Source organism: Chryseobacterium gleum (genome assembly GCF_900636535.1).
Taxonomy (GTDB): Bacteria; Bacteroidota; Bacteroidia; order Flavobacteriales; family Weeksellaceae; genus Chryseobacterium; species Chryseobacterium gleum.
Genome location: NZ_LR134289.1, coordinates 3,287,272 through 3,344,942, shown reverse-complemented (window position 1 = coordinate 3,344,942; position 57,671 = coordinate 3,287,272). Strand labels below are relative to the sequence as shown.

Sequence of the window (57,671 nt, the reverse complement as noted above, 5' to 3'; positions counted from 1 at the left end):
CAGTGAAGATTGATGGTATCTTTTCCCATTCAAAAGAAGCAACGTCTGATCAGGGCCAAGACCTCTTAAAGTGGCGGGATCTACTGCATCAGCACCGTCGGATCCTGATTGTTTGTTGGAATTGAAAGAGGGAGCAGAAAACTGTAAGAGCTGGTTGACTTCCACCTGGCCGGTTGACTGGCTTACCTGTTTAATATCGATGATATCAATAGGGACAGGAGTATTAACAACGGTTCTTTTTTTATTCCGGCTTCCGGTAATGGCTACTTCGTCTATCTTTGATTCTTTTAAAGTATCCTTTATTTGCTGGGCATAGGAAAGGGTAGAAGCTCCAAGGAAAATAATGCTGATGTATTTTATTTTCATATTGATAATTTTGAGTGATGATTCAATCAAAATTATCAATATTTATTTTTAAATCAATATCGAAATTTAATATTTAGTATGAAAGTCTTAATTTAATATTGATTTGTGTTAATTTCGGTAAAATAATAACTTAATATTCGATTTTAATGAAAAATTTTAACATTAAAAGCTTGTAATCATTCTGTTAATTCCTTCTTCTAAAATTTCTCTTGAAGTGGAGAAGCAAATCCTGACATGTCCTTCCGCTCCTTTTCCAAACCATCTTTCCGAACCGGGTACTATTGCAACTTTTCCCTGCTGCAGAACATGCTGTGCAAAAGCATCGCTGGTCATTCCGTTTTTGATCTTTGGAAACAGGACAAAGGTAGCTTCAGGCAAATTAGGCGTTACAATTTCGGATTGGCTTAATAAGCTAAATGCAAGATCTCTGTTGCTTTGTAAATGTGCTAAAAATTCTCTGTACCAGGGTTTTGCTTTCTCAAGGGCTACACTTGCTGCAATTTGTGATAAGGTAGAAACTCCTTCTATTGTCGAATTGAAATTTGATTTTTCGGTAAAATCTTCAAGAACGTCCTGGTCATTACATAATATAGCTCCAATTCTCAAGCCGGCAATTCCAAACGATTTTGAAAATCCATATACCGTAAAACTTTTTTTCTTCGCTTTTTCTGAAACGGAAGAGTATGTATAAAAATCTTTATTGTCATAAATGATATCACTCCAGATTTCATCACTCATCACCCAAAGATCATGAGCGGAAGCAACCTCAGCTATTTTTATCAGGATTTCTTTAGAATAAACCTTTCCGAGTGGATTGTGAGGATTGCATATACTGATCAGCCTGGTTTTAGGGCTGATTAGAGAAACCAGTTTTTCAAAATCAATTTCACCGGATGTTGTATCCACAGGGCAAAGCGTGATCTTTCCGCCAGCAGTTTCCACTGATTTTTTGAAAAGAAAATCTACCGGATCTAGAATAATGGCTTCATCGCCGGGTTTAAGAACATAAGATGCAATAAGAAACATTCCCTGAGCAGCACTGTTAACTGCCAGAATATTTTCAGGAGTAAAACTTCCGTGTTTTTCCTGATTGAAATGATCGGCTACGCTTTTTCTGAATTCCGGCAGTCCGGAAAATGGTCCGTAGCTTAAATAGCCATCTTTAAGATATTCAATAATTCCCTGTTCTATTTCAGGCGCTGTTCTGAAGTCCGGATCAGCAGCTGTAAGAGGAATAATACCATCTTCCACGGTAGCCCATCTTCCGTTGTAGGCTTTTCTTTTCAGGGCTTCAAAATTGATATCGTTATTGGTAAACATATTTATTTATAAGATATGGGTAAAATATTTTTTGATTGTTGGTGAAGAGGAAGCAGGAACTGTTCTAACAAGGTTCTTCCGTTACTGATGTGAGTTTCAATTTCGGGTTTTCTTTCTGCTTCATACTTTTTAAAAGCTTCTTCGGTGTTTTTTTCTTCGACTAAATATTTAGTGAGAGTGAAAGAGTCTTTTAATGCGGAAGTAACCCCCTGACTGGTAAAAGGAATTAAGGGATGTGCTGCATCCCCGATGAATACAATATTGTCTTTATAAAACGGATGTAATTTTTCCAATTCATAAACACACCATAAATGCACGTTTTTATAGTCTGATTTCTGTATAATGGAAGGAATCAAAGGGTGCCAGTCTTCAAATACTTCAAGCATATATTTCTTCAGGTTCTCTGGCGAACATTCGTTGATCATGTATTTTTTGTTATCAAACTGTGAATACCACAGAATAGTGTCTTCCGAAAGCCTGAGGATTCCAAAAGTCAGTCCGCCTTCCTCGTGATGAAATTTTATGAAGTCATTCTCAATGGAATCTGCGATTTCTTTGTCTTGTATGATATTGACCACTTCACTTTCTCTTACCACGCTCATTTTTTCATCTTTAAAAAGATCCCTTCTGATACGGCTTTTAGAACCATCAGAAATGACCGTAATATCAGCATCAATATCGGTTCCGTCAGAAAGCTTTAGTCTTCCGGTCTGTTGATTATCAGGGATTACAGTCTCTTCATAGGTAATCTTTTCGGGAGAAATGCTTTGTGCCAGGAGATTTATTAAAGAGTGTCTTGAAATGGCAAAAACATGGTCCAGTTTCTTTTCTGTCAGAATCTTTCCTGTATGAGAATACTGGATGTATTTTTTCAGAAAATTTCCGTGTTTGAGGAGGGTTTCAGGATCAATTATCTCATAAAGATAGTCCATCCCTTCCTTGGGAATGAGAAAGCCATGGCCTGACAGATCTTCCTTTTCTCTTCTTTCATAAATATGATAGTCAATCTTGTGTTTTTCTAAGTAATTTGCCATGGTTAGGCCAGAGATGCCAGCGCCCACGACAGCAATTTTCTTCATTCGGAATAACGGATTTTTTCAGGTTTGTTTTTTAAGTATTGTTAATCTGTGTTATTAGACAATACAAAATTAACTTAAAAACAGTCACTATTTCAAAAAATGAATCAATTCGCTTTCGTTTTCTTTAAAAATAAATTGAAAAAGAGGTTATGATGATGAGTTATAAAAACATATGATTGATTTATATCTATTTTTTAACTGTATTTATTTCCGATATTTGAATGGTTATGAGGCTGTTAAAAGGTGAATTATTTCCATAAAAACAAAAAACCGGAAAAATTCCGGTTTTATGATTAGGCTTTTTCAAGCTGAACAGTAAAATGTCTTAAGATTTCGGGTTCCCAGGTGATCTTATACCCTTTTGCAATCTCTTCACGTCTTTCATAAACGTTCTTTATAGCAGCAGCAATATAATCCATATGATTATTGGTGTAAGTTCTTCTTGGAATTGCGAGACGTACCAGTTCTAATTTCGGGTAACGGTTTTCCCTTGTTGCAGGATCTCTGTCTGCTAATAAAGTCCCGATTTCTACAGTTCTGATTCCTGCTTCTTTATAAATTTCAAGACCAAGTGTCTGCGCTGGATATTCTTCACGGGAAACATTCGGAAGGAAATTTAAAGAATCAATAAATACGGCGTGTCCCCCGATTGGTTTCTGAACAGGAATTCCATATTCGATCAGTTTATTCCCAAGATATTCAACCTGGGAGATTCTGCTTTCAAGATAAGCAAACTCAGTCGCTTCGTCCAGACCTACAGCCAGTGCTGCCATATCTCTTCCGGCCATTCCACCATAAGTAATAAAGCCTTCGTAGATAATGGTAAAGTTGGATGCCTTTCTGAACACTTCTTCATTATTCAAAGCGATGAATCCACCAATGTTTACCAGCCCGTCTTTTTTGGAACTCATTGTCATTCCGTCTCCGTAAGAGAAAATTTCCTTACAGATGTCTTTAATGCTTCTGTTTTCCTGTCCTGCCTCTCTTTTTTTGATGAAATAGGCGTTCTCTGCAAATCTCGCTGAATCAAAGAATACAGGAATTCCATATTGATCAGAAAGGGCTTTCACAGCTTTCATATTTTCCAGAGAAACAGGCTGTCCTCCTGATGAGTTACAGGTAATGGTAATCAGACAGAAAGGAATACTTTCTTTAGGATGACTTTTATAAACTTCTTCCAGTTTTTCAAGGTTGATATTCCCTTTGAAAGGATGAAGGTCATTGATGTCAAAAGCTTCATCAATCGTACAATCTATTGCATGTGCCTTTCTGAACTCGATATGACCTTTTGTAGTGTCAAAGTGTGAGTTTCCCGGAACTACATCACCTTCTTTTACCAATACGGAAAAAAGCACGTTTTCAGCGGCTCTTCCCTGGTGGGTTGGTAATAAATATTTGAATCCTGTAATTCTTTCAACGGTTTTCTGTAATTGTTCGAATGAACGTGAGCCTGCGTAGCTTTCATCTCCTGTCATTAAAGCAGCCCATTGTTTATCGGACATTGCTCCGGTTCCGGAATCAGTAAGCAGGTCAATATAAACCTGAGAAGATCTTAAATTGAAAAGGTTATAATTAGCTTCTTTAAGCCACTGCTCTCTTTCTTCTCTGGTAGACTGGTAGATTTCTTCCACCATTTTGATGCGGAAAGGTTCCGCGTACGGTAAATTCATGAGTTAATATGTTTTAAATTGTTTGTAAAGAAAATGTGCTTGAAAATAATTTTCAAATTTCATCAAAGTATATATAAGGCGGGAAAGTGACTATTCCGGAGCCTTAAATATATTTTCATCAGAATGGAATCCGGCTACACCGCCGCTTACTGCAAACTTCATGGCAGAAGCTGCTGTCATTCCCACTACAGGTTTGATGTTTTTTTCTTCAGTAACAATTACCCAGCCCGAGATGGCGTACGAGTGGGGAAGATATACCGCAACGTAATTATGCTTGTCAACGTCCGACATTTCTTTTTGGGTCAAGAAACCGATTCTCCAGATTTCGGGATTTTCATTGGTTTTTACCCATACAGGATCGTTGAATTTTTTCTTGTCCCCTACAAATGAAGACATGACGTCTTTTGTAGGAGTATAAATGTGTTTTACTCCGGGAGTTTTCTCAAGCAGGCTGTCCATTGTGTCGAAAAAGAATCTCCCGACCACAAATTTATTTCCTAAATATCCCAGAATAGCAGTAAACAGTATAATAGATACGAAAACAAGCCCCGGCACCTGCTTGGCAAGTGAAGGAATAAGATTGTCAATGGCACTTACAATATACCAGATGACAAAAATGGTAAGCCCGATAGGACCAATAATTACTAATCCCTGAAAAAAATTCTTCAGGAAAAGATTGGCAATATTTTCAAAGCTTGGCTTCTTCAATGGATACTCTTTACTGTTTGTATTTTAACCGTGAATGGTTTCTTTGTTTCCGTAGGATTTAATAATGCTGGCTTCATACTCCAGCCATTCTTCCCAGCGATGGTTTACTTTTTCAGGATTACCAAGCTGCCTTGCAAATCCTATAAAAGTAGTGTAATGATTAGCCTCGGAAATCATCAGTTCTCTGTAGAAAACTTTAAGCTCTTCGTCTTTGATATTTTCTGTAAGAACTTTGAATCTTTCACAGCTTCTGGCTTCAATCATAGCGGCAAACAGCATTTTATCTACGATGAGGTCTTCTCTGCTTCCCTGAACGATAAATTTCGCCAGTTCATTCACATAATCATCTTTTCTGGCTCTTCCAAAAGTATAGCCTCTCTTTTTGATGATCTCGTGTACCTGATTGAAATGATCCAGCTCTTCCTGTGCAATGGCAAGAAGTTCTGTTACAATGTCAGGATATTCAGGAAGCATCGTGATCAGTCCAATAGCATTGGTGGCTGCTTTTTGCTCACACCAGGCATGATCTGTTAAAATTTCTCCAATGTTTCCTTCTGCAATATTTGCCCACCTTGGGTCGGTAGGTAGTTTCAACTTAAACATGTTGTAAATTTTTTGTAAATTTAAACAAATTGAGGTAAGAAATGTGACTTTATTTCAATTTGATCATTAAAGTCTTAAGAGGCTGTCTTCCTTCTTAGGAATTCCAAAATATTCCAGCCTAAGGTATCAACCTTTTTCAGCCCTGCAGAAATTACAAAAGCTAAAATGATATTAATGATATAAATAATGATCATCAAAATCCACCAGGACATATTTTCTTTTAATGGAACCACCAGGAAATAGACCAGCGAAGAGCTGATTCCCTGTGCAAAATAGAAGAATATAGCATTCCTGCCGATATAAGTGATGAAATTTTCTTTTGTGATCTTTAGCCTGTTATAGAGAACAAATAATGTCACCAGAGAGAATAATGCCCAGATGATATACGGGATTTTCGGCGGGAATTTGTTTTTATTGATTTTATAGAAAATATCTCCTCCATAATACCAGAACATCCACACGAGAGCAGCTCCTACGAGCGCATATAATAGAGGAATTGCTTTAACAGGAATTTTTTTTCCACGCATTTTGTTCCCGATTAAAAATACAGCAAGATAAAAAGCGACATATCCCACCTGTCCGGTTGGATAATATTCCGGGAAAATATTAAATAATAAAGTTAAAGCAATGCAAAGTCCGATAAACCAGTTGATATGTTTCGGGAAAAATCTCAAGATGAGAACTCCGAAAACGGTTAAAATAAAATACACCTTAAGGTACCAGAAACTTCCCATGACAACCGGAAAGGTATCGGCATTGGTGTATTGATGAAGATACCAGTTTCCGAGATTTTCCCATTGAGGAACTGCTGAAATGCTGGTAGTGGAATATTTGGAGCCAAATGTTGAATAAAAACTCTGGAGCCATTCCATAGAAAAGAAACTTAGTCCGAAAACTTTAAAAAAGTAATCTAAAAAGAAGAGGAAAGTCACAAATATCATATACGTGATCTGCAGTTTCAACAACCGGTATAGTGTTTTTTCAATATTAGCTCCGGAAGTAATGCCACTCAGTGCATAAAAAAGAGCGACGTCAAAAACAAGGGAGAATACTCTTACTTCTGCAGGAATATAAAACTGTCCGGACCAGAAAGCAGTATGGATAAATATGATGGAAAGTGTTGCCAGTCCTTTGGCGAAATCAATATAAAGATCTCTGTTCATTTTAGATGGGTTGGAAGTTCTTTTGTAATTTGTTTTAGCTGTCCGCGTTCGAAAAAATATAAATTGCCTTCCCATTCTGGTTTTTGAGTATGGTCCAGCCCACGAAGATCGTTTTCGAAATATCTGGTGTATGTCATTCTCATATTCGAGTTGTAAAAATCATTGTCAATCGCAAATAGAGGTTCTGTGAAGACAGCTGAGCGTTGATTGGTTGTCTCGCTGATATTATGATAGCCACTCATAATCAGGAATAATTTATATCCTTTCTCTTTAGCATATGTTTCGTATGAAGACATTGGAAGGCACAATTTTGATGAACAGCCATTGGTAAATATATATACTAATGATTTTGGGTGATTTGCCAATTCTTTCTTTAGCTGAAGACCATTGATCTTATAAATATGCCGGGTATCTGTTCTTGAAAAGTCCTCTACAGGAATAATGCTCTGTTGTTCGGAGGGAGAGAGTTTGCCATAATCACTCGTTATTCCGGCAATTGTACATGAGCTTAGAGTGAAAAAAGAAATGATGAACAACAAATACTTCATGAATTTTTTTTTCAAAAATACAAACAAATTGATTGGGTTGGGTATAAAAGCTTTTAAAACAAAAAAGGGGCGGAACATACTGCCCGCCTCCTTTCTTAAATATGCTAAAAATGAATGTTCTCGTTTATTGAAGATGTTTAAATTCTTCTGCAGAAATTTCTCCTGACTGAATTTTTCTCAGCTCATCTATATATTGGCTCATATAAGCGTCAATTTCAGGATTTACTGTGTTTTTAGCCATCTTATACGTACCGTTCAAAACTCCCTGATAGTAATAGAAGAAGTTGTAATCGAAATTGGAAGCGTTAAGATCGTATTGGCCTAGAAGGAATCCTAAACGAACTGCTGATCTTCTTTGCGCCGGTGTTCCGTGATGGTTGACATTGGTCGTCTGATAGTCTCCGATGCTCTGAGCAAACTCATAAGCTGCTGCAATTTCAGGGAAGCTGGTTTTATTGTAACCATTAGGTCTTCTCAGATAATATCCTGCGAAACCATCTGCTTCAAGCTCGTTCGGTCTGTATGTTGATTCTGATACAGAAGGAAGATTGAAGATGTACTGAAGCTGATGTCCGTATTCGTGGGCAAGGATCATTGCGTTTACAATATCGCCACCTTTTGATTTTGCATCATAATAGATAGCATATCCGTAATAGATCTTTCCTGTAGAATAAGAAATAGCGTTGTACGTAGAGTTGAAATTGGAAGGGTCATTTACAAATCGCAGTGTAGGAGCGGTTCTTCCCCACATGCCTGCAATTTTAGTCATCTGACCGTTCATGAAATTGGTGTCTGTGGAGTTTTGAAGGCCTGTCAGCAAAACAGAACTTGAGCTCCAGTTGTTGTCTACGTAAGAGCATCCTTTTTCAGTATTTCCCGGCTGATCAATTTTTGCACTAAGTGCTTCTTGCTGAGGTTGAACATTGCTGTCCATCTGGTCATCACTACATGCCGTCAATGAAGTGACAGCAATGGCGCCTGCTAATAAGCAGAGATTAAAGTTTCTTTTCATATATAAATTTCAATTTGGTAAAACGAAGGTAATAAATTATCTCTTAATTGTGAGTACTTTATTTCAAAAAATTATTCAAAACATAGTGAATAGGATTTTATTTAAAAAAACATTGCTTTGATTGTAAGCTATTTAGAAATTTATATGTATATTTGCACCTCGAAATAACTAAAAATTTATAAACAATGTTTGCAATTGTAGAAATAGCAGGGCTTCAATACAAAGTTGAGCAAGACCAGAAGTTGTTTGTAAACCGTTTAAAAGGAGATAAAGGAGGAAAAATTTCTTTCGATAAAGTTCTTCTTACTGTAAACGGTGCAATCACTGTAGGCGCCCCAGCTGTAAACGGAATCACTGTTGAAGCAGAGATCCTTGACCACGTAAAAGCTGATAAAGTAATCGTTTTCAAAAAGAAAAGAAGAAAAGGTTACAAAGTGAAAAACGGTCACAGACAATCTTTAACTCAAATCGTAATCACTGGTATTACAGGATTTGAAGGTGGAGCTAAAAAAGCTGCTGCTAAAAAAGAAACTGTGAAAGGTGAAGTTCTTTCTGACAACGCAACTGTTAACTTTGGTGAAGATCACGAGCTGAACTATCACTTAAAGAAAAACAACTTGTCTCAGTCTAAAGAGAACAGAGAAACTTTAATTACTTTAGGTAAAGCAGTTAAAGTTGAATTAGAAAAGAATGTTCTTACTCATGAAGAAGTAGATGCTGCTATCATTAAGAACATTGATCAATTTAAAGCACTTAATAAATAATCCAGTAATAAAATGGCACACAAGAAAGGAGTCGGTAGTTCCAAGAACGGTAGAGAGTCTCACTCTAAAAGATTAGGTGTGAAGATTTTCGGAGGACAAGAAGCTATTGCCGGAAATATTATTGTTAGACAAAGAGGTACTCAGCACCACCCAGGTGATAACGTGGGAATCGGTAAAGATCACACTTTGTTTGCATTAGTAGATGGTAAAGTAGTTTTCAGAAAGAAAGCAAACAACAGATCTTTCGTATCTGTAGAGCCAAACGCATAATTTTGTAAGCGTTTTATAAAAATTAAAACCTCAGTTTTTACTGAGGTTTTTTTATTTACGGATTGCTTAGTATTCATTTATTCGTGAAATATTTTATATTTGTTCACTGCCACATTTGTGGTACAGTTGCGATAGCCGAAAAGCATCAAGAGTAGGCAGCATTAAAACAAATATCTATGAAAAATGTAAAGAAATTAACCAGAAAAAATTTAAAAGGAATTGCCGGTGGGATAGCTGCCAATTGTCCTTCTATGTTTCAGTCCTGCGAAGAATGGTGCAGCTGGACTCCATGGCAGAAATCACACTGTATTTTGTCTGAACCATGTACGGAATGCTTTTAATGATAGAAGAAAAATGCCCTTTGAGATTGTATAGAGCTGAATCGTGAAGGTTCAGCTTTTTATTTAGTTAAAAATATTTAAATAATATCTTCAATAAGTGAAATATTAATATATTTAGCCGACTTTAAAACAAAAGAATTATGCGGAAGCCGAAAAGCAAAAAGAGTAGGTGATAAATAAAACTAAACAATCATGAAAAATTTAAGAAAATTAACGAAGAAAAGTCTGAGAAGTATTAACGGAGGTGAAGTATGGTGTCCGGCAAAGCCTATTACATCATGTAGCGTATGGTGCGGACTTACGAATGAACAGAAAATGCGATGTCTGCTTGATGTAGAAGGTTGTGAGTGCTTTTAATAACCTCTCATTATATAGAATAAAGGTAAATAAATTTTCGGCGGCTTCAAAGAAGCCGCCGAAACTATTTTATTGTCTAGAATCCTACCTGGAACCCTGCCTTAACACCGAATTTTGAGATATCCGGTTTGTCAAGATAATTTCCTCTCCAGTTGAAATCCACTCTGAAAATTCTGAGATTTCCGATTCCTATATTTTCAATCCCGAAGCCGTATTCATAATAAATATGTTCGCTGGGTGCAGAGTATTTAAATCCTTCCACATTGATGGCTTTGGATGCATCACTTAATGTTCCGTATGCACCTCTGATAAATGCAACCTCTCTAAGCTTCAGTTTTTTAATCAAAGGAATATAAGAAAGGATCTTACCGTTAAAATGGTGTTCTAATTGAAGGGTAGTATAAGCATCAGTTACAAATTCATAATAATTAAGCTGTGAGAATGTATTGGGTACCAAACCATATGAAAGGTTGGCAGGGATTATATTCTGTAATGCCAAAGGAACAGTGCTGAAATTCTTTCCTGCTTCGAAATTAACAACCAGTTTTCCCATGCTTCCAATCAAAAACGGCTTATAGAGCATAAACTGCAGCTTGTCATAATTAAAGTCAGCATTGAATAAACCTTCAATACCTCTGGTATATCTTAAAACAATCGTTGGAGCCAGGTTTCTGGCCTGATAACGGTCAATTCCGGTTTGGGAAAATTTAGCGCCGGGCTTTGCGATTAAGCTGATGGTAACATGTGAGTCATTAACGGTCTTTCTCAGCTGTCCGTCTTTATAATACATCAGATTGAATTTCTCAGGAATTGCAGATTTAATGCTCTGCATCACTCCATCTATTCTTATCTGAAAGTTTTTCCACGGTTCAATAGCTGCAAAAACACTTGTTTTATTGACAGAACTTAAAGAAATGTTTTCCCCTCTTGCAAAAAAAGTGCTGGTAGATGAGGATTGAGGTGTAACGCCATCACCGGATGTAAGCTGTCCTCCAAGCTGAACAATATCTCTGCTGGTTCCTGCTCCAATCATAAAACGGTTCAGCTTATTGAACATATACCTTGCCTCAACTCCATATTTGATCTGCTGGTCTTTGAACCCGTAGGCTGTATAAAACTGGGCTCTCCAGGTATCATTCAATCCGAAATAGGTTCTTGCTCCCAATCGTATTCTGTCTCCTTCTACTTCATTTCTTCCATAAATTGAAAATATGGGACCAATATCTATTCCTTTGAAGGCATTATAATAACGTGAACCAAGGGTTTCAAACAGCTTCACCATCCTGTTGAATTTCGGGGTCTGCTGAAGCTGGTCAAGCATGTTGTAAACGCCCTGCTCTGCTTTGGATAAAGTGTCGGGTCTGACCTTTGTCCAGTAAGCTTCATCTTTATTGGTAAACTGGTCTTCGTATTCTTCTTCAGTACGCTTGAAAACCTTTGGGTCTAGAGGCTTATTAAACTGATAATCGGAATAATCTACAGATCTTTTGGCGATGATGCTTTTGGCTCCTTTCTTTTTTGAAAAAGGACTCATTTCAAATTCGGTAATCAGTTTTTTAGGAAGAAACGTGGCATCATCAGGATTGTCGTATTCTACCTGAGTATAGACACTGTTGACAAAGTTGACATTGATTTTCTGGGTTGACTTCAATGTTGCTCCTAATACAGCATAAGTATCTGTATCAATATAAAGATTTCCTTGGAATGCAAGGATATCTTTTCTTTTTGGCTGGTATCTTATCTGGAATGCTTTTTCCCCACGGATCGTAATGGTGTCCATAAGGCTGTAATCGTAGGTGCTGAAACCATCCGTTCCTACCGGACTCTGGAAACCAATGTCGAAGTAATTCAGGGTATTATCGTAAATATTAATATCACGATAGAGGTTTTTAGCTGAAACGGTAATCACCTGATTGTCCTGGAAACCTGAAGTTTTCTGAGCAACCAAAGTTCTTTTACTGTCTTTATCCGGTTTGTTTTTACCATAATTTTCATAAACCGCTTCATTCAGGAAGATGGGAAGTCCAAGTCTTCCGCTTGCTGTGGAATCTGCATAACTGAAAATGAAATCAAGTTTATTGAAGATCTTTTTCTTCATAAACGCACTGTCCAGATTGTTCAGGTCAAACTGCGTTTTTTCATATTCTTTGTAGGAATACGTATCGAACTTTTCTAATCCGTTATTTCTTTTTTGTGCCCAGACCTTCTGCATAATAGCATAAGCGGGGTTTTCTTTTTTATTTTTGTATTTAGTCTTACCGCTTTGAAGAACAATCTCCTGGATGTCACTTACTTTAGCTTGCGAAAGCTGTACGAAAATATTTTCTGCATTTTCTGGAGTAATGTCAAGGGTTTCCGTTACATAGTTTTTTCTGGAAAATCTTAACTGATGGATAATGCTGTCTGACTGAACGGTGAAACTACCTGAAGTTGTCGTCAGGGAAGGGGTCGCATTATTGTTGATGAAAATATCAACTTTATTCAGTTCTTTATTGTTCTTTTCGTCAACCACCTTACCGCTGGCCTTGTTTTGAGCGCATACGGAACCGGAGAGAATCAGGAAAAAAAATAAAAGATAGTGTTTTTGGGAGTTATTGTTTAACATCATTCGTTTCTTCAGGCAATTAGCATAAACAAAAAGCATGCAGTTTATTTAAAAAAAGGTAAAAAAATAAAATATTTTTATTCTACCTTATAAAACGACAAAAGTAACGAAAATAATATAAGTGTTGTTGAAAAAATAATTGAAAATTTTAACGCTTAAGAGATAATAATCAGAGGATTAATGGAATGGATAAAGTGGTCGCCTTTATAAGTTGACTCTGATACTTTTAAGAATATAAAATAAAAAAGACCTACATTTCTGTAAGTCTTTTTGCTCCTCCTGCTGGGCTCGAACCAGCGACCCTCTGATTAACAGTCAGATGCTCTAACCAACTGAGCTAAGGAGGAATGTCCTTTGTTTTAAGTGGTGCAAATATAATATGAATATTGGTACCAAGCAAGTTTTATCCCTTATTCTTGAAGATTTTTAACTAAATGTATTGAATTTCAATAAGAAATATTTTATCTTTTTTCAGTCAATCCCGGAAATATTCTGTCTAATAAAGGAATTAACTATGTCATTTGGGATGTTTATGATATTGCTAATTTAATCCGGTCCTGAAAAACCGTTATTTCAGGACCGGATATAATTAAAAAGACTACATTTATTTCTTTAAATCTTTAAGAATTTCCTGAACAGCTCTTTCCAATTGAGGGTCATTGTTCTGAAGACGGTCCATGAAGGTATTTTTTACGTAAATATCAGGTTTCACACCGGTTTTTTCAAGGTTTTGTCCGTCCAGAGTATAAGTTCCCCACGCCGGCAGCCTGTAAGAAGAGCCATCAACCAAGCCTTTTGCTGAAGTAAAAATAATCCAGCGATAAGTATCCTGACCGATAATTTTACCCAGTTTAAGCGCTTTGAATCCGGCTGCTGTCATTTCAGCATCGCTTAAGGAAGCTTCATTGATCAAAAGAACAATCGGTTTTCCTGAAGGTGCAAAATTAGGCTGAGTTGTTATTTTCCCTTCGCGGTATTTCCATTGAAGATAAGGTCTTTGAGAAAGGAAATTCAATACTTTATCATGAACATTTCCGCCCGTATTATACCGTAAATCGAGAATAACGGCGTCTTTCCTGTTTTCCTGCTCTACCATATCCAGAAGGAAGCGGTCCAGCTCATCAGTAGACATATTTTTCATGCATGAATAAGCAATACGGTTATTGCTGAGCTTGTCTACACGCTGATGGTTATTGTAGATCCAATCGTCGTAAAGCAATGATTTTAATTCCCCATTTGAAATAGGATGTACTTTGGATGTTATATTTTTACCACCGCGGCTGAATGTAAGAACGAGTTCCTCCTGCTTTTTAGGGGTGGTAAAATAAGTTTCCCGGTTTTCATCAGGATCAACCTTTTTTCCGTTGACTGCAATCAGCTGGTCTCCTGGTTTAATATCAACACCGGTGCGGAAGGCAGGAGATTTTCTTAGGATACTTTCTACCATATAAGGCTGGTCTTTTTTGAAGATAATCCCCGTTTCGTTGGTAAAATAGTTCAGGAACATTGCCTCTTCTTTTCCGGATGAAGAAAATCCTGTATGCGAAGAATTAAGCTCGCCTAAAAGATCATTGAGTAAAATTCGCAGATCATTTCTGTTGTGTACATACGGAAGATATTTCGCGTACTGTTCTTTTTTTGCTTTCCAGTCAATTCCATGAAATTTTTCATCGTAGAAGTTTTCCTCAACACCTGTCCATGCTTCAGCATACATCTGGGTAAATTCGGAAGCTAAATCTTTATCAAAACTATATTGGATGTTTATTTTTTCAGGTTTTAAGGCTGATACAGTTGTTTTATAAATATTTCCTTCAATCAGGGCAAATAGATTTTTATCATTTTTGGTCAGGTAGTAAGCTGCTTTATCAAAGACTTTTTCAGATTTGGCAGGTTCAAAATCAGTAAACACCTTTTTGAAAAGCTGCCTTTTTCCGTTATCCTGGTTGGAGTTAAATAGCAGAATCTCTTTTTTGTCATCTGCAAAAACAGCAGGGTCGTCCTGATATCCATAACGGTCGGTAACCAGTTCAATTCTGTCCAGTGTATCTTCAGGATTAACTTTCAATTCTTTTATTACCGGCTCTTTTTCTTTCTCTTCCTTCTTTTCTTTGTCCTTGTCTTCCTCTTTTTTATTTTTTTTGTCTTTGGTGTCTTTGGCTGTGTCGGAAGGTTTTGCTTCCTTTTTTTCTTCAATGAAAAGGTTGTCGAATTTTTCTGACTTAAAAGGCTCGTCAAACCAATCCAAAGCCATTCTGTAAATATTAGACTTCTGCATTCCTAAAGGGTAGGACGGATTGGTTCTGTCACTGGCGAAATAAATGTATTTGCCATTAGGCGACCACACAGGATCTTCTTCTGAGACACCGGTATTGGTAAGGTTGAGAGTCTGTCCTTTTTTGATGTTATAGATGAAGATATCAAGCTCAAAATTTCGTTTCGCTGAAAACAAAACATATTCATTATTGGGCGAAAAAGAGGGTCTTGAGTTTTGGAATGCCCAGATTTCGTCTTTTACAATAGTCGTTGAGTTAAAATCTTTCAAATCCAGCAATCTTACTTCATCACGACCGCTTAAGTAAACCGCTTTTGAAAGATCATTGTTTAGCGTTATGCTGCGATTATTTCGTAAATCCTGAGTGAGTTGCTTAGGCTGACCTTTCCCATCTGCAGAAACAGTAAACCAGTTCTGATATCCGTTATAGGTCTGATTATAAAGCAAAGTACGGTTGTCTTTCAGCCATTTTACTTCCATAGCACGTTCTTTCCCATCAGTAACCTGTTGTGCGAATTTTCCCTCGACATCAGAAACAAATAAGATACCGCGGCTTATAAAAGCCATTTTCTTACCATCCGGGGATACATCATAATAAGAAATATTATTTTCCACATTGAAGTTCTGTTCTTTCTCCAGTGTTTTATTGGTATTCAGATTAACGTTAAGAAGTCTCGTTTTTTTTGAGGCTACATCGTAAGTGTAAAGTTGATAATCTTTTTCAAAAATAATTTTAGTGCCGTCTGCTGATACAAAAGGTTTTTTAATAGAAGTATCAAATTGGGTTAAAGCTGTTTTTTTACCACCTTCAATTTTATAAAGATTGTATTCTCCGTTATTCTCATCCGAAATAAAATAAATAATACCGTTTTTATCTACACTTGGATTAAAATCCTTTCCTTCATAGTTGGTGTACTGCTTAAACGTATTATTTTTTGGGTTGTATCCTAAGATGTCGGGATTGTTTTCTCCTTTATAACGCTTACGCTGTACCTGATGGGCGCTTTCAGATGAACTTGTGAAAAGATATTCACCCGCAGGAGTTTCTGCGAGACCATTCGTATTGTTAAAATAATTGTTGAAAAGCTTCTGTGGGGTTTTCCCTTCAATCGTGGTTTTAAAACTTCCGAAATTATTATTTCTGTTGGAAGTAAAGTAAATTGTTTTGCTGTCCCAGGACCAGTTTTCTATTTCATCTTTTCCGGTATGAAACGTCAGCTGTTTGATTGTTCCGCCTTCTGAAGGCATTACATAAAGATCATAATTTCCGTATTGGTTGGAACTGAATGCGAGCCATTTTCCATCCGGAGAAACGCGGGGATTGATTTCCTCGCCGTCCAGAGCGGTAATCCTTGAGGCGTTTCCTCCGTTGGAATCTACCCTCCAGATGTCGCCGTCATAAGAAAAATAAGCAGTCTTGCCATCAGGGCTCAACGAAGGACTCGATAAGAAATAAGATTTTTCCTGTGCTGAAATCCCGATCATAGAAAATGCTGTGAATAACGAAATAATAGTTTTCTTCATGGTATAACTAAATATGATGCAGTATTATAATATTGATTTTATGTTTTTAGTTTTAAAGTATTATTGGATATAAGTCTCTCAGATCCGTCTACTTCTTAAAAGAATAGTCGGATTATTAAAGGAATCGTTACATACAAAATGTCTCAGAAGGAGAATAATATTCAATAAAACAGATAAATACTTCGTAAAACTTAACATAAGTTACAAATATCTGTCTTTTAAATTAAGTATGGCTTAAATAAAAACTGTACTGTATGTTTGCTTAGTAAAAAACCTTCACCACTTTGGTGAAGGTTTATAATATTAATATGAGTTAGAAATTATTAAAAGCTATATCCTGTTCTCAGGTATAAGATAAATCTATTCCTGCTTCAGAATTGAAATTTTTTGCAAAACTTCTCCTTATTCCCCATTTTGGAATAGTAGAATAACTTTCAATTCGTTTTATATTATTATTGTTTTGTTACGCTCCAATTTCCACTGCCGTCACCCATTTTCCAGGTGCCTGAGTGATTTTCCATATTTCCATATAAGACAAATCCGGAGTTAGGTGAAGCGGTATTGTAAATAGCTCCTCCGTATAAATTGGTATAATATACATCCTGTGTATTATTTATGGTTCTGATGACTTCAACTGACCCACTTTTTTTAATATCTAAAACAAGATTTCCATTTTCACTTCCTGTATACGTTCCTACCCACCTCCCCATATATGGTGAAGTTTGATTGTCTTGTTCTTCTTTCAATCGTTTATTTTCTAATATATCTTCACATGAAAATAGTACACCTGAAATCAGAAGCAGCAACAGAAACAATCTAATATTTTTCATAATTAATAATTTGCAGTAGAAATTTTACTTCCATGCCATTGTCCGTTTCTCTTAACGATACCATACATGAGTGTTTTAAATTCCTGAGGTTTTTTCAGTGCACTTGGCGCTGCACTTGGGCTTACATGCCCATTAGAATCCATAGTGAATCCTATTTGGAATCCCCAGTCAAAAGTTTTGTGAACATCATCTGTACCGTATTTATGGTCATAAAAAGTTTTAGCTACCATTAACTTACCTAAAGGTGCAGCATTGTAGGAAAAGGTAATATTATTTTCAGGTCTGGGCTTTCCTAAGGATTGCCAGAAATTACCTAATCTTTTTACTGCTTCATTCCAGAACAATTTATTTAAATTTTCATGTGACAGCTGTTTGTTTCCTGCTTGTAATGCCGCGTATAGTCCTTGGTCTAATAATGGATTGCTGGAAGTGTAATTAAAAGGTAAAATATCTTCAATATAGAAGTCATCTTTGAAGATTGTGGGATACCCCTGAGTACTGTATCCGGATATTGTATAAACATTTGGATAATAGGTTGGTGTCCAGAACGTATTTGCATCAAAAATTGTTCTATTGTTGTTGTTGTAAATAGAGGTAATTCTATTTTGAGAAGGCGCAGGATTGAAATAGGATGAGTAATCATAATAGAATGTACCGGCAATAACACCTAATCTGATTTCATCAACATTTTCTTTTCTCCAAAATCCAGTCCAGCCTCTGTATTGGTGTTTTACTTTAACACCTAAATTGTAAACAAGGTAATAATTATAATTATAAGCTTTGGATTTTACTCTTCTTTTGCTTTCATATTTATCTACACACATATCAGAATCTCCAAATAAACTTTGAAGAAACGTTGTATAAGTGCTGCAATTTGGAAGAGAGTTGATAAAGTTTGCCATTTGAACATTAGGGTCTGTTACCGGTGGAGAATTTGTTGAAGTTCCTCCTCCGCCGCCACCGCCACCTATAGTGGGCATTGTAACCGGATAGTACCCCACGCCATCGTCAAGGGTATAAACCATAAGTGCAGCGCGTTGGGCTACGAAATTGCTTCTTACTTCATCATCAGTAGTATATAATAAATTATCCGCTATTTTTTGTTCCGCTAAATAATTAGTTAATACTTCATATTTCTCTTCATTAACTATAAATATGCCGGCATCAGTATATTTATAAATATCCGTACCAACCTGGATTTCTCCATCGCTATTAAGTATCGCCGAAAAAGCGTCATCTCCTATGATTTCTTCCAGATCATCAATGTCACTGATCATTAAATCAATGTTCTCAATCCTTGAGGTAGCATTAGGAGATTCCATGAATCTGGCATTGTTCTTTAATGCTTCTAAACGTTCTTTCGTTTTATTGTAAACCGTTTCTTCATTCGTTTCAGTAACAACTGGTCTCAAAGAAGTAATGCCCAGGTTATCAACAAAAGCAGCGATTGTTTCATCATCCGCATCTTTTAAATCATCATAAGCTTCCTGTAAGGCTTCTTTAGTTGGGAAATAGGTTCTGCCATTGAGAACTTTCGCGTCCTCCAGCTTTCCCATTAAGTTTGATTTTGTTATTTTTTCTTGTGCGGTCTGAGATTCTGGTAATATCTCATCATTACAAGATGCAAGAATTGTTGCTACGGCTAGTAGTAACAGCAGTTTCCTTTTCATAAGTTATTAGTTTTTTAGTTTTACGTTGTAAATATATGTTTTTTTTGTAATTGTAGTAATAAATTTCAAAAAAAAATATATATGCAGTATGTTAAAGCCTGAAATAGTACGGTTTCTTTAAAATTTTCTTCTGATTTTTTCTGTTGCAGAATAATGAATATTGAACTATAAAGCAATCCGGACTCGATTACATGAAAATTAAATTTTACCGGATAAAAAATAAAAAAAGACCTACATTTCTGTAAGTCTTTTTGCTCCTCCTGCTGGGCTCGAACCAGCGACCCTCTGATTAACAGTCAGATGCTCTAACCAACTGAGCTAAGGAGGAATGTCCTTTGTTTTAAGTGGTGCAAATATAGGACGAATATTTATACCCTACAAATATTTTTCAGAAAAATTTTTAAAAAAATTATAATTTCCCTGTAAATACCTTGAAGATGTCGCTTCCAAAGATCAGTAACATCAATCCTAACAGGAAGATAACCCCGATCATCTGTGCGTTTTCCCAAAACTTTCTGAGGAACCGGTTTGCCTACAATAATTTCATATAATGTAAATAAAACGTGTCCGCCATCAAGCCCCGGGATAGGAATCAGGTTTAGGAATGCCAACCATACGGAGAACATGGCAGTAAAGCTCCAGAAAGCTACCCAGTTGATTTTAAAGCTTCCGTCAGCATCTTTATCTACAGGCATATTCTTTACAATCGCAATAGGACCTCCTACATTTTTATACCCCTGAACTTTAGAGTTGAACATGATTTTGAACTGCTTAACCTGAGTTGTTAAAGCCTCAATAGTTCTCGTGAATCCTCTTGGAATAGCTTCTCCGAAAGAATATTTTTTATTGGTTACGATAGATTTTGCAATACTTTTTGTATCAATGGCAATACCAAGTTTTCCGTTTTTGTCAACAGAAACTGCCGGTAATGTCTGTAAAGCTCCGTTTCTTTCAACATCAACAGAAACTGTTTTTCCTTTATTTTCACTCAGAAGAGTGCTTACTTCATCAAAAAATACGGCTTTTTTACCGTTGATTCCTACAATTTTATCTCCTTTTGTCAATCCTGAAGCTTGAGAAGAAGGAGTTGCCAATGAATCAACTACCATAGAGACTCTTGGAGTGATGTATAGTTTTGCCTCTCTTTGTTTAAGAACATCAGCCACACCATCAGCATTTACCGGGAATGTAACTTCCTGGCCGTTTCTCAGTACAGTAACATGATCTCCCAAAAGAATATTGATTGATGTGTTTTCAAGCCTTTCTGCCGGTTTTCCATCTACACTGATGATTTTGTCACCATTCTGGAAGCCCATTTTCTTTCCTGCGGCAGTAGCCTCAATACCGTTGCTGAATTTTGTAATATCTGTGTACGTTTCACCGTTGAAGAATGAAAGACAGCTGTAGATTAACCATGCAAGGAAAAAGTTAACAGTAACCCCACCTAGCATAATAATAAGCCTCTGCCATGCCGGTTTTGATCTGAATTCCCATGGTTCTGCCGGTTTTTTCATTTGGGCAGTATTCATACTTTCATCCACCATTCCCGCAATTTTTACGTATCCTCCGAAAGGAAGCCATCCGATTCCATATTTGGTTTGCTCAGGGTGTTTTCTCCAGTCATTGTCCGGAAGTTTAGATATATCGACAGGAACTTCTTCCTTCTTTCCGTTAACCTCTATTACTTCAGAATCCGGCAGATTCTTTGATAAGAATTTATACTGCCATTTTCCGTTGATTTTCTTCATGGAGAATATGGAGAAATAAGGATCAAAAAACAGGAAAAATTTCTCTGCTCTGGTCTTGAACCATATTGCCGGTAAAAAATGCCCAAGCTCATGAAGAAGCACAAGTATAGAGATGCTCAGAATGAACTGAAAAAGTTTGATTGCTATTTCCATTAATAAATTTTAGATTTTAATTTGCAAAGGTAACAATTATCAAAACTATGCCAAATAAAAAAGCTCCCCGAAACGAGAAGCTTTGTCATATTTAAAGACGATTTGTTATAAATTGAAAGAAACCCCAAGGCTGCCGTTATTACCTACTTCGGCAAATACTCCTATTTTATCCGTGAAGAAGTATCTGGCTCCGATGTGAGCGCCTACTCCGAAATCTTTTCCAACAACTCCAAGGTCTACTCCTGGGTAAATATCCCATTTTGATGGTAGATTCAATGCTTCCTGCAAATGAAAGTTCAGTCTTCCGAAAACAAAAACGCGGTTATCCTTATCGTTGTTTTTATAATTGTCAAAGTAGCCATTGATCCCGGCTCCTACTGAAATAAGTTGATTGAGTCCATAGTCATAAGTTCCCGTTATTCCGGTTCCATATCCCCAGGCGCTCAGCCCCAGTTGTATCTTCTGATCCCCTTTGCCTGTCCATGCCTGGGCATTAGCCATTGCACCAAAAAAGAAGATCATTACCATAAAAAACAATTTCTTCATAAATTTTAAATTTTTAAGGATTTTAATAAAAATATCTCTATCAAAAATGAAACCGAAAGAATATGAGTATTCTAAAAAAGACAGACTTTAATAAATTATTAAGAAATAGAGTTCTGTTTTCACGGGAGAACCTCTTTTTTCAGCAGTTTAATTCTTCTTTTGTAATGATAAAAGCTGTATTTTTATACATCAGATTCGGAATAACTTAAAAAGAATAAAAGATGAAAGTTGCAGGGCTTAATTTAGATATCATCTGGAAAAATAAAACTGAAAATTTTAAACTCATAGAAAACGAGCTTCAGCATGTTGAAGCTGATCTGTTTCTTCTGCCTGAAATGTTTTCGACAGGTTTCTGTATGGATGCTGCTGAAGTGTCAGACAGAAATGACGAAACCCTGGAATTCCTGAAAAAGATCTCAAAAGAAAAAAATGCTGCATTCTGTGGAAGTGCTCCAGTAGAGCAGGGCGGGAATTTTTATAACAGGATGTATTTTGTAAAGCCTGACGGTGATATTTCTTTTTATGACAAAAGACATTTGTTTTCCTTTTCGGGAGAAGATAAAGTGTATACTCCGGGAAATGAAAGGGTAATTGTTGAATATCATGGAATTCGGTTTTTGCTTCAGGTTTGCTATGATCTGCGCTTTCCTGTTTTTGCAAGAAATAATGATGATTATGATGCTGTTTTGTATGTTGCCAACTGGCCTGAGAAAAGAGTAGGAGCATGGGAACATCTGTTGAAAGCAAGAGCAATTGAAAATTTGTCTTTTGTATTTGGCTTAAACAGGATCGGAACAGATGGAAATAATCTGTTTTATCAGGAAAGCTCTCACTGCTTCTTTGCTGATGGAAAAGAAATTTCCCGAAAGCAGGGCAATCTTGTATCCGCAGAATTAAATATGAATGAATTGAAAGATTTCAGAACGCATTTCCAGTTTCTGAATGACCGGGATTCTTTTTCTATTAAATTTTAGGTTCTCCCACAGATTTCCCAGATGTTAAAAGCATAAGCTCAACTATGGAAATTTGGGTGATCTGTGGGCATTATAAAAACAAAAAAACTGTGAAAAATCACAGTTTTAAGCATATTCTTGTAAAAGTTTGGTGAGTGTATTTACGTCATGTACACCACTTTCCTTCCATAATAATTCTCCTTTTTTGAAAATTGCCAGTGTAGGTACTCCACGTACTCCATATTGAGCGGCTAAGGCAGGATACTGATCTACATCTACTTTTATGATTCTGGCACCTTCGCCGATATTTTCTTTTACAGTATTTAATACCGAAGACTGCACTTTACAAGGCTGGCACCATGTGGCGAAAAAATCGATAAGTACGGGTCTTTCGGAATCAATGATTTCCTGAAATTTTTGTGACATAGGTTTAGTTTTTTATGATCTTAAAAAGTTTTGGACTGGCATACAAAATCCGAAGTAGGGAATTTTTCCGTTTTTTTTATCCCGTTAAAACCTCCTTCTACTTCAGTAAAATTCCTGATACCGTGTGAGTTAAGAATACTTGCTGCAATCATGCTTCTGTATCCGCCTGCACAATGAAGGAAGAAATGTTCAGAGTCATCAATAGTACGTGCCCAGTCACTGATGGCATCTAATGGCTTATTGTATGCGTTGTCAATGTGTTCGGCCGAGTATTCAGTCAGTTTTCTTACATCAATTACTGTAGCATCTTCAGTAAACTGTTCTGCAAATTCAGCAGGGGAAATTCTTCTGATCTCATCAGTTTCCTTCCCTGCATTTTTCCAGCTTTCAAATCCTCCTTTCAGGTAGCCTACTACATTATCAAATCCTACTCTGCTCAGTCTGGTAATAACTTCTTCTTCAGTTCCTTCATCGGTTACCAGTAACAGAGGGTGTTTCACGTCAACAATAAGAGTTCCTACCCATGGAGCGAAGTCTCCTTTCAGCCCAATATTGATGGAATTGGGAACAAAGCCTTTATGAAAGTCTGCAGGTCCTCTCGTATCTAAAATTAATGCTCCTGTCTCTTCCGCTACGGCTTCAAAATCTTCCGGTTCAACAGGATGCAGTCCTTTGTTCATTACAACATCAAGGCTTTCATAACCTCCCTTGTTTAATGCGACATTCATTCCGAAATATTTCGGTGGTGCTGTTAAACCATCAAGAACCTCTCTGATGAAAGATGCTTTATCCGGTTGGTTAAGGGCGTAATTGGTTTTCTTTTGGTTTCCTAAAATATCTACCGTTTCCTTCTGCATATTCTTTCCGCAGGCAGAACCTGCTCCATGAGCCGGGTAAACCGTGATGCTGTCATCCAATGGCATGATTTTGCTCTGAAGACTGTCATAAAGAATACCTGCAAGATCTTCCTGCGTAAGGTTGGTTGCCTTCTGTGCAAGATCAGGCCTTCCGACATCACCTAAAAACAACGTGTCACCTGTAAAGATTGCTGTTTCAACACCATTTTCATCTATTAAAAGGTAAGTGCTGCTTTCCATGGTGTGACCAGGAGTGTGCAAAACCTTTATTTTTACTTTCCCAATTTCAAAAATCTGATTATCATCTGCAATAATAGCTTCAAATTCAGGAGCCGCTGTAGGTCCATAAACAATCGGAGCACCAGTTTTCTTGCTTAAATCCAAATGTCCTGATACAAAGTCTGCATGGAAGTGGGTTTCAAAAATATATTTTAAAGTGACATTGTCTTTTTCCAGACGATCCAAGTAAGGTTTAACCTCTCTTAAAGGATCAATAATGGCAGCTTCATTCTCTGATACAATATAATAGGCACCCTGAGCCAGACAGCCCGTATATATTTGTTCAATTTTCATTGGGTCTTTTTTTAATGAGTTAAAGATACGAAGTATTAGATGAATTCTAAATGAAATGTTAAATTCCATTGATAGTTTCTTTCAATACTTGTTAAAATTTACATTACTTTTTTAGCAAAAAGAATGCCTTATATAAAGTGAATTTACGAATGCTGTTTTATATCATGTTTAACTCATAAGCAGGCAATTCATTTACTCGGTGATATAATAAATTTTATAAAAAATTTCGTTAGTGTTTTCCGTGATGTTTTTATCAGTTTTGAACTGAAGATATTCATCCTTTTTACCTTCTCCTTCATCATATTGTATCAGCCTGTTGTACTTATCATAAAGATAATCCTTGATCTTTCCATTATCTTTGATGCTGATTATTTCATCAAAATATTTCTTAGTGTCTGCATGCATAGGCCAATCCTTTTCATGGACTTTATAAAACTCTACCATTTTCTCTATGGAATATATTTCAGATTCGATATTCATATCATTGAATCCTGTTAGAAGTTCTTTTTTGTCTGCATGCTCTCCCAGCCATTTTATTTTTGACTCAGCTGCTGTAATCACAGCATTAATCATCATAGAATCTCTTTTGATTACGGGGGATAAGATGATATCCGGAGTATGGCTGATGGGAAGAGGTTTACGAGCGGCTATATCCAATACGCTAAAAACAGTCTCAGCTTTGGTTTTAAGCTCAGTTAGTTGATCATTGGTCATTTCATCACTTGATACTCTGATCTTAAAACCCCATCCTCCACATTCATAAATTGCGAGAAGAGATTTCTTATCCGTATATTTTACCCCTTTGAAAAAATCACGTTCGCCCATTGCATGATCAAATAAGGAATAGATATAATTTACTTTTACCTTATCATTGGAGATGTTTCCAAACATAGGTTTTAAATTTACACTTTTATTAGAGTTTTGATTCAGAACTGTTTCATATACGGCAAATTCATCCCGTAAAAGCTGATTGTCTACAGATTTTTTAGGATAAACATATAATGTGAGTACGGTTTTACTTTTTTTATTTTTTTGTTGCACATAGCTTACCACAATATGTTTGTTTTGTTGATCATAAGATACTATTTCCTCTCTTTGAAAACCAGCCCATAAGAGAGGGAAAACTGCTGATGTGGGAAGGTGGGTATAGTCTCCTTTTATCTGTAAACTGACAGGCCCATTTCTTTTCTGGGAAAAAGACAAGGAGAGGCAAAAAGCGAAAATAATAAGTAGAATTTTCTTAATTAAAATCATGTGTGGTATATATGTTGTTCTCAAGGCTAAATTAAAATAATAAATTTAGTGAACGTGAAATATAATTTAATCATTAATATTATTTTACTTACTCAAATTTTCCAAAAAATTTTATATTTATAAGTTAAAAACAATCAGATGGCAGACAAAGCAAAATTTATTGAAGAGTTAAATGCTAGATATACTCCGAAAGGAGAACACATTATATTAGGAAAAGGAATGCTTGACGGACAAGTGGTTCCCGAGGTGAATGTAACAATCCCTTTGAAAACAATTAACCGCCATGGTCTTATTGCCGGAGCAACAGGAACTGGTAAGACAAAGACACTACAGGTATTTGCAGAACAGCTTTCCCATGCAGGAATTCCTTCATTGGTCCTTGATATCAAAGGTGACTTCTCCGGAATTGCAGAAGCAGGACAAATGAATCCTGTTATTGAAGAAAGATACGCTAAAACACAGCTTCCATACAATCCGCAGGGATTTCCGGTAGAGCTGATGAGTATTTCCGGAGGGAAAGGCGTAAAATTAAGAGCTACTGTTACAGAATTTGGTCCTGTTTTATTAAGCAAAATCCTTGAGCTTAATGATACTCAGCAAAGCATTATGTCTATTGTCTTCAAATACTGTGATGATAAAGGTCTTCCTTTGATTGATCTTAATGATTTGAAGAAAGTATTACAGTATGTAACAGATAATGCACAGGGAAAAGCCGAGCTTGCAGCCAATTATGGATCTATCGCACCAGCTTCTCTCGGAGCGATCTTAAGGTCAATTGTAGCCCTGGAACAACAGGGTGCAGCCGGATTCTTTGGCGAATTAAGTTTTGATGTTCAGGATTTACTGGAAACAAGAGACGGAAAAGGAGTTGTCAATATTTTAAGAGTATCAGATATTCAGAATAAGCCTCAGCTTTTTTCAACATTTATGCTTTCGCTTTTTGCCGAAATTTATATGACTTTCCCGGAAGAAGGAGACAGTGGAAAACCAAAACTTGTATTATTCATTGATGAAGCGCACCTTATTTTTGATGAAGCTTCAAAAGCCCTTCTTTCACAAATTGAAACGATGGTAAAGCTGATCCGTTCCAAAGGAGTGGGGATCTACTTCATTACTCAGATTCCAGGAGATGTGCCTGAAAATGTGCTTTCTCAGTTAGGACTGAAAATACAGCATGCACTGAGAGGCTTTACGGCAAAAGATAAAAAAGAAATCACCAAAGCTGTTGAAAATTATCCTACAACAGAATATTATGATGCCTCCAGCCTTATTCAGAATTTAGGGATTGGAGAGGCATTTGTAACGGCTTTGGATGAAAAAGGAATACCTACACCATTGGTTCATACCTATCTGATCTCTCCCGAGTCAAGAATGGATATTTTGAGCGAGGCAGAAATCTCTGAACTTACAGCTCAGTCAGCACTTGTTGCCAAATACGAGCAGGCTATTGACAGAGAATCTGCTTATGAAATGCTTACGAACAGAATGGAGCAGGCTGCACAAAACCCATCACCAACACAAAAAACGAGACCGGTAAAAGAAGAACCTGGAATGTTTGAACAGGTATTACAGAGTAAAGCGGGCCGTACCTTTACCAATACATTAATGCGAGAAGGAGCAAAAGCGATCCTCGGAATGTTTGGTCTGGGAGGCAGAAGAAGATAATTTTGAAGGATAACCTGCTCTGTTTTGATATATTTTTTGTTATTTTAGCAGGTTATCTTTATAATATTAATAGTAAAGCCGGGTTTATTGGGGAATAATACATCGGGTTTAAATACGAACGACAAACAGCAGTTAACACACATTCAATGTATTCAATTATAGATATAGAAAGTAATGGTGCAGGTTATAGAAATGAATGCATTATAGATATCGCCATTTACAGATATGACGGTCAGAAAATTACCGATCAGTTCATCTCTCTGGTAAATCCTGAAGGCGATATTACTCCTTTTGTACAGAAACTGACCAGCATTACCCCGAAAATGGTCAAAACGGCTCCGAAATTTCATGAAATTGCCAAAAGAGTCATCGAAATAACTCAAAATACAACCTTGGTAGGGCATAATATTGATTTTGATTACAGAATGCTTCGCCAATCATTCAAAAGGCTTGGTTATGATTTTAAAATCAATACTTTAGATACCATTCCGTTAGCAAAAAAACTGATACCTGATGAGGTAAGCTATTCGTTGGGAAAGCTGGTGAAGTCGCTGGGAATTCCTTTGACCAATCATCACAGGGCAGAAGGTGATGCAAGAGCCACCTTGGAACTCTTTAAATTGCTGATTTCCAAGGATACTGAAAATGAAATTATTCAGAAGCAGCATGAAGAATCCAATGCCAAGACCTATATCAATAAAATTAAGGAACTTACTCAGGATCTTCCTAATGATAAAGGATTTGTATACTTTCAGGATGAGGCAGGACGTATCATGTTCTCGGATTATGTTCAGGATATCAACAAATTTTCAAAAAAGGTTTTCAATTCCAAATCAAAAAAATGGGAGCAGATTCAGAAAGATGTTGAGCAGATCAATTTTGAGCTTACCAGAACAGATATTATTGCAAAACTGATTCTGAATTCAAAGAATATCAAAAAGAAAGAAATTTTACCATTCGGACTTTATTTCAGAAACAATAAATATGTTGTTGAAAAAAACAAGCTCAATAAAACGGAAAAACCGGTATTAAAATTCAGATCGTTTACCCAGGGAACAAAAGCGGTTCAGTTTATTGGCTCTCAGGAAGAGTTTAATGATTTCTCCGCATTGAAACAGAAAATTGAATTCAGAAAAAGGAATGAGCTCTGGCTGGGGCCGGGAAGAAAGCTTGGTGAAAAATTATTTTTAATCATAGAAAACGGAAAAGTAGTTTCTTTTGGTTTCTATGAGCTGTTTACGCAGATTCAGACTTTGAGTAAGCTGGCGAAGCTGAAAATTGATCTTCAGCTGTCCTCCACAGATCTGAATAATGAATTACAGCTGGCTTTGCTTCGTGGTGATTTTGAAACCTTACCACTGCCAAAATAATATAGAAATTAGCACTTTACCGTTTTATTCAGAAGAAGAGCTGTTCAAATCATTTTCTTAGAATAAAAAAATAAATAGTATTTTTGCAAAAAAATAAATAGAAGCAATGCAAAATCTTAAACAAAATAAAACTGGAAAAAAGGGAGCTGTAAGGTTCTCTAAGGTTTGGAATATTTAAAAGAGTTGTCTTGCATAAAAAATAATTAATGTGGCAGGCTCTTTTACGAAGAATCTGCCTTTTTTTATGTTAAAATGAAATTATGAATTCAAAAGAATTATTAAAGATTGCCAATGAGTTTGGCACCCCGGTGTATGTTTACGATGCAGAGTCCATCAAAATTCAATACGAAAAACTTACCTCTTCATTTTTAAAACATACTAAGTTCTTCTACGCAGCGAAGGCTTTGACAAATATCAATATCCTTAAGTACGTCAAGAACCTGGGAGCTTCTTTGGATTGTGTATCTATTAACGAAGTTAAACTCGGGTTAAAAGCAGGATTTCCGAAAGAAAAGATATTGTTTACTCCCAATTGTGTTGACCTGGCTGAAATAGAAGAAGCAATGACTTTTGGAGTTCATATCAACATTGATAACATTTCTATTCTTGAGCAGTTCGGGAATAAATACGGAAATTCATATCCTATTCTGGTCAGAATAAACCCGCATATTTTTGCTGGAGGTAACTACAAAATTTCAACGGGACATATCGACAGTAAATTCGGTATTTCCATTCACCAGGTTCGTCATATCGAAAGAGTGATGAAAAGTACGAATCTGAATGTGGAAGGACTTCATATGCACACAGGAAGTGAAATTAAAGATCCGGATGTATTCCTGCAGGCTCTTGATATTATGCTGGAACTTTCTGAACATTTCCCGAACCTGAAATACCTGGATATGGGAAGTGGTTTCAAAATTCCTTACCAGGACAGTGAGGAAGAAACGGATGTGAAAACATTAGGTAAAAAAGTAGAAAAAGTAATTTCTGAGTTTTCAAAATCTACCGGTAAAAAATTTGAATTATGGTTTGAGCCTGGAAAATTTTTAGTAGGAAAAAGTGGTTATTTATTAGTGAAAGCTAATGTAATCAAGCAGACTACTGCTACAGTATTTGTAGGTGTAAATTCAGGATTTAATCATCTTATCCGCCCAATGTTCTATGATTCTTACCATATGATTGAAAACCTGTCCAATCCAAAAGGAGCAGAAAGAATCTATACGGTAGTAGGAAATATCTGCGAAACAGATACATTCGCGTGGGACAGAAAACTCAATGAGGTAAGAGAAGGTGATATTCTTGCCTTCCATAATGCAGGGGCTTACGGTTTTGAAATGAGTTCAAACTTTAATTCGAGATTAAAACCAGCTGAAGTATTATTCTTAGACGGAAAAGCTCATTTGATCCGTAAAAGAGATGAGTTTGAAGACCTGCTGAGAAATCAGATCGAAATAGGGATGTAATTCTCAAATATAATAAACATACAGCCGCCTTTTGGGTGGCTGTTTTGTTTTACAGGGGAATTAAACCTCACGGGTTTTCAAAACCCGTGAGGTTTCAATAGAAAAAGAATTCAAAATTAAATTACAATTTTTTAACATCGAATTAGGGATAGAGTCTCAACTTTATTAGCTAAATTTGATAGAGATAGGAAGATTTTTTTCTTCTCAAATACTATTTTCACCAAAAAATAACCACCAAAACAGACTAATTATGGCCAAAAACATAGCAGAGCAGATTGTTGAAATGCTCGAAAATGCCAATGTGAAAAGAATTTATGCAGTAACCGGCGACAGTCTTAACCATCTGAATATTGCCGTTAAAAAAAGCAGTATCCAATGGATTCATGTGCGTCACGAAGAGGTAGGTGCTTATGCAGCAGCAGCAGAAGCTGAGCTGGATGGTCTGGCTGTATGTGCAGGAAGCTGCGGACCAGGACACGTTCATCTGATCAATGGGGTTTATGAGGCACATCGTTCTCATGTTCCGATGCTGGTTATTGCTTCTACAATTCCCAGCGATGAAATGGGAATGGATTATTTTCAGGAGACCAATACCATAAAATTGTTTGATGACTGCAGTTATTATAATCAAATGATTACAAGGCCGGAACAGGTACAGAGAACCGTTCAGACAGCTATTCAGCATGCTGTTTCCAAAAAGGGAGTTGCTGTGATAGGTCTTCCGGGAGATGTGTCGGAACTGGAAGCAGAAGAAGCCACTACTTCAGCGCAGATCTTTAAAACCAATCCGATCATAAGACCTTCGGACGGTGAATTAAAAAGCTTGTCATCACTTATCAACAGCAGTAAAAAAGTAACATTATATTGCGGAATTGGTGCTGCTGAAGCAAGTGAAGAAGTTATTGCATTATCAAAGCTTTTAAAAGCACCTGTAGGATATTCATTCCGTGGGAAAATGGCTATTCAGCCGAATAATCCGAATGAAGTGGGGCTTACAGGATTACTGGGATTTCCTTCTGCCTATCATGCCATGCATGAGGCTGACCTGGTGATTCTTCTGGGTACAGATTTCCCGTATCAGAAATTCATGCCTGTAAAAAATAAAATAGTACAGATTGATGAAAGCCCTGAAAGATTAGGAAGAAGGGCAAAACTGGAATTGGGACTTACCGGCGATGTCAAAGAAACCATTAAAGCATTACTTCCTCTGCTTGAAGAAAAAACAGATGACCATTTTCTGAATGAGCAGCTTGCATTTTATGATAAAGTAAAAGAAAGCCAGCTGGAGTATGTAAAAGATTCAGGAAAAGAAAATGCAATCCAGCCGGAGTATGTTGCCCATACTTTAGATAAGCTGGCTAAGCATGATGCTATTTTTACAGTAGATACAGGAATGTGCTGTGTTTGGGGAGCAAGATTTATTACAGGAACCGGTGAAAGGAAAATGCTGGGGTCATTTAATCATGGTTCAATGGCAAATGCAATGCCAATGGCTATCGGAGCGGCTTTGGCTCATCCTGAGAAACAGGTTATCGCGATGTGTGGTGATGGCGGACTATCTATGTTATTAGGAGATATGGCGACAATTTTTCAATATAAATTACCCGTAAAACTGATTGTTTTTAACAACAGAACCCTGGGAATGGTAAAACTGGAAATGGAAGTTGGCGGAATGCCCGATAATGAAACAGATATGATTAATCCTGACTTTGCGATGGTAGCACATGCCATGGGTTATCCGGGTAAAAACGTTCATTTGCCGGAAGATGTAGAAAGTGCTATCAAGGAATGTCTGGATTATAACGGACCTTATCTTCTGAATATTTTTACAAATCCTAATGCTCTGGCCCTTCCTCCGAAGATTGAATTTGACCAGATCATGGGAATGACCAAGTCTATGGCACAGCTGATGCTGGGAGGCAAAATGGATGAGGTTTTTGAAACGGTAAAAACGAATTATAAACATATTAAAGGTCTGCTGTAAGGTTAAGAATATTCATAGTATAGAACTTCATGCATTGTGTGAAGTTTTTCTTTTTTATAACTGGGCTAAATATTTACCTTTGTTTATTATTACTAAATTATGAGAACGATACTTTTATTTTTGACCTTATGCGTGATGAATTTTTCTTTTGCACAGGATCAGGAAGAACGGGATGACTCTTTTATCCGGGAAAGCAATAAAAATCTTTTAAAAATAGATATCCGGGAACCTTTTATGCAGGTTGCCGTGAAATGTAATGATTTTAAACCTGCAGCCTTCGAAGGTGGTGTTGCGGCCTATAAAGATATCCTGAACAAATATATGTACGCATATCTGAATTCTGACTTCTATGCCCTTACAGGTGATTTTACATTTACCTTGGTGCTTGATGATAAAGGAAAAGTAGTGGATGTAAAGGGGATGCCTAAAGTGGCCAACAGCGAAGTTTTCTTTGATGACATGCAGTATGTTGTAAGAAGGATCAAAAAAAACTGGACTCCGGCTTCCTGTAACGGACAGCCTGTGGCTTCACAGATTAAAGTTAAAATGAATTTTTCTTCAATTTCAACGGATATTGACTAATACCAATAAATGAAAGAATATCTCTTTATTTTATCTTTATGTTTTTAAGAGTTAAAGGATTATCACAAGAAGCCAAAGCTCAGATTCAGATTCAACAGGGAGAAGACTTCAGAAAAGAATACTAATATGATCATGATTAAAAAATCCTACAGGTATTGGGTTTGATTTTGTTCTTTGCTGTAGGAAAAGCCCAGACATTTGATCTCCTGCAGGGGGATATGAATCCTTATAAAGGAGGGGCTGAACAGTTTTATAAAGATTTAAATACAATTCTGGTCAAAAATAATTCTGAACATTGTAATAACAGAATGTCTGAAATGTTTCTGGCTGAAATTGAAATCGAAAAAGGACAGGCAAAAATTATAAATAAGAATCTTCTGATGATTGTCCTACCCGTATTTTTGTGAAGGCTTTTGACGAGATCAATAAACTGAAAAAATGGAAAAAAGGTGCGGATGTACAGAAATATGTTTCCATCATATTTTATCCGATCGATTATTTTGACAATTTTAAAGAAAATTATACCACGCAGGGCCTAAAGAAATCTGCTGAATTTCCAGGAGGAATGGGAGAATTCAGAAACCGTCTGCTCATTAATCTGAAAAACCAGAACATCAGAAATGCTGAAGGAGTAACAGCTGAAATACGATTTAAAGTTAATCAGGAAGGTGTTTTACAAGATATTATAATACAACCTGATGTTTTGCAGGATGATATTAAAAGCAAGGTAAAGAAAGCTGTAGGGCAGATTACCGAAAAATGGCAACCCGAATCTTTCCGCGGCGTTCCGATAACATCCAGTTACGTGATGCGTGTAACTTTATGATTTTGTTAAAATAATACCGCTGACATTCTGTCACAATATTTTGTATCTTTGCAAACTTATCTGTTCGTAATTTACTATTACGGGCCTTAAATTGATTATCGTGCAGGAAAAATATATAGACGAAACAAAGCAGGGCGAAGCTTTTGCTATTGCCGAAAGACCGGAAAATTCTAAAAAGCTGTTTTTGGAAAGCTATGGTTGTCAGATGAACTTCTCTGACTCTGAGATTGTTGCATCCATTCTTAACGAACAGGGATACAACACAACGATGAAAGTGGAAGAAGCTGATCTGATTCTATTAAACACATGCTCTATCCGTGAAAAAGCAGAACAAACGGTAAGAATGCGTCTCTCCCAGTTCAAAAATCTCAAAAAAGAAAGACCGAATATGACGGTAGGAGTTTTGGGATGTATGGCGGAAAGATTGAAAACTAAATTCCTGGAAGAAGAACAATTGGTTGACCTTGTAGTTGGGCCAGATGCTTACAGAGACCTACCCAATCTTTTAAAAGAAACGGATGACGGTAGAGATGCCATCAATGTAATTCTTTCCAAAGAAGAGACCTATGCAGACATCAATCCTGTTCGTTTAGGAGGAAACGGAGTGACTGCTTTTGTTACTATTACAAGAGGTTGTGACAATATGTGTACATTCTGTGTGGTTCCTTTTACCAGAGGAAGAGAAAGAAGCCGTGATCCGCACTCTATTATTGAAGAATGTAAAGATCTAGCCAATAACGGTTATAAAGAAATTACCCTTTTAGGACAAAACGTAGACTCTTATCTTTGGTATGGTGGCGGTCCTAAAAAAGATTTTGCCAAAGCATCTGAAATGCAGAAAGCAACAGCCGTTAATTTTGCTCAGCTTCTTGATTTAGTAGCTAAAGCTGTTCCCGAACTAAGAATCAGATTCTCTACTTCAAATCCTCAGGATATGAGTCTTGATGTCTTCAGAATGATGGCAAAACATGATAACATCTGCAAATATGTACACCTTCCTGTACAAAGCGGAAGCAATAATATGCTGGCAGCGATGAACAGACAACATACCCGTGAAGAATACCTTGATCTGATCAGAAAAGCAAAGGAAATTGTTCCGGAAGTAGCATTTTCACAGGATATGATCGTAGGATTCTGTAATGAAACAGAAGAAGATCACCAGGATACCTTAAGCCTGATGAGAGAAGTGGAATATGACTACGGATATATGTTTGCTTATTCAGAAAGACCGGGAACGCCTGCCCATAAAAAAATGGAAGACAATATTCCTGCTGATGTAAAACAGAGACGTCTTGCTGAGGTAATTGCTCTTCAGGGTGAGCTCTCCAAAAAGAGAATGAAATCTTATGTAGGAAGAGAGCACCAGATTCTGATCGAAGGAATTTCTAAGAAGAATAAAAACCAATGGAAGGGAAGAAACTCTCAGAATGCCGTATGTGTCTTTGATAAGCTTGAAGGACAGAAAATAGGTGACATTGTGAACGTTTTTGTGTATGACAATACGCAGGGCACACTTTTAGGGAGAACAGCGGAATAAATATAAGTTTTGATCAAGCGGTTTATTTTAGAAAGAATCCCGATCACTGAGAAACTTAAAAAAGAAACAAGATCAACGGTGTGTTACCGTAAGATTTTTAGTAAATTGTGAAGGAAAGACAGTCCTGTTGAGATTACAGCATATAAACCGGATCTGAATGATGCTGTACTGATGAAGAATTGGAAAAAATTGCAGCAGTTTACAAAATAACTTGACGGCTGGATGTCAAACGAGATACGAGGTTTAAAAAGGATTATGATCAGTATTTAACCTATAAAATTGAAAATGGAAAAGTTTCAGAGGTATTACCTTAGCTTTTTGTTACTTATAGTTTACACCAATACTATTGCACAGGTTAACTGTAATGCAGTAGAGGGTGAGAACTGCAAAAAAGCGTGCGGGTTATACAACTGGGCTTCAGATTTACAAGGTTTCGCGGAATCTCAGGAAGGTTTTGATAAAGCTATTGAACTTTGCCCCGATTTCTCCCATGCTTATATGGAAAAAGCAGTTCCATATCTTAAAAACGGGAATTTCGTAACCTGGAAGATTCTGATTGATGAAGTCATTGTCTCAGATCCCAAAACGTACCTTGTTTACAGAGGCTGGACAAAGTTTCAGTTTTTAAGAGGCTATAAAGAAGCTGTTCAGGATTTAGAACAATTAAAAAAATATTATCCGGGGGACCTTGGAAGATCCCAGAATGGAGATTATAATCTGGATGTGGTGAGAGCCATGTCTTACAGTGCGTTAGGACAGAAAGAAAAAGCCGCAGGGATTATAGAAAGGCTTCTGGCTGCCAGAGGTTATGTGAAAGGAATGTTTGATCATTATCAGCTGGGAGTTACCTGTTTCGAGCTGGGAAGATATGACAGAGTCCTTGAAAATTTTGAAAAAACAAAGCAAAGAGTACGACTTTGCTGAGAATATATACTTTAAGAGTAAAGTTTCTAAGATCAGAAACAAAGATTATTTGGATTTAAAAAAGTTAGCCTTACGAACGTATGATGAAGGAAAGACCATGAAAGAGGTCTACACTCATCACTTTAACAAAATCTACAGACAGCAGATTGAAGCGGTGTAGAAGATTAACATTAAATCAATAATCAAAAATTTACTTATGAGCAACGAGCTACAAAACATAAAAAACCGTTTCGGAATTATCGGAAACTTTCCTGCACTCAACCGTGCCCTGGAAAAATCTATCCAGGTTGCCCCTACAGACATTTCTGTACTGGTGATTGGAGAAAGTGGAGTGGGAAAAGAGTTTATTCCGAAAATCATTCATTCAGAATCCAGAAGAAAACATCAGCCCTATATCGTGGTAAACTGTGGGGCAATTCCGGAAGGGACCATAGATTCCGAGCTTTTCGGACATGAAAAAGGTGCCTTTACAGGGGCTACAGCTACAAGAAAAGGATATTTTGAAGTGGCAGATGGCGGAACGATCTTTCTGGATGAGGTGGGAGAGCTTCCTTTGCAGACCCAGGTTCGTCTTTTAAGAGTACTGGAAAGCGGTGAATTTATGAAGGTGGGTTCGTCACAGGTTCAGAAAACCAATGTAAGAATTGTGGCAGCTACCAACGTTAATATGATGAAGGCCATCCATGACGGAAGATTCCGTGAGGATTTGTATTACCGTCTGAATACTGTTCAGATTGATATGCCGCCTTTAAGAGAAAGAAAAGGAGACATTCACTTGTTATTCAGAAAGTTTGCAATAGACTTTGCAGAAAAATACAGGATGCCTGAGCTTGAGTTGGAGCAAAGTGCGATTCATTATATAGAAAGCTATTCTTTTCCCGGAAATGTCCGCCAGCTAAGAAATTTAGTGGAACAGATGACCGTTGTGGAAAGAAACCGGAATATCACTGCAGAAAAACTTGCTGAATATATTCCAATGGAAACCCACCTTCCCATGGTGGTAAATAATCAGAGTGCTCCAAAGCAGAATGATTTCGGAAGCGAAAGGGAAATCATGTATAAAATTCTGTTTGATATGAGGAATGATATTAATGATTTAAAATCCTTAACTTCGGAACTTATCAAGAACAGAGGAACTGCAGATCTGAGTAACCATGAGAAAAACCTGATCAACAGAATTTATACTTCTGATAGTCAGCCACAAGTGAATTCCGGATCGATGTTATATTTTGAAAATAATAATGATACACCGGCCGTTCAGACTCCTACAATTATTTCAAATCCTGAAGACAGTTATGAAGATGTTGAAGATATTGAAATTGAAGAAAACAGACCAGAATCTCTTTCGCTTCAGAATAATGAAAAAGATTTGATTATCAAGGCTTTGGAGAAGCATAAGGGACGTAGAAACAGAGCGGCAGATGAGCTGGGAATCTCACAAAGAACTTTATACAGAAAAATAAAACAATATAATCTGGAAGATTAAAATCAAAAATAAAGATTTAAGATTTTAAATAACAGAAAATACCACAAAAATGAATATCAGGATTAAAAATATCAGCCTGAAACAGTCGCTGCTAACAGTAATGCTTTTTGCGTTGCTGGGAGTTTTAAATTCATGCTACAGTTTTACGGGATCATCTCTTACGGACGAGAAAACAGTTCAGATCAATGAATTTCCCAATAATGCACCTCTCGTAAACCCTGCATTATCACAGCAGTTTTCTACGGCAATACAAAACAGATTCCTTCAGAGAACCACTTTAAAAGGAACAAAAGAAAATCCTGATATCCTGATTGAAGGAGAAATTACGGACTATTCCATTACCCCTACCACAATCAGTTCCAATACCCAGACAAACCCTTCGGGTGGAGTGGTTCAGCAGGCACAGAATAAACTTACGATTACAGTAAAGGTACATTATGAAAATAAAATTCATCCGGATGCAAGTTTTGACAGAACGTATTCTGATGAAGCCGCTTTCAACAGTGATGTATCTCTAAGTCAGATCGAAGACCAGCAGGTAAAGCTGGTGACAGATAGAATTATTAATAAGATATTTAACGACATTGTAGCGAATTGGTAAGATGAATCCGAGAGTTTTAGAATTAATAAAAAATCCGAAAAATATTCAGTTGGAAGACCTTGGTCTTTTGAAAGAAGAGATTCACACTTTTCCTTATATCCAGAATATCAGGGCGCTCCATCTGTATGGAGTACACCTGTACGAAAAAGAGAACTATCAGAAGGAACTCTCTACAACAGCGGCCTATACTACAGATAAAAAAATTCTGTATCAGCTGATCAATGGAAAGATCAGACAAGAACCAAAAGCTGAAATTGCTGAAGAAAAGAAGCCATCTAAAACCGTTGAAAAGCCTGCACAATTAGCCCTGAAAACTAAATCTTTCCCTATTAAAAGAGAAGAAGAAGCTGCGGTGGAGAAATTGGCAGAGGAGAAGGAAAAAGCATGTGTTTTACCAATTGCACATGAGGTTAAAGCTATTTATGTAAATGGTGAGCGAAACAGGATCTTATTTGAAGGAGAAGAAAATTTCCTGAATGAACAGAATTCTGAAACAATAGATATTGAATCTACTCTGGAATCAGGAACCCTGGTAACGCAAAAGGCTGAGCCTGCATCAGAACAACCTGTTCAGAAATCGAAAGAAGAAGCACAGGCTGAAACAGAGGAAAAAGCAGGAGAAAACTTTACGCCGGAAACTATTATTCATGAAAATCAGATATCTTCAGAAAAAGAAGAAGAAAAAATTGAAGAAAGCGAAAATACAAGTTTCCATGAAGTAGCATCTTTATTGCCTGAAGGAAATATTGAAGATGAAATAGCAGAAGAACCTGCTCAGCAAAAAGCAGAAAATGCAGGAGAAAACTTTACACCGGAAATCATTATTGATGAAGATCAGATTTCTGATGAAAAAGAAGTAAATAGTAATGAAGAAAGGCACTCCGCAGATGTATCTGATGCTGAAGTAAGCTTCCATGGTACCGATTCATTTATGCCGGACGTTAAAATCCAGGCAAACAATGAAGAAACTATTGAGACCGTTGAAATTTCCCAGCCGAATGTTAATAAACATGAAGAGGAAATGAGACGTCTGATCGAAGAGGTTGAGAAAAAGATGAAGGAGACCAAGTCTGTTTCGCAGGAAGAAAAGACAGAGTCTGAATCCATTGAAGATCATGAGATTAGCTTTGCTGAGACCCAGAGTTTTCATTTTTGGTCAACAAGTGACGAGAAACCAGCGCAAATTGAAGAAAAGCTGGTGCAGGAAGAAATTATTGAAAACCCATTACCTGTAGAAGAAAATACTGACGATAAAGCTGCAGAAGAAAAAGAAGAAAAAATGCCTGAAGTTCATTCAGCATGGAAACCAATGAGTGTAGAATCTAATGTACCGGATTCCTTAATCAATAAATCTGAAAAAGTATCAGCTCCTGAAATAAAAGCTCCGGCAGAAGAAGTAACTCCTGTTGTAAAACCTGAAGCAGTTATAGAAGAGGTACAGCATTCTGAGGCAGTTGAAGATGTTAAGACAGATGCTCAGGACGAAGGTCATCAGGCAGAAGAAACTCTGGAAGAATCTGTATCAACTGAAGTCATTGAAGAAGAAAAAGCTGAAACAGAAACTTTAAAAGAAGATGTTCCTGTAATGAATGTTTCGTTCTTCGGAACCGATATTTCTACACTTAAAGTTGAAGAAAAGCAGGAAGAAAAGAAAGAAGAGCCTGTAGAAAAAGTACAGGAGGTAACTATGAAGAATACAACTCAGTCACCAGTAGACAGCAATGTTCCCGGTTTTATCAATACATGGCAAAGCTGGCTGAAGATAGACAGAAAACAGGAAATCGAAAAGGAAAAGTCGGTCATTAAAGAAAAGGCTATTGAAACCTTTATTGAGAACAACCCTAGGATCAGTCAGTTAAAAGAAGAAAGTACTTATGTTGTAAAAGAAAAGAACGACGATATCTCGCATCTGATGACGGAGACCCTGGCTAATCTTTATTTTGAACAGAAACTATATACAAAAGCAATAAAAGCGTTTGAAATACTAATCAAAAAGACTCCTGAGAAAAAAGAATATTTTGAATCCAGAATTCAGGATATTAAGGATTTCAGAAGCAAGAATTAAAAATAAAAAAGTACTGTTCTAATCAGTACTTTTTTTATTTTATCAACTCTGGGAATCGTTTTTACTTCCTCTCAACTTTCTCCAGGCTTTCCGTCCAAATACAATAACAAGAATTAATGTAACTAAGGCGAAGATTGCAGCAATAACAGGAGCAGCCATTGCGAGAACAGACATAAGCCCTGCGCCTGCAGTTTCTGTTGTTCCTACCACAGAATTCCCCAATCCTCCGGTTGTGGCTGTGGAGGCGGCCCGTATTCCCGCAAACCCGGAACTGATGGTAGCTGCTGTACCTCCACCGGCTATTAAAGCCAATGCCCATTGCGGAAAAGTTCCAAGCTCAGTAAACTGGCTGGCAAATAATATAGAGCCGGCAACCGTTGCCATAGGAATAGATACGGTATCCAGCAAATGATCAATAAAAGGGATATAGTAGGCCAGAATCTCAACAATGGTGGCTATTCCGGTTGTAATAAGCGTAGGCAGCCCCGCAAGCCATTCAAAGTGCTCATTCATAGGGATCCAGTGGAAGTAAGAGGCAATACTTACAATAAACATAGGGAGAAAGACCCGGAAGCCCGTAGCTGCAGCCAGTCCAATGCCGATAAATGCACTGATGATATAAGAAAAATAGGGAACATTGTCTAACATATTAATTTTCAGATTTATTGTTTTCCCTAAATTACAAAAACTATATGATATTAAATGTTGCAGATTTTAAGCGCAGGTTCTGTGATGCTTGATCTGAACTTTACTGCTCTTGAATAAAAGCAAAGCATCTACGCCGCCATCTGTGTTTATCTTTGCCTTCCATGAAAAATAAACTTCAGTGGAACTTTATTAATATCAGATCATTGAAAGCAGATCACTTTTTCTGCGCTTCACAAAGTTTGATAAACTGAGCCTCCACATCCTGGAATTTTGCCGGCATCTCAGAAGAAACCCAAAACAGCATAGCCATTGTTTTCTCTCCGAAAGATTGTTTAAAAAGTTCCTTATTCAGTCGGTAGCATTCTCTCAGCAATCTCTTGATACGGTTCCTGTGAACAGCCCGCTTAAAATATCTTTTAGACACAGAAACACCAAACTTTCCTGTAGGTATAGGAATACTGGGTTTGTCTTTCAGAATGATAATTCTCAGATTTCCGCTGGTTCTCCATTTGCCTTTCTCAAAAAGCAAACTGATCTCCGTATTTTTTTTGAGCTTCTCCGCTCTGGGATATTTGGAATTCTGCATTAATCTTTTTTCTTCACTAAATGATTAATCACTTCAGCTGCAGCATACAACCCAAAAATAGCAGGAATAAAACTGATAGTGCCATAGAATGACTTTTTGAAGTTACTTCCATCAGTCATTTTAAGACTTTCCTCCTTCTGGATTTCATTGGAGAATACACATCTGATCCCTTTATTGATTTTTTCTTTTTTCAGCCTTTTTCTGACCTGTTTTGCAAGGAAGCAATTGTGGGTCTTGCTGATGTCCCTTACCATTACCATGCTTGGGTCAGTTTTTCCACCAGCACCCATTGAGCTTACAATCTTGATTTTTCTTCTTCTGGCAGCTTTTATTAAACAGATTTTCGGAGTTACACTGTCGATACAGTCAAGAACATAATCGAACTTTCCGGAATCAAGCACTTCATCCATTCTTTCCGGATTCAGAAACTCATTGATTTTGGTTAAATGAAGCTGTGGGTTGATGTCCAGCAGTCTTTCAGCTACCACTTCTACTTTATGCTTTCCAACCGTTGAGTGTAATGCAGGAAGTTGTCTGTTGATATTGGTAATATCTACCGTGTCACCATCTACAATGGTCATATTGCCTACACCGGCTCTTGCCAGAAATTCTGCGGCAAAAGAACCTACTCCCCCTAAGCCTACAACAAGTACATTGGCTTTGGTAAGTTTATCCAATCCATCTTCCTTTATCAAAAGTTCAGTTCTTTCCAGCCAGTATTTATCCATTTTTTATCGTGTGTAAATTTTCTAAAATTTGTTCATTGAGTTGTTCCAAAGAAATTCCTTTTATTTCCGAAACCTTATGATACAATTCTTCGATGTTAAAATCTTCATTGTCAGTTTCTAAAAAGATTTTGTCTGATGGAGTGTTTTTCAAAATATCCTGCAAAGATAAATTATACAAAACAGCTTTTCCAAAACTCAGGTAAAAATTATTGGCAAGAAGATCCTCCGCAATTTGGTGCTTTTTATTAAAACCATGGATAATCATGGGTTGTTCGGCCCTCTTCTTAAATGAAATGACCTCATAAAATTTTCTTACACAATGAATAATCAGAGGTTTTTTTACTTCGTTGGCGATCTTTATCTGTCTTAAAAAAACTTCCTCCTGAATTTTCTGATCAAGAGAAACCAAAGAATCCAAACCGCATTCTCCAATAGCAAAACAGTTTTGGAATATCATGCTTTTCATCCGGGAAAATTGCTCTTCCATATTGTTAATGTCAATATCCTGGGGATGAATTCCTATAGAATAAGGAAAATCAGGTGGCATCTGGCCGATCTCCAGGTTATAAATTCCGTTTCTGATATATTTCTTATGATGGTGAAAATCAAAAAAATCCATATTCAAAAGTAAGTAATTTCAGATTTAATCTAAAATTATTAAACGATCGTTTATAAATGTGTTAAAAATTTCTTAACTTTACTCAAAGTACACTTCATGAAAAAAAAATTTACAGAAAAACAGATTCACATACTGGATATTGCAGAAGAGCTGATTGCAAAAAAAGGATACGAGGGAACTTCTGTAAGAGATATTTGTTCTAAAGCAAATATCAACGTCGCCATGATCTCTTATTACTTCGGTTCTAAAGAGAAAATGATGTCTTATCTCTATCAGTACAGGGTATTGAAGACCAGAGAGAATTTTTCAGAATTTGCAGATACCATCAAAGACGGTAAACCGGAAATGCAGCTGCGTGAGATGATTAAGTATATCGTTGCTCAGCTTTTCAAGTATAATTATTTCCATGGGTTTGTGACCCAGGAGCTCCGCCATACAGAAAATCTGAAAGATGAGCTGCTTGATTTCTATCAGCTGTTTGTGAAAAAACTGGATGATGTCATTAAGAAAGGGGTTGCGTCAGGTGTTTTTACATTTACTCCCAAGCCTGAGGATATTCTTACCATGATCATCGGGTCTACTTTATTTGTGATCAGAAATAAAAACTTTTATGAGCTGTATGTTCCCAGTAAAAATGAAGAAACTTACGCAAAAGAAGCTGAGAAAAAGGTGAGAATGAATCTTTTATTAAGTGTTTTTGCAATTTTGGGATACGCTGCAGACTAAAATTACGTTAAATATTCATAAAAAAAAATCTATTGACAAAAAAGTTATATTTTTGCAAATTAGTAAATCGGCTGTATAATCCGAAAACTGTTGAATTTTTTATATGAAAAAATATATTTTAGGTCTTTTTGCTGTAGCGGTGGTTACTTCTTGTGTAAGCCAGCAGGAAAGAGCAATGAGGAGTGCTGATAAAGATTTTATCTTGAAAGCAGCTAATGAAAACTTCGCCAAGAAAAAGTGGAAAAACGCTTTAGCTCTTTATGACAGACTTGCTAATCTTGTGGCGGGAACAGATGATTTCCCTAATGTAGGTTTCAATACAGCGTACGCCAACTATTATGACAAAAGTTATAAGTTGGCAGGGCATCAGTTTAAAAATTTCGCAGTAAGTTTTCCAAAGGACCCTAGAGCAGAAGAGGCAGCATATATGTCTGCGTTGTGCTATTATGAAGGATCTATGGATTACAATCTGGATCAGTCAAGTACCGAATTGGCGATTAATGAGCTTCAGGACTTTCTGAACAATTATCCTAACTCTGAAAGATCTAAGAATATCAGTCAGTTAATTGATGAATTGTCTTATAAGCTGGAATTTAAGGCTTATGAAAATGCAAGACAATACTACAAAATGGGCGAATATAAGGCCGCAAATGTAGCATTTGATAATGTTCTGGAAGATTTTCCAAGTACAAAACTTCGTTCAAAAATTTATGATTATATCATGAAGTCCCGTTACGAGCTGGCAATGAAATCCGTGTATAATCTTAAAGAAGAACGTATTGAGAGTGCTTTAACCTATACAAAACTGGTAGAAAAAGAACTTCCGGATACGGAATATTCTAAAACTGCTGTAGATCTGAGAGGAAAACTGGAAAAGGAAAAACAGAATTTTGCCGTTGTTAAAAAACAGACTGAAGCGAGAATGGCTGCCCTAACAGCAAGACAGAAAAAAGAAGCTGAAAAACTGGCAGATAAAGATAAAACCGAGCAGCAGATTAAAGATCAGATCAGCAATGAAAAGAAAGCAATGCAGTTACAGAGGGACAGTGCGGCACTTAAGACCCCTCCTCCGGCAGCGACTTTCAAAATTCAAAGATAATTCGTAAATTTGCCATCTTAAAATAAAATAATTTTCTCAAAATGAGTGTAAAAGATACAAAAGCAGAAGTAAATACAATTACTTACGATAAAGATAAGATTGAAGATAAAGTAGGTTCAATCTATGAAGCTATTGTTATCATGGGAAAGAGAGCAGAGCAGATTAATGCGGAGATCCGTACGGAACTTCACAATAAACTGGATGAATTTGCTGTTCACAATTCTACATTAGAAGAGGTTTTCGAAAACAGAGAACAAATTGAGATCTCTAAACATTACGAAAAGCTTCCAAAGCCTACTTCAATTGCTATTGAAGAATGGTTAAACGATGATGTCTATTTCAGAAAAACAGAAGAGAGAAAATAATCATCTGTGTTTTAATAAATCAAGGTCATAAAGGAATTCACTTCTTTTATGACCTTTGTTGTTTTAAAGCCTCATTGTGTGGGAAAAAATAAGTACTTTAGTATTTCAAAAATTAGAACTAAATGAGTGTTTCCGGTAAAAAAATACTTATCGCTGTCTCCGGAGGAATTGCGGCTTATAAAATTCATTTCCTGATCAGGGATTTTGTGAAAAAAGGAGCAGAAGTACAGGTTATTATGACTCCTGACGCAGAAAACTTTGTGACAAAATTAAGCCTGTCTACATTATCCAGAAAACCGGTGTATTCAGATTTTTATGGAGATAACGGAACATGGAACAGCCATGTGGAAATGGCTTTGTGGGCAGATGTCATGATTGTTGCTCCCTGTACAGCCAATACTTTAGCTAAAATGGTCCACGGAATGTGTGATAATCTGGTTATTGCAACTTATATGTCTGCAAAATGCCCGGTGTTCATTGCTCCTGCCATGGATCTTGATATGTATGCGCATCCTTCCACTAAAAAAAATCTGGAGCTGGCAGAAAGCTTCGGGCATATGATTATACCTGCAGAGAGCGGAGAGCTGGCGAGCGGATTAATCGGACAAGGAAGAATGGCTGAACCGGTTACGATCTTTAATACTGTTGAACATTATTTTACTTCCCATAACCACTCCGGCAGTCTTGAGGGGAAAACTGTTTTAATTACGGCCGGACCTACCTATGAAGCTATTGATCCGGTAAGATTCATCGGAAACCATTCATCGGGAAAGATGGGGTTTTCTCTTGCAGAGGAAGCTTCGAAAAGAGGAGCAAAAGTGATTCTGATTTCCGGACCAAGTTCCCAAACCATAAACGAACCAAATGTTGAGCTTCATAAAGTGACTTCAGCAAAAGAAATGCTGGCAAAAGTTTTTGAGTTTTATGACAGAATAGACATTGGAATTGCAAGTGCCGCCGTAGCAGACTATGCTCCCAAAGAGGTGGCTAAGGAAAAAATCAAAAAGAATGATGAAAACCTTACAATAGAACTGGTTAAAAATCCGGATATCCTTAAAACGATGGGAGAAAAGAAAACCCATCAGTTCCTGGTAGGATTTGCGCTTGAAACCCAAAATGAAGAGGAAAATGCAAAAGGAAAGCTCGAAAAGAAAAATCTGGATATGATTGTTCTGAACTCTCTTCGTGATGAAGGAGCCGGTTTTAAAAATGATACCAATAAAATCAAGATATTTACCAAAACAGAAAAGAAGGAGTTCAACCTGAAATCCAAAGATGATGTGGCAAAAGATATTCTCGATTTTGTTGAGTCTCAACTTTTAAAATAATTTTAATAAATTTCCGTTCTCAATTTTTAATAGACAATGAAAAAAATTATAAGTTTATTTTTTCTGTTTTTTCTATACACCCAAAGTTTTTCCCAGGAGTTGCTGGCAACGGTGCAGGTAAACTCCCAGCAGTTGGGAGGAAGTAATCAGCAGGCGTATAAGGCATTGGAGAAGAGTCTCAGGGACTTTATCAATAATACCAGCTGGACAGGCAAAAAACTTCAGAATTTTGAAAAAATAAAATGTGCTTTTTCCATTGTTATTTCGGAAAGAGATGTTAATAAATTCAAAGGAACTATCGTTATTCAGGCGGTAAGACCTGTTTATAATACTACCTATGAATCTCCTTTGCTGAACCTTCAGGATCAGAGGTTTGCTTTTGAATATATTGAAAATGAGAGTCTTATTTTTAATGAAAGGCAATTTTCAGGAAAAAATCTTACAGATGTAATCAGTTTCTATATTTATGTGATTCTGGGGATGGATGCAGACAGCTTCCAGTCTATGGGAGGATCACAATGGTATGCAAAAGCACAGCAGATTGCCCAGAATTCCCAAAACAGAAACTATGAGGGCTGGAATACCATCAACGAGCCCAGAAGCCGTTCTATTTTGATTAACGAAATCATGAACCCTAACTGGAGTCAGCTGCGTTCTACCATTTATACCTATCACAGAGCAGGACTGGATAACCTTTTCAATCAGGACCAGACGCCTGGAAAAAAAGTGATTTTTGATGCCCTGATGCAATTGAAAATGTATGAGAACAGTTTTCAGCAGGCATTTTTCTTTAACCTGTTCATGGATACCAAAAGTGATGAAATCTTCAATATTTTCAATTCCGGAAATAACGGAGGTCTGATTCTCAATGATCTTAAACAAACAATGATCATCCTTTCTCCAAAGAATATAGATAACAAATGGAATAAGTGGAAAGTCTAGAGGTTTCCGGATAAGTTAAATACTCAGCATTATGAATGAGAGTAGTGAAAAAACATTTTCTCAATTCATTAAAAAAAAACTTATTTTTACATTTCAAACTGAAATTGGATTATAACCCGGATTATCAATGCTTTCGAGAATTTACATTAAAAACTTTGCCCTGATTGATACCCTTGAAGTATCATTGAAAAATGGTTTACAGGTTATTACCGGAGAAACAGGAGCTGGAAAATCTATTATTTTAGGTGCTCTCCGGCTTATTTTAGGAGAGAGGGCGGATGTAAAATCTATCGCTAAAACTGAAGAAAAAAGCGTGGTGGAAACTGAGTTTTCACTCAACAATCAGTTTAAAAAATTCTTTATAGAAAACGATCTGGACTACGAGCTTCAGACCATAATCCGAAGAGAGATTCTTCCTTCAGGGAAATCACGTGCATTCATTAATGATGTTCCGGTAACATTGGATATCCTTAAAGAGCTTTCCTCTCAACTGATCGATATCCATTCCCAGTTTGAAACTTCCAATCTTTTTACCGCTGAATATCAGTTTAAAATTATTGACGGATTATCTGAAAATAAAAAGCTTATTGAAGAATATCAGCAGGAATTTTCTGATTTTCAAAATCTTAAGCTGCAGCTGAAAAAGCTGAAAACCCAACTTGCAGAAACCAACAAAGAAAGTGATTACAAAGAGTTTTTACTAAACGAATTGGAAGAGCTGAAGCTGGATGATGTGGATTATGAAGATATCCAAAATCAACTTTCTGTTCAGGAAAATGCCGGTATGATCTCCGAAAATCTCGGGCAGATCCTGTCCAGGTTTCATCAGGAAGAAATAGGAATTCTGTCTTTCTTTAATGAAGCTACCAATAAGCTTTCAAAAATTTCTGGTATTTCTGCCAGTTTCGCAGAATTGGATGAAAGGCTGGAAACCTCATTTGTTGAGCTTAAAGACATCATTTCCGAATTGGAACATGCAGCAGAAAGAGTAGAAATTAATCCCGAAAATCTCGTATACCTTACCGATCTGAACAATAAAATCAATGCTTTGTTTCTTAAACATAATGTTTCAGAACTGAATGAGCTGATAGAAATCCGAAACCAGCTGGCAGGAGATCAGAAAGGAGCTTCAGATCTGGAGTTACAAATTGAAGAAACAGAAGAAAATATTTCTCAGAAAGAAAAAACACTTCTGAGCCTTGCTTCAAAACTTTCAAAGAACAGGCATAAGAACATTTCCGTTTTCATCAAAAAAGCAGAAAATCTTCTTAAGAAATTAGGGCTTGAAAAAGCGAAGGTGGATATTGTACTGCAGGATGCTGATGAATTCAATCAGTTTGGAAAGGAAAATATCCAGCTGTTGTTTCAGGCCAATTCCGGTTTCCCTTTAAAACCAATCCAGACAGCGATTTCAGGAGGAGAAAGATCAAGAGTGATGCTTGCTGTAAAGAAGATTATTGCAGAAAGCGACGAACTTCCAACTTTGATTCTGGACGAAATTGACACCGGAGTGTCAGGAAAAGTAGCAGAAGAAATTGGAAATCTTATGCGTGAAATGTCTGAAGATATGCAGCTGATTGTTATTTCCCACCTTGCACAGGTTGCCGCCAAAGGAAACGACAACTATAAAGTCATAAAGCAGGATATTTCCGGCAGAACACAGTCTACAATTATTCCTTTGAACAGCGAAGAAAAACTGAACGAGATTGCCCAGCTTCTTTCCGGAAGTAAAATTACGGAAGCTGCTTTAGCTCAGGCGAAAGAGCTTATCGGACAATAATAAAATCACACTTTTCCTGAAAAAATTGTAACATATTTTACATTATATTTACTAATGTAAAAAACTAACATATGTTTCTAAAGTTCCTTAGGCTTGAAATCAAAAGCTTCTTTCGTGGTACTTCTTTAGGGATCAATCTGACTATGAAAATACTCCGGTTTATCGGAATACTTTATTTCATGGGCTGTCTGGTAGGAGGAGCTTTTATTGCTTTTTTCTATGTGCAGGAGGAAATGCACCAGAATCCTTTAAAAGTGGTTTCAAAATTTCTGATTGTTGGCTGGATCATTGATCTTGCCCTCAAATACCTCTGGCAGGAAATTCCTACACAGAATATTAAGCCGTTCCTCACCCTGAATATTCGGAAGAATACATTGGTCAATTATATGCTGGCTAAAACTTTTCTTTCGGCATTCAGCTGGTTGAGTTCCTTGTTCTTCATTACATTTTCAATCATTGCTGTATTCAACGGATATAGTATTCCCGGGATATTACTCTGGCTTATAGGGGTGATTTCATTGCTCTATCTGAATAATTTCATTAATATTTTCTTCAACGGTAAGGAGACCCTTGCAGTGATCATTGGTGTATGCTTCCTGATTGTGGGAGCGTTGGCATATTACAATATTATTCCGGTTTTGTCTTATTCTGAGTCTGTATTCTTCAGCTTTTATGAAAAACCTTACTTTGCTTTGATCCCTGTTGTATTGTTTATAATATTGTGGTGGATATGTTTCCGTTACCTTCGTAACGAATTTTATCTTGACCAGGGGCTTGAAGCGAAGAAAACCATTGGAAAAACAGAAAATATAGCTTTCTTAAATAAATATGGAGTTACCGGTACATTTATCAATAATGATATAAAAATGCTGAGACGTAATAAAGTGACCAAAGGCATTTTGCTGGGCAGCTTTATGTTTCTGTTCTACGGATTACTGATGTTTACCTCTTCACTTTACAAAACTCCTGCAATGATGATGTTTATGGGGCTTTTTGTAACAGGAGGCTTCCAGTTTCTGTTTGGGCAGAGAGTACCGGCTTTTGACAGTTCATATTATCCGTTGATGATGACTCTGAATGTTCCTTACAAAGAATATCTGAAAGCAAAATGGTGGCTGATGAATATTGTAACAGCGGCTTCTGTGATTATAGCTCTTTGTTATGCGTATTTTGGCTGGGAAGTTTATATTACCTTTTTTGCAGCCGGATTATACAATATTGGAGTGAACTCCCAGTTTACCTTATGGTCAGGTGCCTTTAATAAAACCCAGATTGATCTGAATTCAAAAGAAAAAAGAATGGGGCAAAAAGGAAGTTTCAATCTCGTGGCAATGCTTCTGCTGGTTCCAAAAATGCTTCTTCCAATGGGCGTATTTGCGGTGACAAAATATTTCTCGGGAATTACAGGAGGCGTAATAAGTATTGCCGTCATAGGAATTATCGGGTTTTTCCTGAGAGAAAAAATCTTCGATATCATTGTAAAACATTATAAGAAAGAAAAATACAGCACCCTTGATGCATTTAAAAATAAAAGTTAAGCCATGATCAATATCCATAATTTATCCAAAACATACGGAACAGCAACCGTTCTTAATATCGAACATCTTGAAATTCCAAATGGGGAAACATTTGGTCTTGTAGGAAATAACGGGGCGGGAAAAACAACGCTTTTCAGCCTGATGCTGGATTTGATTCAGGCTTCTACAGGATATGTAAGTATCGATGGTATTAAAGTTAATGAATCCGAAGCGTGGAAGAATAAAGTTTCAGCCTTTGTGGATGATACATTCCTCATCGGTTACCTTACTCCTGAAGAATATTTTTACTTCATCGGAGAGTTGAGAGGCGAGAATAAGGCATCTGTAGATGAATTTCTGAAACCTTTTCATGATTTTTTCAATGGGGAGATTCTTAAATCCGGCAAATATATCCGTGACCTTTCAAAAGGGAATCAGAAAAAAGTAGGAATTGTGGGGGCAATTATCGGAAATCCTGAGATTATTATTCTTGATGAACCGTTTGCCAACCTGGATCCATCTACGCAGATCAAGCTCAAAAACCTTATCAAGGAACTGTCTAAGCAGGATGGAGTTACTTTCCTGATATCGAGTCATGATCTTTCTCACACCACGGAAGTGTGCAACAGAATTGTCGTTGTGAATAAAGGTCTTTTGGTTAAGGATATTCAGACCAATCCGGAAACCTTGAAAGATCTTGAGCAATATTTTGCAGATCAGGTTTCAGTTTCGGATATTTAATACCACAAAAAAAAGGTATGAATACGATAGAATCACAGAACGTAACAGATTATCCAAATAGCAATACTATTTTCATGATCTGGAAACTTAATGACAGTCCACAGCTGAAGGATGTTTTTCAAAGGCTGTGCGCTTTGGTTTTAAATCTTAATAATTCGGTTTTTAACCGTTTTCCGGACAGCAGGGCAAGCTGTGTGATGGGAATTGGGGCCGAAGCATGGAGAAAGCTGGAACTTCCAACACCTCCTCCCAAGGAATTAGTGAGTTTTGAAGAAATAAAAGGAATAAAACATACTGCTGTTTCCACTCCCGGAGATCTTCATTTCCACCTGAGAGCAGATAACAAAAGTCTGATCTTTGATATGGCTGTGGAAATATCCAAACTGCTAAGCTCGATAGGTGAAAGTATTCTGGAGATTCATGGATTCAAATACTGGGATGCACGCTCCATTCTTGGTTTTGTAGACGGAACGGAAAATCCGCATGGGGACGACCGGGATTACTTTGCAAAAATCGGAGATGAAGACCTTCAGTATAAAGGCGGGAGCTATCTTTTCGTACAGAAATACCTTCATAATATGGACGCATGGAAAGGATTATCCACAGAAGAGCAGGAAAAAGTGATCGGAAGGTCAAAAGAAAATGATATTGAGATGTCTGATGATGTAAAACCTTCAAACTCTCACATTGCCTTAGCCAATATCGAAGGTGAAAATGGAGAAGAGCTGAAAATTGTCAGAGACAATATGCCTTTCGGAAGCCCTTCTACCAATGACTTTGGGACCTATTTTATTTCTTATGCAAGCACGTTTACGACTACCAGAAAGATGCTGACCAATATGTTTATAGGTAACCCACCGGGAAATTATGACAGAATTTTAGACTTCAGCACAGCAGTTACCGGAACGCTTTTCTTTGTTCCTACCAGAAATATGCTTGATGAATTCTCAGGATAAAATACAAGGCTGTCTCTTCCAGGGCAGTCTTTCTTATTTAATTAAGTACAGCAAATAAAATTTTTTTTAAAAACGTGTAACCTTTTTTTGTTTTCATTGTCTTTAGTATAGAAACAGCATAAGCATGAAACTCTTGTTCGGAAATAAAAAGAATGATTTGTTGAGCCTCCTGAAAAAACAGGACCCGGCTGCACAGAAGATTTTCTATGAACAGAATGTAAAGAAATTTCTGAGTGTAAGCAAAAGCTATGTAAGCGATTTGTACCAGGCGGAAGATTGCCTTATTAAAGCATTCTGTAAAATTTTTAAGCATATAGAAAGCTTCAGAGGAGAGTCGAACCTGGAAAGCTGGGCAAGAAGAATTGTGGTCAATGAATGCCTTAATTTTATCAAAAGTCATAAAACAGTTTTCTATCTGGATGAGATCAACCAATCTTTTCATGAAGATATCCACGAAACGGAGATTGACTGTGACTTTAATGCACAAGAGCTTCTGGATCAGCTGCCTGATGCTTACAGAATGGTTTTTAACCTGTACGTACTGGAAGGATATTCTCATCAGGAAATTGCCGATACTTTGCAGATTTCAATTGCCGTGAGTAAAACACAACTGTTCAGGGCAAAAGAAAAATTAAGAAAGATCTACTTTCAACAACAAAAAAAAGTGAAAAATGAAAACGTTTAAAGATAATATTGAATTTCAGATCAAAAAGCAGATTGATGAAAGGGAGATCGCTCCGTCCCGTGATCTGTGGTCTGAAATAGAGTTTCATAATAACAGTAATCGTTCACCAAGGTTACAAGTGAAATGGGGTTTAATAGCTGCATGTTTAATATTAACCTTTGGTTTGGGTACTGTTCTGTTTTTTCTTAATCAGCCTGCGGAAATTCATCCTGAAATTGTAAAGGAAACAGAAAAAACTCCTGTTGACAGTATTATAAAAGATCCGGTTCAGAACAGCATTCCGCTGGCAGCTGAGAATAATGATAAAAAAGACATAAAAAAAATACCTGCTCAGGCTCAGGATAAAGAGGAAGTAGTTTCTGCTGTGGCAATAGGATCAGAGAAACTGATTCCTAAAGAAACAGTCCCTGCAAAGAAACCGGAAATTCTCCAGATTTCCACTCCTAAGCTCATGGCAAAAGCCGATTCTTTAAAAACTCCGGTTAAAAAGAAGAAATATGTAGACCCATCCACGCTACTATTTTCAGTAGAGCATAAAGACGTTATCGAAAAAACGAAGGATGGAAGCAATGTTGCTACTACTATTGACTTGAATGCCAGGTAATTTATCCGAAATTTAAAAATTAATAAATATGATCAAGAAATTAATCGTAATGGGATTACTATGCTTTGTTTCAGCATCTTTCCATGCACAAAAGACCTTCAATATTAACCTGTCTTCCAAAAAAGATACTGAGGTAAGCCCGATTGTCAAAGAAAAAGTGGAAGAATATGCCGCTAAGATCAATGCCATTATCCAGGAAGAAAAAAAGCTGATGGAAGAGGAACTTAAGGTGTTGCAGGCCAGAAACCTGGATAAGGCTGAATTCGACAGAGAAAAAGCCCAGATTGCAGATCGCTATTCCGAGAAAATGGATAAAAGAATTGAAGAGCTGGGATTTGATCTGGATGATGTGATTCAGAAGCAGGTAAGATATTCCCTTCTGAATACTGATGTGACTTCCAATGAAGAACTTAAAGAAAAGCTGTTGAAAAAATTCCGTCCTACCAGAAGCTTTACGGGATATTTCTCTTACGGAATCATGGCACTGACAAACAGTTCTCAGGATAACGAGCTTGATAAGAACATCGGATATGCAAATAATCTGGAATTTGGACTGAAACTGAATTATCAGCTTAGCAGAACCAGCCCGTGGGCGATTACTTCAGGATTAGGGTTTTCCTGGAGAACCGTCAGAACAGATAATAATATGTACTTTGCAAAAAGCGCAAACCAGGGAGTAGCTTTGGTTCAGGCTAATCAAAATCTGGACAAAAGTAAGCTGAGAACGGGATATATTATCGTTCCCCTTGGAGTACAGTATAACTTCTCAAAACTCAAAAATGCAGGTATGGATATCCAGTACCGTAGTTACTATACCGGATTTAAAATAGGAGCGAATGTATATGGAGGAGTGAAAATGTCTACGAATAACATTGTGAAAGACGGTGACGGAGAAAGAAGAGACCGAGGAAATTATCAGGTTAATCCTTTTGTGTATGGGGCACAGCTTACTCTTTCTTATAACAGCTTCAGCATATTTGTAAAAAAAGATTTCAGCAATTTCTTTAAGGACGGCTATTTTAAAAATGATAAAGCGCTGATATTCGGCTTAGCCATCGGATTGGATTAAAATATATTTGATTGCAAAACAAAAACTCCGGGAGCAAGTCTTCCGGAGTTTACATAGTATCAGTTATATAATCATTATTTTAAGCTTCCTACCATATCTTCAGGTTTTACCCATTCATCAAACTGTTCAGCAGTTAACAGACCAAGATTGATGGCTTCCTCTTTTAATGTCGTACCATTTTTATGGGCTGTTTTAGCAATCTTAGCGGCGTTTTCATATCCGATGTGGGTATTTAAAGCCGTAACAAGCATCAAAGATTTGTCTACAAGCTCCTTAATTCTCTCATGATTTGGCTCAATACCTACGGCACAATGGTCGTTGAAAGAAATACATGCATCAGCAATCAATTGGGCAGACTGTAAGAAATTAAAAGCCATTACCGGTTTGAAAACATTCAGCTCGTAATTCCCCTGAGTTCCGGCAAACGAAATGGTAGTATCATTTCCTAAAACCTGTGCGCAAACCATGGTCATTGCTTCATTCTGGGTCGGATTTACTTTTCCTGGCATAATAGAAGATCCCGGCTCATTTTCAGGTATATGAATTTCCCCGATTCCTGAACGCGGTCCCGAAGCCATGAGTCTAATATCCTGAGCAATTTTGAACAGAGATACAGCCAGCTGCTTTAATGCGCCGTGGCTTTCAACAATGGCATCGTGAGCAGCAAGAGCTTCAAATTTATTTTCAGCTGTAACAAAAGGATGTTTTGTAAATTGAGCAATATATTCAGCTACTTTTACATCATAGCCGTTAGGAGTATTCAGACCCGTTCCTACAGCAGTTCCTCCTAATGCCAGCTCAGAAAGATGAGGTAATGTATTTTTTAAAGCTCTCAATCCGAATTCAAGCTGAGCCACATATCCGGAAAATTCCTGTCCGAGAGTAAGTGGAGTAGCATCCATCAGGTGGGTTCTTCCGATTTTGACAATATCTTTGAAAGCTTTCGATTTTTCAGCCAGCGTATTCTTTAATTTTTCCACTGCAGGAATTGTTGCTTCCACCACTTTTGTATAAGCAGCGATGTGCATGGCTGTAGGATAAGTATCATTCGAAGACTGAGATTTGTTCACATCGTCATTCGGGTGAATTTCAGACTTTTCGCCCAAATTTCCTCCATTATTAACATGAGCTCTGTTGGAGATTACCTCATTCACATTCATATTTGACTGTGTTCCCGAGCCTGTCTGCCAGATCACTAAAGGAAACTGGTCATTCAATTTTCCTTCCAGTATTTCATCACATACTTTCGCTATCATATCCCTTTTTTCGGCAGGAAGTACTCCCAGATCGGTATTGGCATAGGCGGCTGCTTTTTTAAGATAAGCAAAAGCTTCAATGATTTCATGCGGCATTGAGCCTTCAGGTCCTATTTTGAAATTGTTTCTGGAACGTTCTGTCTGTGCACCCCAGAATTTATCTGCAGGTACCTGCACTTCTCCCATGGTGTCTTTTTCTATTCTGTAATTCATAGTGGTTGAAATTTGTATGATCTTTATTTTTGAGCCAAAAAATTGTTGACATTACTCATATTTAATGAAATAAATAATGTTTTGCCTTATTTACTTAGCTTCTATAAAGGTACTTATAAACTCAGAAATCTACAATTTATAATCATTATAAATATCAATTTAAGTGACTGATTTTACTCATATTTTTTTAAGGAGGTGTATTTTTGTACAAACAAAAATTGAATGGATTTTAGATATCAGGATCCGTATCCTATTCAGAAAGATGATACGGTGTACAAAAAACTTACATCAGATTATGTAAAGGTTGAAAAACTGGGTGACAGAGAAATTTTAACAGTAGATCCGAAAGGATTGGAATTATTGGCAGAAGAGGCCATGGCAGATGTTTCTTTCATGCTTCGTTCCTCACACCTGGAAAGCCTTAGAAGAATTATTGATGATCCTGAAGCTACAGATAATGACAGATTCGTTGCTTACAATCTTTTACAGAACGCTGCAGTAGCGGTTGAGGGAGCTCTTCCTTCATGCCAGGATACAGGTACAGCGATTGTAATGGGAAAGAAAGGTGAAAATGTATATACGGGAGTGGATGATGGCGAATACCTTAGCAAAGGAATCTTCAATACTTATCAGAAAAGAAACTTAAGATATTCTCAGGTCGTTCCTTTAACGATGTTTGATGAAAAGAATTCCGGATCCAACCTTCCGGCTCAGATTGATATCTATGCTAAAAAAGGAGATTACTACGAATTTTTATTTTTGACAAAAGGGGGAGGTTCAGCCAACAAAACATTCTTATACCAGAAAACAAAATCTTTACTGAACGAGAAATCTCTTGAAGAATTCATCAAAGAAAAGATTTCAGACCTTGGAACGGCTGCCTGCCCGCCATACCACTTAGCATTGGTAATCGGAGGTACTTCAGCAGAAGCCAACCTTGCGGCTGTTAAAAAAGCGTCAGCAAAATATTACGATAATCTTCCGACAGAAGGAAACGAGGCCGGACAGGCGTTCAGAGACCTTGAATGGGAAGCCAGAGTTCAGAAAATCTGCCAGGAAAGTGCCATCGGAGCTCAGTTTGGAGGAAAATACCTTACTCACGACGTAAGAGTGATCAGACTTCCGAGACACGCTGCATCTTGTCCTGTAGGAATGGGAGTTTCATGTTCTGCAGACAGAAATATCAAAGGAAAAATAACAAAAGAAGGAATTTTCCTTGAGCAATTGGAGCAGGATCCGAAAAGATTCTTGCCTGATACACCTCCGCATCTGGAAGAAGCTGTTGAGATCAATCTGAATAAGCCAATGCCGGAAATTCTTGCAGAGCTTTCCAAATACCCGATCAAAACGAGACTGAAGCTGAACGGAACATTGATCGTGGCCAGAGACATCGCTCACGCAAAAATCAAAGAAATTATTGACAATGGTAAGCCAATGCCTGATTATTTCAAAAATCACCCGATCTATTATGCAGGACCTGCAAAAACTCCGGAAGGAATGGCTTCAGGAAGCTTCGGACCTACAACTGCAGGAAGAATGGATGTTTATGTAGATGAATTCCAGAGCCATGGCGGAAGTATGATTATGCTGGCAAAAGGAAACAGAAGTAAAGATGTTACCAATGCATGTAACAAATACGGAGGTTTCTATCTTGGATCTATCGGAGGACCAGCTGCCATCCTTGCCAAAGACAA

At 37.0% G+C, this 57,671-nt stretch carries 54 protein-coding genes and 2 tRNA genes (2 of these 56 only partly in view); 31 read left to right on the top strand and 25 right to left on the bottom strand.

The features are described 5' to 3' along the window. From EL165_RS15195 to EL165_RS15155, 9 genes are all read right to left on the bottom strand, one after another. Nucleotides 1-366, bottom strand: partial view of a TonB-dependent receptor plug domain-containing protein gene (locus EL165_RS15195; RefSeq protein WP_002984053.1) — the 5' end (the start) only. The gene continues 2,079 nt to the left of window position 1, outside the view; 366 of the gene's 2,445 nt are visible here — the first part of the coding sequence; it begins with the start codon at nt 364-366; its stop codon lies off the left edge, out of view. Between the two features lie 162 nt (nt 367-528). After that, on the bottom strand, nt 529-1,686 hold the full coding sequence (locus EL165_RS15190) for a pyridoxal phosphate-dependent aminotransferase (RefSeq protein WP_002984052.1): 1,158 nt from the start codon (nt 1,684-1,686) through the stop codon (nt 529-531). Between the two features lie 2 nt (nt 1,687-1,688). Beyond that, nucleotides 1,689-2,765 carry an FAD-dependent monooxygenase gene (locus tag EL165_RS15185; RefSeq protein ID WP_002984050.1) on the bottom strand — a complete coding sequence of 359 codons (1,077 nt, stop codon included), beginning with the start codon at nt 2,763-2,765 and terminating at the stop codon, nt 1,689-1,691. Nucleotides 2,766-3,058: 293 nt separating this feature from the next. Then, nucleotides 3,059-4,435 (bottom strand): tryptophanase TnaA, encoded by a 1,377-nt coding sequence (gene tnaA, locus EL165_RS15180; RefSeq protein WP_002984049.1) that lies wholly within the window; start codon nt 4,433-4,435, stop codon nt 3,059-3,061. A 90-nt stretch (nt 4,436-4,525) separates the two neighbouring features. Further along, the gene (locus EL165_RS15175) at nt 4,526-5,143 is read right to left on the bottom strand and encodes a DUF502 domain-containing protein (RefSeq protein WP_002984047.1); all 618 of its coding nucleotides are present in this window, start codon (nt 5,141-5,143) and stop codon (nt 4,526-4,528) included. A 24-nt stretch (nt 5,144-5,167) separates the two neighbouring features. Then, a complete protein-coding gene (locus EL165_RS15170; RefSeq protein WP_002984045.1) occupies nt 5,168-5,746 on the bottom strand; it encodes a MiaE family protein in 579 nt (192 codons plus the stop codon). A 74-nt stretch (nt 5,747-5,820) separates the two neighbouring features. Beyond that, complete coding sequence (locus EL165_RS15165) at nt 5,821-6,909, bottom strand: acyltransferase family protein (RefSeq protein ID WP_002984043.1); 1,089 nt, start codon at nt 6,907-6,909, stop codon at nt 5,821-5,823. Beyond that, entirely contained in the window at nt 6,906-7,457 is a 552-nt protein-coding gene (locus tag EL165_RS15160; protein ID WP_126358656.1) for a hypothetical protein, read from the bottom strand. Before EL165_RS15160 ends, EL165_RS15165 begins: the two co-directional genes overlap by 4 nt. Nucleotides 7,458-7,581: 124 nt before the next feature. Further along, nucleotides 7,582-8,469, bottom strand: a complete 888-nt coding sequence (locus EL165_RS15155) for a neutral zinc metallopeptidase (RefSeq protein ID WP_002984038.1) — start codon at nt 8,467-8,469, stop codon at nt 7,582-7,584. A gap of 185 nt (nt 8,470-8,654) precedes the next feature. Here EL165_RS15155 and rplU point away from each other — a divergent pair, with 185 nt between their 5' ends. The 4 genes from rplU (at nt 8,655) to EL165_RS25860 (ending at nt 10,201) form a co-directional block, all read left to right on the top strand. Next, on the top strand, nt 8,655-9,233 hold the full coding sequence (gene rplU / locus EL165_RS15150; RefSeq protein ID WP_002984036.1) for a 50S ribosomal protein L21: 579 nt from the start codon (nt 8,655-8,657) through the stop codon (nt 9,231-9,233). A gap of 12 nt (nt 9,234-9,245) precedes the next feature. Then, nucleotides 9,246-9,503: a 50S ribosomal protein L27 gene (gene rpmA / locus EL165_RS15145; protein WP_002984034.1), complete on the top strand. Its 258-nt coding sequence runs from the start codon at nt 9,246-9,248 to the stop codon at nt 9,501-9,503. A 176-nt stretch (nt 9,504-9,679) separates the two neighbouring features. Next, a complete protein-coding gene (locus tag EL165_RS25865; protein WP_002984032.1) occupies nt 9,680-9,844 on the top strand; it encodes a bacteriocin-like protein in 165 nt (54 codons plus the stop codon). A 192-nt stretch (nt 9,845-10,036) separates the two neighbouring features. Next, on the top strand, nt 10,037-10,201 hold the full coding sequence (locus EL165_RS25860; protein WP_164720338.1) for a bacteriocin-like protein: 165 nt from the start codon (nt 10,037-10,039) through the stop codon (nt 10,199-10,201). A gap of 76 nt (nt 10,202-10,277) precedes the next feature. Here EL165_RS25860 and EL165_RS15140 read toward each other — a convergent pair whose 3' ends face one another. The 8 genes from EL165_RS15140 to EL165_RS15105 form a co-directional block, all read right to left on the bottom strand. Next, nucleotides 10,278-12,809, bottom strand: a complete 2,532-nt coding sequence (locus EL165_RS15140; RefSeq protein WP_228370582.1) for a DUF5686 family protein — start codon at nt 12,807-12,809, stop codon at nt 10,278-10,280. 270 nt (nt 12,810-13,079) lie between these two features. Next, nucleotides 13,080-13,153, bottom strand: a tRNA-Asn gene (locus tag EL165_RS15135). Between the two features lie 257 nt (nt 13,154-13,410). Next, on the bottom strand, nt 13,411-16,602 hold the full coding sequence (locus tag EL165_RS15130; RefSeq protein ID WP_002984029.1) for a S41 family peptidase: 3,192 nt from the start codon (nt 16,600-16,602) through the stop codon (nt 13,411-13,413). 452 nt (nt 16,603-17,054) lie between these two features. Further along, nucleotides 17,055-17,432 carry a hypothetical protein gene (locus EL165_RS15125; protein WP_002984028.1) on the bottom strand — a complete coding sequence of 126 codons (378 nt, stop codon included), beginning with the start codon at nt 17,430-17,432 and terminating at the stop codon, nt 17,055-17,057. Nucleotides 17,433-17,434: 2 nt separating this feature from the next. Then, nucleotides 17,435-19,102 carry a hypothetical protein gene (locus tag EL165_RS15120; RefSeq protein WP_002984027.1) on the bottom strand — a complete coding sequence of 556 codons (1,668 nt, stop codon included), beginning with the start codon at nt 19,100-19,102 and terminating at the stop codon, nt 17,435-17,437. A gap of 254 nt (nt 19,103-19,356) precedes the next feature. Beyond that, nucleotides 19,357-19,430: transfer RNA gene (locus tag EL165_RS15115), tRNA-Asn, on the bottom strand. A 40-nt stretch (nt 19,431-19,470) separates the two neighbouring features. Beyond that, nucleotides 19,471-21,003, bottom strand: a complete 1,533-nt coding sequence (gene rseP / locus EL165_RS15110) for an RIP metalloprotease RseP (protein WP_232529133.1) — start codon at nt 21,001-21,003, stop codon at nt 19,471-19,473. Nucleotides 21,004-21,108: 105 nt separating this feature from the next. Further along, entirely contained in the window at nt 21,109-21,549 is a 441-nt protein-coding gene (locus EL165_RS15105; RefSeq protein ID WP_002984025.1) for a DUF6646 family protein, read from the bottom strand. 221 nt (nt 21,550-21,770) lie between these two features. Here EL165_RS15105 and EL165_RS15100 point away from each other — a divergent pair, with 221 nt between their 5' ends. Further along, complete coding sequence (locus EL165_RS15100; RefSeq protein ID WP_002984023.1) at nt 21,771-22,523, top strand: nitrilase family protein; 753 nt, start codon at nt 21,771-21,773, stop codon at nt 22,521-22,523. Nucleotides 22,524-22,628: 105 nt separating this feature from the next. On the opposite strand, the gene EL165_RS15095 is transcribed toward EL165_RS15100, so the two are convergent. The 3 genes from EL165_RS15095 to EL165_RS15085 all read right to left on the bottom strand — a co-directional run bounded on the left by EL165_RS15095 (nt 22,629) and on the right by EL165_RS15085 (nt 25,612). Next, a complete protein-coding gene (locus EL165_RS15095; RefSeq protein WP_002984022.1) occupies nt 22,629-22,928 on the bottom strand; it encodes a thioredoxin family protein in 300 nt (99 codons plus the stop codon). A 20-nt stretch (nt 22,929-22,948) separates the two neighbouring features. Next, on the bottom strand, nt 22,949-24,358 hold the full coding sequence (locus tag EL165_RS15090) for an MBL fold metallo-hydrolase (protein ID WP_126358655.1): 1,410 nt from the start codon (nt 24,356-24,358) through the stop codon (nt 22,949-22,951). 192 nt (nt 24,359-24,550) lie between these two features. Then, nucleotides 24,551-25,612 carry a hypothetical protein gene (locus EL165_RS15085; protein ID WP_002984019.1) on the bottom strand — a complete coding sequence of 354 codons (1,062 nt, stop codon included), beginning with the start codon at nt 25,610-25,612 and terminating at the stop codon, nt 24,551-24,553. A gap of 138 nt (nt 25,613-25,750) precedes the next feature. On the opposite strand from EL165_RS15085, the gene EL165_RS15080 reads away from it, so the two are divergent. The 13 genes from EL165_RS15080 (at nt 25,751) to EL165_RS15020 (ending at nt 40,115) form a co-directional block, all read left to right on the top strand. Beyond that, complete coding sequence (locus EL165_RS15080) at nt 25,751-27,277, top strand: helicase HerA-like domain-containing protein (RefSeq protein ID WP_002984017.1); 1,527 nt, start codon at nt 25,751-25,753, stop codon at nt 27,275-27,277. Nucleotides 27,278-27,423: 146 nt separating this feature from the next. Next, a complete protein-coding gene (locus tag EL165_RS15075) occupies nt 27,424-28,647 on the top strand; it encodes a 3'-5' exonuclease (protein WP_002984016.1) in 1,224 nt (407 codons plus the stop codon). A gap of 260 nt (nt 28,648-28,907) precedes the next feature. Then, entirely contained in the window at nt 28,908-30,110 is a 1,203-nt protein-coding gene (lysA, locus tag EL165_RS15070) for a diaminopimelate decarboxylase (RefSeq protein WP_002984014.1), read from the top strand. 250 nt (nt 30,111-30,360) lie between these two features. Beyond that, complete coding sequence (locus tag EL165_RS15065) at nt 30,361-32,094, top strand: ubiquinone-dependent pyruvate dehydrogenase (protein WP_002984012.1); 1,734 nt, start codon at nt 30,361-30,363, stop codon at nt 32,092-32,094. Between the two features lie 99 nt (nt 32,095-32,193). Continuing rightward, a complete protein-coding gene (locus EL165_RS15060; RefSeq protein WP_041462087.1) occupies nt 32,194-32,676 on the top strand; it encodes a hypothetical protein in 483 nt (160 codons plus the stop codon). 155 nt (nt 32,677-32,831) lie between these two features. Further along, on the top strand, nt 32,832-33,083 hold the full coding sequence (locus EL165_RS15055; protein ID WP_002984008.1) for a hypothetical protein: 252 nt from the start codon (nt 32,832-32,834) through the stop codon (nt 33,081-33,083). Further along, nucleotides 33,080-33,502, top strand: a complete 423-nt coding sequence (locus EL165_RS15050; RefSeq protein WP_002984006.1) for a hypothetical protein — start codon at nt 33,080-33,082, stop codon at nt 33,500-33,502. Before EL165_RS15055 ends, EL165_RS15050 begins: the two co-directional genes overlap by 4 nt. A gap of 100 nt (nt 33,503-33,602) precedes the next feature. Next, nucleotides 33,603-35,039, top strand: coding sequence for a tRNA (N6-isopentenyl adenosine(37)-C2)-methylthiotransferase MiaB (gene miaB, locus EL165_RS15045; RefSeq protein ID WP_002984004.1), 1,437 nt, complete (start codon nt 33,603-33,605; stop codon nt 35,037-35,039). A gap of 285 nt (nt 35,040-35,324) precedes the next feature. Next, complete coding sequence (locus EL165_RS15040) at nt 35,325-35,963, top strand: tetratricopeptide repeat protein (protein ID WP_126358654.1); 639 nt, start codon at nt 35,325-35,327, stop codon at nt 35,961-35,963. Beyond that, nucleotides 35,929-36,123 (top strand): hypothetical protein, encoded by a 195-nt coding sequence (locus tag EL165_RS15035; protein WP_126358653.1) that lies wholly within the window; start codon nt 35,929-35,931, stop codon nt 36,121-36,123. The genes EL165_RS15040 and EL165_RS15035 overlap by 35 nt, the downstream gene beginning before the upstream one ends. Before the next feature lie 36 nt (nt 36,124-36,159). Next, complete coding sequence (locus EL165_RS15030) at nt 36,160-37,449, top strand: sigma-54 interaction domain-containing protein (RefSeq protein WP_002984001.1); 1,290 nt, start codon at nt 36,160-36,162, stop codon at nt 37,447-37,449. Nucleotides 37,450-37,498: 49 nt separating this feature from the next. After that, entirely contained in the window at nt 37,499-38,050 is a 552-nt protein-coding gene (locus tag EL165_RS15025; protein WP_002983999.1) for an LptE family protein, read from the top strand. Nucleotide 38,051: 1 nt separating this feature from the next. After that, nucleotides 38,052-40,115, top strand: a complete 2,064-nt coding sequence (locus EL165_RS15020) for a hypothetical protein (protein ID WP_002983997.1) — start codon at nt 38,052-38,054, stop codon at nt 40,113-40,115. 42 nt (nt 40,116-40,157) lie between these two features. Here EL165_RS15020 and EL165_RS15015 read toward each other — a convergent pair whose 3' ends face one another. The 4 genes from EL165_RS15015 to EL165_RS15000 all read right to left on the bottom strand — a co-directional run bounded on the left by EL165_RS15015 (nt 40,158) and on the right by EL165_RS15000 (nt 42,696). Next, nucleotides 40,158-40,763, bottom strand: a complete 606-nt coding sequence (locus tag EL165_RS15015; protein WP_002983994.1) for a DUF4126 domain-containing protein — start codon at nt 40,761-40,763, stop codon at nt 40,158-40,160. 214 nt (nt 40,764-40,977) lie between these two features. Next, the gene (gene rnpA / locus EL165_RS15010) at nt 40,978-41,349 is read right to left on the bottom strand and encodes a ribonuclease P protein component (RefSeq protein ID WP_002983993.1); all 372 of its coding nucleotides are present in this window, start codon (nt 41,347-41,349) and stop codon (nt 40,978-40,980) included. Next, nucleotides 41,349-42,077, bottom strand: coding sequence for a tRNA threonylcarbamoyladenosine dehydratase (locus tag EL165_RS15005; protein WP_126358652.1), 729 nt, complete (start codon nt 42,075-42,077; stop codon nt 41,349-41,351). The genes rnpA and EL165_RS15005 overlap by 1 nt, the downstream gene beginning before the upstream one ends. Then, the gene (locus EL165_RS15000; protein WP_002983987.1) at nt 42,070-42,696 is read right to left on the bottom strand and encodes a TatD family hydrolase; all 627 of its coding nucleotides are present in this window, start codon (nt 42,694-42,696) and stop codon (nt 42,070-42,072) included. The genes EL165_RS15005 and EL165_RS15000 overlap by 8 nt, the downstream gene beginning before the upstream one ends. A gap of 96 nt (nt 42,697-42,792) precedes the next feature. Between EL165_RS15000 and EL165_RS14995 the strand changes: the two genes are divergently transcribed. The 12 genes from EL165_RS14995 to EL165_RS14940 all read left to right on the top strand — a co-directional run bounded on the left by EL165_RS14995 (nt 42,793) and on the right by EL165_RS14940 (nt 54,508). Further along, nucleotides 42,793-43,422: a TetR/AcrR family transcriptional regulator gene (locus tag EL165_RS14995; RefSeq protein WP_002983985.1), complete on the top strand. Its 630-nt coding sequence runs from the start codon at nt 42,793-42,795 to the stop codon at nt 43,420-43,422. A 103-nt stretch (nt 43,423-43,525) separates the two neighbouring features. After that, the gene (locus EL165_RS14990; protein ID WP_002983983.1) at nt 43,526-44,521 is read left to right on the top strand and encodes an outer membrane protein assembly factor BamD; all 996 of its coding nucleotides are present in this window, start codon (nt 43,526-43,528) and stop codon (nt 44,519-44,521) included. A gap of 41 nt (nt 44,522-44,562) precedes the next feature. Continuing rightward, on the top strand, nt 44,563-44,886 hold the full coding sequence (locus EL165_RS14985; RefSeq protein ID WP_002983982.1) for a DNA-directed RNA polymerase subunit omega: 324 nt from the start codon (nt 44,563-44,565) through the stop codon (nt 44,884-44,886). Between the two features lie 122 nt (nt 44,887-45,008). Further along, nucleotides 45,009-46,214, top strand: coding sequence for a bifunctional phosphopantothenoylcysteine decarboxylase/phosphopantothenate--cysteine ligase CoaBC (gene coaBC, locus EL165_RS14980; protein WP_002983980.1), 1,206 nt, complete (start codon nt 45,009-45,011; stop codon nt 46,212-46,214). Between the two features lie 36 nt (nt 46,215-46,250). Further along, complete coding sequence (gene porD, locus EL165_RS14975; RefSeq protein WP_002983978.1) at nt 46,251-47,156, top strand: type IX secretion system protein PorD; 906 nt, start codon at nt 46,251-46,253, stop codon at nt 47,154-47,156. A 127-nt stretch (nt 47,157-47,283) separates the two neighbouring features. Next, entirely contained in the window at nt 47,284-48,936 is a 1,653-nt protein-coding gene (locus tag EL165_RS14970; RefSeq protein WP_002983975.1) for a DNA repair protein RecN, read from the top strand. A 71-nt stretch (nt 48,937-49,007) separates the two neighbouring features. After that, entirely contained in the window at nt 49,008-50,474 is a 1,467-nt protein-coding gene (locus tag EL165_RS14965; protein ID WP_002983974.1) for a DUF5687 family protein, read from the top strand. 3 nt (nt 50,475-50,477) lie between these two features. Further along, nucleotides 50,478-51,194, top strand: coding sequence for an ABC transporter ATP-binding protein (locus EL165_RS14960; protein WP_002983972.1), 717 nt, complete (start codon nt 50,478-50,480; stop codon nt 51,192-51,194). A gap of 17 nt (nt 51,195-51,211) precedes the next feature. Further along, a complete protein-coding gene (locus EL165_RS14955; RefSeq protein WP_002983970.1) occupies nt 51,212-52,150 on the top strand; it encodes a Dyp-type peroxidase in 939 nt (312 codons plus the stop codon). A gap of 124 nt (nt 52,151-52,274) precedes the next feature. Continuing rightward, nucleotides 52,275-52,835, top strand: a complete 561-nt coding sequence (locus EL165_RS14950; RefSeq protein ID WP_002983968.1) for an RNA polymerase sigma factor — start codon at nt 52,275-52,277, stop codon at nt 52,833-52,835. After that, nucleotides 52,822-53,439 carry a hypothetical protein gene (locus EL165_RS14945; RefSeq protein ID WP_002983966.1) on the top strand — a complete coding sequence of 206 codons (618 nt, stop codon included), beginning with the start codon at nt 52,822-52,824 and terminating at the stop codon, nt 53,437-53,439. The genes EL165_RS14950 and EL165_RS14945 overlap by 14 nt, the downstream gene beginning before the upstream one ends. Nucleotides 53,440-53,467: 28 nt before the next feature. Further along, nucleotides 53,468-54,508, top strand: a complete 1,041-nt coding sequence (locus EL165_RS14940; RefSeq protein ID WP_002983965.1) for a porin family protein — start codon at nt 53,468-53,470, stop codon at nt 54,506-54,508. Between the two features lie 74 nt (nt 54,509-54,582). Here EL165_RS14940 and fumC read toward each other — a convergent pair whose 3' ends face one another. Next, nucleotides 54,583-55,977, bottom strand: coding sequence for a class II fumarate hydratase (gene fumC / locus EL165_RS14935; RefSeq protein WP_002983964.1), 1,395 nt, complete (start codon nt 55,975-55,977; stop codon nt 54,583-54,585). A 222-nt stretch (nt 55,978-56,199) separates the two neighbouring features. Between fumC and EL165_RS14930 the strand changes: the two genes are divergently transcribed. Beyond that, nucleotides 56,200-57,671, top strand: partial view of a fumarate hydratase gene (locus EL165_RS14930; protein ID WP_002983962.1) — the 5' portion only. The gene runs 136 nt beyond the window's last position; 1,472 of the gene's 1,608 nt are visible here — the first part of the coding sequence; the start codon lies at nt 56,200-56,202; its stop codon lies off the right edge, out of view.

Coding starts and splice junctions, on each gene's coding strand:
- EL165_RS15020 (WP_002983997.1), top strand. CDS start 38,052: ATGAATCCGAGAGTTTTAGAATTAATAAAAAATCCGAAAAATATTCAG.
- EL165_RS25860 (WP_164720338.1), top strand. CDS start 10,037: ATGAAAAATTTAAGAAAATTAACGAAGAAAAGTCTGAGAAGTATTAAC.
- EL165_RS15085 (WP_002984019.1), bottom strand. CDS start 25,612: ATGATTTTAATTAAGAAAATTCTACTTATTATTTTCGCTTTTTGCCTC.
- EL165_RS15155 (WP_002984038.1), bottom strand. CDS start 8,469: ATGAAAAGAAACTTTAATCTCTGCTTATTAGCAGGCGCCATTGCTGTC.
- EL165_RS15060 (WP_041462087.1), top strand. CDS start 32,194: ATGAGAACGATACTTTTATTTTTGACCTTATGCGTGATGAATTTTTCT.
- EL165_RS15130 (WP_002984029.1), bottom strand. CDS start 16,602: ATGAAGAAAACTATTATTTCGTTATTCACAGCATTTTCTATGATCGGG.
- EL165_RS14990 (WP_002983983.1), top strand. CDS start 43,526: ATGAAAAAATATATTTTAGGTCTTTTTGCTGTAGCGGTGGTTACTTCT.
- EL165_RS15160 (WP_126358656.1), bottom strand. CDS start 7,457: ATGAAGTATTTGTTGTTCATCATTTCTTTTTTCACTCTAAGCTCATGT.
- EL165_RS14955 (WP_002983970.1), top strand. CDS start 51,212: ATGAATACGATAGAATCACAGAACGTAACAGATTATCCAAATAGCAAT.
- rplU (WP_002984036.1), top strand. CDS start 8,655: ATGTTTGCAATTGTAGAAATAGCAGGGCTTCAATACAAAGTTGAGCAA.
- EL165_RS15100 (WP_002984023.1), top strand. CDS start 21,771: ATGAAAGTTGCAGGGCTTAATTTAGATATCATCTGGAAAAATAAAACT.
- tnaA (WP_002984049.1), bottom strand. CDS start 4,435: ATGAATTTACCGTACGCGGAACCTTTCCGCATCAAAATGGTGGAAGAA.
- rpmA (WP_002984034.1), top strand. CDS start 9,246: ATGGCACACAAGAAAGGAGTCGGTAGTTCCAAGAACGGTAGAGAGTCT.
- EL165_RS15140 (WP_228370582.1), bottom strand. CDS start 12,809: ATGATGTTAAACAATAACTCCCAAAAACACTATCTTTTATTTTTTTTC.
- EL165_RS15025 (WP_002983999.1), top strand. CDS start 37,499: ATGAATATCAGGATTAAAAATATCAGCCTGAAACAGTCGCTGCTAACA.
- EL165_RS14965 (WP_002983974.1), top strand. CDS start 49,008: ATGTTTCTAAAGTTCCTTAGGCTTGAAATCAAAAGCTTCTTTCGTGGT.
- EL165_RS15125 (WP_002984028.1), bottom strand. CDS start 17,432: ATGAAAAATATTAGATTGTTTCTGTTGCTGCTTCTGATTTCAGGTGTA.
- fumC (WP_002983964.1), bottom strand. CDS start 55,977: ATGAATTACAGAATAGAAAAAGACACCATGGGAGAAGTGCAGGTACCT.
- EL165_RS15165 (WP_002984043.1), bottom strand. CDS start 6,909: ATGAACAGAGATCTTTATATTGATTTCGCCAAAGGACTGGCAACACTT.
- EL165_RS15065 (WP_002984012.1), top strand. CDS start 30,361: ATGGCCAAAAACATAGCAGAGCAGATTGTTGAAATGCTCGAAAATGCC.
- coaBC (WP_002983980.1), top strand. CDS start 45,009: ATGAGTGTTTCCGGTAAAAAAATACTTATCGCTGTCTCCGGAGGAATT.
- EL165_RS15190 (WP_002984052.1), bottom strand. CDS start 1,686: ATGTTTACCAATAACGATATCAATTTTGAAGCCCTGAAAAGAAAAGCC.
- EL165_RS14940 (WP_002983965.1), top strand. CDS start 53,468: ATGATCAAGAAATTAATCGTAATGGGATTACTATGCTTTGTTTCAGCA.
- EL165_RS15040 (WP_126358654.1), top strand. CDS start 35,325: ATGGAAAAGTTTCAGAGGTATTACCTTAGCTTTTTGTTACTTATAGTT.
- EL165_RS15105 (WP_002984025.1), bottom strand. CDS start 21,549: ATGAAGAAATTGTTTTTTATGGTAATGATCTTCTTTTTTGGTGCAATG.
- EL165_RS14995 (WP_002983985.1), top strand. CDS start 42,793: ATGAAAAAAAAATTTACAGAAAAACAGATTCACATACTGGATATTGCA.
- EL165_RS15030 (WP_002984001.1), top strand. CDS start 36,160: ATGAGCAACGAGCTACAAAACATAAAAAACCGTTTCGGAATTATCGGA.
- rnpA (WP_002983993.1), bottom strand. CDS start 41,349: ATGCAGAATTCCAAATATCCCAGAGCGGAGAAGCTCAAAAAAAATACG.
- EL165_RS14985 (WP_002983982.1), top strand. CDS start 44,563: ATGAGTGTAAAAGATACAAAAGCAGAAGTAAATACAATTACTTACGAT.
- EL165_RS15095 (WP_002984022.1), bottom strand. CDS start 22,928: ATGTCACAAAAATTTCAGGAAATCATTGATTCCGAAAGACCCGTACTT.
- EL165_RS15000 (WP_002983987.1), bottom strand. CDS start 42,696: ATGGATTTTTTTGATTTTCACCATCATAAGAAATATATCAGAAACGGA.
- lysA (WP_002984014.1), top strand. CDS start 28,908: ATGAATTCAAAAGAATTATTAAAGATTGCCAATGAGTTTGGCACCCCG.
- rseP (WP_232529133.1), bottom strand. CDS start 21,003: ATGGAAATAGCAATCAAACTTTTTCAGTTCATTCTGAGCATCTCTATA.
- EL165_RS15170 (WP_002984045.1), bottom strand. CDS start 5,746: ATGTTTAAGTTGAAACTACCTACCGACCCAAGGTGGGCAAATATTGCA.
- porD (WP_002983978.1), top strand. CDS start 46,251: ATGAAAAAAATTATAAGTTTATTTTTTCTGTTTTTTCTATACACCCAA.
- EL165_RS15075 (WP_002984016.1), top strand. CDS start 27,424: ATGTATTCAATTATAGATATAGAAAGTAATGGTGCAGGTTATAGAAAT.
- EL165_RS15005 (WP_126358652.1), bottom strand. CDS start 42,077: ATGGATAAATACTGGCTGGAAAGAACTGAACTTTTGATAAAGGAAGAT.
- EL165_RS15015 (WP_002983994.1), bottom strand. CDS start 40,763: ATGTTAGACAATGTTCCCTATTTTTCTTATATCATCAGTGCATTTATC.
- EL165_RS15185 (WP_002984050.1), bottom strand. CDS start 2,765: ATGAAGAAAATTGCTGTCGTGGGCGCTGGCATCTCTGGCCTAACCATG.
- EL165_RS14945 (WP_002983966.1), top strand. CDS start 52,822: ATGAAAACGTTTAAAGATAATATTGAATTTCAGATCAAAAAGCAGATT.
- EL165_RS15120 (WP_002984027.1), bottom strand. CDS start 19,102: ATGAAAAGGAAACTGCTGTTACTACTAGCCGTAGCAACAATTCTTGCA.
- EL165_RS15090 (WP_126358655.1), bottom strand. CDS start 24,358: ATGAAAATTGAACAAATATATACGGGCTGTCTGGCTCAGGGTGCCTAT.
- EL165_RS14960 (WP_002983972.1), top strand. CDS start 50,478: ATGATCAATATCCATAATTTATCCAAAACATACGGAACAGCAACCGTT.
- EL165_RS14970 (WP_002983975.1), top strand. CDS start 47,284: ATGCTTTCGAGAATTTACATTAAAAACTTTGCCCTGATTGATACCCTT.
- EL165_RS15080 (WP_002984017.1), top strand. CDS start 25,751: ATGGCAGACAAAGCAAAATTTATTGAAGAGTTAAATGCTAGATATACT.
- EL165_RS25865 (WP_002984032.1), top strand. CDS start 9,680: ATGAAAAATGTAAAGAAATTAACCAGAAAAAATTTAAAAGGAATTGCC.
- EL165_RS14950 (WP_002983968.1), top strand. CDS start 52,275: ATGAAACTCTTGTTCGGAAATAAAAAGAATGATTTGTTGAGCCTCCTG.